This window comes from Rhizobium sp. P28RR-XV (assembly GCF_012641385.1).
Lineage (GTDB): Bacteria > Pseudomonadota > Alphaproteobacteria > Rhizobiales > Rhizobiaceae > Rhizobium.
Map to the genome: position 1 here is coordinate 115,344 of NZ_JABAIG010000006.1, position 57,671 is coordinate 173,014.

Consider the following 57,671-nt stretch of genomic DNA (forward strand, 5'->3'; position numbering starts at 1 on the left):
CCGGTCAGGATTTCGGGGCCGACGACCGGCGAGATCGCCAGATCGGCAATGCCGGCAATGATGGAATTCGGGTTGCAGGATAGCGCAACCGTGAAGGCGCCGATGCTCTTGGCATAGTTCAAGCCACCAATGACATAGGGCGTGCGGCCACTGACGGCGATGCCGACGACGACATCGTCCCTGGTCAGGTTGATCTCTTCCAGCGCCTGGCGCCCCTGCGCCGGATCATCCTCCGCGCCTTCGATCGAGCGCCGCAGCGCATCCGGGCCGCCGGCGATCAGGCCGATGACCATGTCAGGCGGTACACTGAAGGTGGGCGGGCATTCGGAGGCATCGAGAACGCCGAGCCGGCCGCTGGTGCCAGCCCCCATATAGATCAGCCGGCCACCCTTCTGGAAGGCAATGACGATCTGATTGACGGCGGCGGCGATTGCCGGGATCACCTTTTCGACGGCGACCGGCACCGTCTGATCCTCATAGTTGATTTCACGCAGGATATCGAAGGTCGGCAATAGATCGATATGCATCGTATTCGGGTTGCGCCCTTCGGAAACCAACTGCTCCAGTTCGGATATCAATTTCTGCTCTGTCATGGGCCTGCTCGCGAAATAACGCTTCGATATCAATAAGTCAGCGTGGCGCGCCCAATCACATGAACATTGGGCACACCGCAGCAAGGATCGGTTTTCAGCAAGACGGACGACCAAAGCCAGCCGGGACTGAGGATGGCCTTTTTCGGCTTCGTTCCCCGTCCATTCCCTGTTTACCTAGGTTAACACTATGCCCGTTTATTCCTCTCGTCAATCCATTAAGGAATAAAATATTCCATCTTGTTCGCGTAGACGTCCCACCGCGATCATGCGTCAGCGGGGCCTTACACATCGGACAGCGTGCCAGTAGGATTGTCGCTCGATCAAACACTCTGCCCGATCATCACGGCCGGAAAACAGCCGGAAGATCAACGGATACGTCGAGCGGCTGGAAATGCCGTAAGTTCTCGGTGATGACAGTCAGGTCATAAGCCCGCGCCGTCGCCGCAATGATAATGTCCCCGAGGCCGGGATTGTGGCCCTTGCTTAGGGCATCGTCTTCCAGAGCGCCGGCAATCCGCGCGACGACCGTATCCATGGGTAGGATACGATCACCAAAACTGTCTGTGACGAAATCGAGCCAGTTAGAAAGCCGCTTGGCTCGCTCAGTCCCACCGCGACGATGAAGGGAGCGCATTCCCTTTTCGATCTCAGAAACGGACATAGCCGACAGAAAAAGTGCGTCGGCTTCGCCCTGGCTATGGAACCAGCTCCGTACAGCATTGGACGGAGGCACCTTATCCGGCGCAAACCTGCTGATAATATTCGTATCGAGCAGGTATGCGGTCACAAATCAACGTCCCTCATTTTTGAGGAGTTTCGATCCAAATCGATGCCACCGGGAAAGGTGAGCAGGAAATCTCCGAAATTCGGCCTCGGCTTCTCCAAAGCCTTCTTTGCAGCCTCGGCTGCTTCGACGGACACAAGCACGGCAGCGGGCTTCCCGTGGCGCGTGATGGTGACAAAATCGCCGTTGGCGGCTTCGTCAACCAGATTGGCAAAGCCAGCCTTTGCCTCTGCCACGCTAATTGTCGACATCACGTGCTCCCAAACTAAAATGACCATATGTAGTCAAAAATAGAGCTTGCCGCCGATGAAATCAAGAGAGGAGAGAAGGCGTCGATCAGTTCGGGACCAGGCTAGCGGATCGTCTGGCCAGAATGATCGCGCCGGAGACCGCATCGCCATCGATGGGTTTCAGCCGGCGGCGCACATCGGGTGCAAGCCAGGGCTCGAGCGGGCTTGCGAGACCGCCGAGCAGACACACGCGCGGCGCCCCCTTCTCGAACAGGGTGCGAACCAGCGTATCGATATGGCCGGCAGCGCCCTGCACGATCCGACGTGCAACCGCATCACCTTGATCGGCGTGGCGCAGGACCATCGGCGCAAGAGCCGCGTAATCCGTGGCCGATGCCCGATCCATCCAGGCGACGGCTTCCATCGGATCGTTCTGGAAACGCTGCATGATCTCGGCCAGCAGCGCCGTCTTCTGTTCGCGACCATCATGGGCGCGCAGCGCAAGCTGCACCGTCTTCAGCCCGAGATAGGCACCGCTGCCTTCATCCGAGATCGGAAACCCATAGCCGCCAACCCGTAATTGCCGCCCCTCGACGAGACCGAGCCCAATGGAGCCCGTCCCGGCAATCACGATGGCACCATCGCGACCGGAATGCGCGCCAAGGCAGGCGCCCTCGCCGTCGCTGACGAAATCGATGCTGGCAAAGGGGTGTTCTATCGCCTTGAGCGCGGCAAGCGCGCCTTTGCGGCCGATCCCCGCCAATCCGACGCCTGCATGAATGCGCCTGATATCGGAAGCGTTTAACCCCGCCTCCTCGATGGCAGCGTCGAATGCACGCGAAATCGACGCCCACGCTTCGGCGATGCCAAGACGGGTCGTCGCCGGCCCGGACAACCCCTGCCCTAAAACGGTGCCCTCGGCATTCTCGATGCGCGCCCGGCAGCCGGTGCCGCCGCCATCGACGCCGAGGAAATAAGGGGCGCTTTCCGATGCGGCAGTCATGAGATCAGCCGTTCGATATCGGCGCCGCAGAGACGCAGTTTGCGATCCAGCTGCTCGTAGCCGCGGTCGAGATGATAGACGCGGTTGACGATGGTTTCGCCTTCCGACACGAGAGCGGCGAGGACCAGCGACACGGAAGCGCGAAGGTCCGTCGCCATGAGCTGCGCGCCCTTGAGCGGTGCGCCACCGCGCACCAAAGCCGTCGTCCCTTGCAGCGTGATGTTGGCGCCGAGCCGCGTCAGCTCCGGTACATGCATGAAGCGATTTTCGAATACCGTCTCGCGGATCAGCGAGGCGCCGGCGGCGCAGCAGGCGAGAGCCATGAACTGCGCCTGCAGGTCCGTTGGAAAACCTGGATAGGGTTCCGTGGTGATATCGGCACCCTTGAGCGGGCCGTCCCGGGAAACGACGAGACCGCGATCGCTCGGCCAGACGCTGACGCCCATGGCTTCGAGCGCCTGAACGACCGAAGCCAGATTTTCTAAGCGCGCATGAATGAGCTCGAGCTGGCCGCCGGTGATTGCCGCCGCCACGGCATAGGTGCCGGCCTCGATACGGTCGGGGATGCCATGATGCCTGGCAGGACGCCAGTCGGCGTCACCATCGATGAGGATGCGATGCGTGCCTGCGCCTTCGATCCGCGCGCCCATGGCGCTGAGGCAGGCTGCCAGATCAGCCACTTCCGGCTCGCGGGCGGCATTCAGGATCTCGGTTTCGCCCTTGGCCGCGCAGGCGGCCATCATCGCCGTTTCCGTCGCGCCGACGGATGGCGAGCTCAAGACGATCCGCGCGCCCTTCAGCCCATTTAAAGCCGAAGCGACGATCAGTCCGCTTTCGATCGCAATATCGGCGCCGAGGCTCGATAGCGCCTTGATGTGCATATCGACGGGCCGCGCGCCGATGGCGCAGCCGCCGGGAAGCGAGACGCGCGCATGGCCGAAGCGGGCAAGCAATGGCGCCAGCACCAGCACGGTTGCCCGCATGCGCCTGACGGTATCATACGACGTCTCCTTCGAGACGATATCGCTTGCATCGATCGTCGTGCCATGCGGCCCGCGCTCGACCTTGGCACCGTGCAGGGCAATGACATCGAGCATGTTCTCGACATCGCTGACTAAGGGCAGGTTGGTCAGCTCCAGCGGATGCGGGCTTAAAAGCGCCGCCGCGATCTGCGGCAGCGCCGCGTTCTTCGCGCCGGCGATGGTCACCGCGCCCTGCAACCTTCTGCCGCCGGAGATGCGAAGTCTGTCCATGATGAATATCCGCCGAGGAAATAGACAAGGGCACAAAAGCCACCGTCGTTCCCCTCAGAGATTATTCGACCATTCCATGCTGTCAACGGGAATTGGAATTTTTTATTCCAATTTGCTATGATAATGTCCGATCGCACGAAGCGAGATTGCAGAGCCCACACCGGATGCTATTTTCACTGCGGTCGGTGTTGACGGCCTGAAGGGACCCCTGAAGGACCAAATGTCGATCTTAAAGAAAATCAGCGCGCAGCTCGAAGCCATGGCCCCCGCCGACCGCCAGATCGGCCGATTCATCATCGATAATCCCGACCAGATGTTGCGTCTGTCCTCCGCGGCTCTGGCGGTGGAAACGGGCCGCAGCCAGTCGAGCGTCGTCAAGTTCAGCCAGAAGCTCGGCTATGCCGGCTATCAGGAATTGAAGCTTGCCGTCAGCGAGGCCAAGGCACAGGAATGGCAGGCGCCTGCTGGGATGATCCATGGCACGATCGAGGTCGGCGACGGCTATCTCACGATCCTGCAGAAGCTGCTCGGCAGCAAGATGCAGGCGATGCAGCAAACCATCTCCGTCAACAACGAAGCCAATATCGAAAAAGCGCTCGAAGCGCTTCACGACGCCCGGCGTATCCATCTGGCCGGTGTCGGCGCCTCGTCGCTGGTCGCACGCGACTTTTCCTACAAGTTGATGAAGCTCGGGCGCAACGTGCTGCATGACAGCGACAGCCATGTGCAGATGGCCAACGCGTCGACCCTGGGTCCGGACGACCTGCTTTTTGCGCTTTCCTATTCCGGCGCCAGCATCGAAACCCTGCGGATCGCGGAACTGGCAAGCCAGCGCCAGGCAACCGTCGTTGCCGTCACCGGGCTACAGGACAACCCGCTTGCCCGCGTCGCCGACATCTGCCTTCACACCGTCGGCGACGAGGATCGCGTCCGCTCCTCGGCGATCACCGCGCGCGACGCGCAGCTGATGCTGACCGATCTTCTGTTCATTCTGCTGGTGCAGCGCCAGCCCGATGCCAATGATTACGTCCATAATAGCGAGACGGCCGTGTCCGTGCTGAAGGCCAAGCGTCTTTCATAAGATCGCGCTCCGGTAACCAAGCTGTGACGACCGCGACCCTGTACGGTGGTGATTTCGGGACGTAGCTTGGCGATCCCTAGCAAACCGTACCGGAGAGATTCCATGGACCTTGGCTTGAAGGATAAAGTCGTTCTGATCACGGGCGGCTCGAAGGGCATCGGCTATGCCTGTGCTGAACTCTTCCTGCAGGAAGGTGCGCGCGTCGCAATCTGCTCGCGCTCGCAGTCCAATATCGATGCTGCCCTCTCCGGGCTTCCCGGCGCGCATGGCTATGCCGCCGATCTGATCTCCGACGAGCAGGCACTTGCCGTGGTAAATAAGGTCGAGGCCGACGTCGGCCCGATCGATATCCTCGTCAACAGCGCAGGTGCCGCGGCGCGCACGCCGGCCGATGAATTGACCCCCGCCATCTGGCGGGCTGCGATGGATGCGAAGTACTTTTCCTACGTCAACGTGATCGATCCCGTGATCAAGCGCATGGGCTCACGCGGCTCGGGTGCGGTCATCAATATTATCGGCAACGGCGGCAAGATCGCCTCGCCCGTCCACGTGGCGGGCGGCTCGGCTAATGCCGCCCTCATGCTTGCAAGCGTCGGGCTTGCCAATGCCTATGCCGGCCGAGGTGTGCGCGTCGTCGGCCTCAATCCCGGCTTGACGGAAACCGATCGCGTCGCCGAAGGCCTCAAGGCGGCGGCGAAGGCTTCCGGCTCGACCGAGAAGGAGGCGCTCGCCGATGCCCTGCAGCGTATCCCGATCGGCCACATGGCCGATCCAGCCGACATCGCCAATGTCGTTGCGTTCCTGAGCTCGGCCAAGGCGAGCTACGTCACCGGCGTCGTGATCAGCATGGACGGCGCGCAGGTGCCGGTCGTGGTGTGAAAGCTGAGCAGCGAGCAGGTCGCATCAGAGGTCAAAGAGTCGATTTAGGTTACGTATTAACCAGGCTCAACTTGATCGTGACCCTTTTCCATTGAAGAAGCGACGTATGCATGCTATCTAGATCAGTTATCTAGAAAGAGATGGCGATGGCATTGAGCATCAAGACCGAAGAAGCGGATCGGCTGGCGCGGGAGCTGTCCCGCCTGACCGGCGAGACCATGACCGACGCCATCACCCAGGCCATGCGCGAGCGGCTGGAACGGCTGCGTGCCGAGCAGGAGGCGCATGGCGACTATGTTGCCCGCATGAAGGCTTTCGTGCGTGGGCGCGCCAGCCGCTACGATCGCCGCGCCGTCACGAAACAGGAATGGGATGAAGCGGTCGGCGATACAGCTGAAGAACTCGATTTCCCCCGATGATGATCGTTGATGCGTCTGCCATCATTGCGATCATGTTCGAGGAGGCAGAAGCTTCCGACTGCATGATGGCTCTTCAGACCGATAGTCTTCGTCTCATATCGGCTGTGAATTACGTCGAGGCCGGCACGGTCATGACGAGCAGGATCAAAGAGGGAAACCGGCGCGAAGCAATTGCCGATCTGGACGAGTTTTTGGCCGAGTTCCGCATCGAGATTGCCTCGATAGACGACAATCTCGCGCGAGCCGCGATGAAGGCTCGTGTGGAATACGGCAAGGGTTTCGGTACGCGAGGCGGCCTGAATTTCGGTGATTGCTTTGCCTATGCCCTTGCCAAACAACATTCAGCGCCTCTGCTGTATGTCGGAGATGATTTTGCGTTGACCGATGTGCAATCCGCATTGACGAGGTAAATGACCAACCAGAAGCCGGTAACCTTGCGTTCCCGGCCGTCCAAAATGTGGTATCTCGTCCTGCCTCAGACCGCCGCCTTCCAATCCAGCCCGATATCGAGCGTTGGTGCGCTATGCGTCAGCCAGCCGACGGAGATGAGATCGACGCCGGATGCGGCGATTGCGGCAGCCGTTGCCGGCGTGATGCGGCCCGACGCTTCGGTAATGGCCCGGCCACCGACGATATCGACCGCCTCGCGCAGTTGATCCGGTGTCATGTTGTCGAGCAGCACCGCGTCGACCCCCTCCTGCATGGCTTCACGAAGCTGCGCCAGCGTATCCACCTCGACCTCGATCTTGACCATGTGGCCCACGCCCGTCTTGGCGCGGCGGATGGCTTCAGTGATGCCGCCGGCAATGGCGACGTGGTTGTCCTTGATCAGCACCGCGTCATAGAGCGCGAAGCGATGGTTCATGCCGCCGCCGGCCCGCACGGCATATTTCTCCAGAGCCCTAAGACCTGGCGTCGTCTTGCGGGTGCAGACGATCGATGCCTTCGTGCCGGCGATCGCCTCGACGATACTGCCGGTCAAGGAGGCAATGCCCGAGAGATGGCCGAGGAAATTCAGCGCGGTGCGCTCCGCCGTTAGTAAACCGCGCGATGGCCCCTCGATCGTTGCAATGATGTCGCCCGCTCCAACCTTCGTGCCATCGGGCACATGACGGGTCATGACAATGGCTGGGTCCACCAGTTGGAAAGCGAGTTCGGACGCATCGAGACCTGCGACGACGCCCGCCTGGCGGGTCACCATCGCGACGCGGGAGCGATGTTCCGCCGGGATGACGGCCGTGGATGTCACGTCACCGGCAAGACCGAGATCTTCGACCAGCGCATTGCGCACCAGCGGCTCGACGATCAGGCGCGGGAGGGGAGCAAGCGTCATGTCAGGCACTCCTTGCCATGGAATAGGGGACGACGGACCTGGCGATATCCAGGGCATCGGTGAGATGCATCATGCGGCGCTGCGCATGCTGTAGCTTCAGCGGAAAATCCGTGCGGGCATGGGCGCCGCGCGATTCCATCCTGAGACTTGCGAAGACGGCAATCAGCAGTGCCACCAGCGCCGGGTCGGTCGCCGGGCTCTCGCTCTCGCAAAGCGGCAGGAGTGCTGCGATCGCGCCGTGGATGGCGCCGGCATTGCGCAGCACGCCGAGATGCCGCGACACGATCGGCCGGATGAGCGTCAGGTCTGGCGCGAAAGTCTCGGGAAAATGGTTCGGCAATCCCGTGGGGCCTGCATCCGTGCCGGCAATATCGTGCGCCGCCCGCATGCCCATGACCGCTGCCTCCAGCAGGGAGTTGCTGGCAAGGCGGTTGGCGCCGTGCAGACCGGTGGAGGCCGCCTCGCCCACGACCCATAGGCCGGAAACTGAGCTGCGGCCATTCTCGTCGGTCGCCACGCCGCCCATGTGATAGTGAACGGCCGGACGCACCGGAATGAGATCGCTCGCCGGATCGACGCCGGCCTCGTGGCAAAGGGCTTCGATAACCGGAAAGCGCGCGGCGAAACGGCGGCCGAGCGCCTGTCGCGCATCGAGGAAAACCCGGCCGCCACGAGCGATTTCCGCGCTGATGGCGCGGGCGACCACATCGCGCGGCGCGAGCTCGGCACCGTCTACCCCGGCCATGAAGCGCACGCCGCTTTCGTTGACGAGAAGCGCGCCTTCGCCGCGAACCGCTTCGCTGACGAGCGCCAGGGGACGGCGGCGGCTGGCGAGCGCGGTCGGATGGAATTGCACGAATTCCATATCGGCAAGCCGTGCCCCGGCCCTTGCCGCAAGCGCAATGCCTTGCCCGAAATTGCCGACCGGGTTGGTCGTCGCATCGAACAGGCCACCGACACCGCCCGTGGCGAGAACGACGCGGGAGGACGGCAAGGCAACGCTGCCCTTCTCGGTCAGGCACAGAAGCCCGGTGACGCGATCCCCATCCAGCAAGAGCCGCTGTGCCTGATAGCCCTCCAGCACGGTGATCGACGGCGTGCGGCCGACCGCTTCGGCAAGCGCGCGGACAATGGCAGCGCCCGAGCCGTCACCCTTGGAATGGACGATGCGCCGAAGCGAATGCGCGGCTTCAAGGCCAAACGACAATTCTCCGGCATCATCGCGATCGAACTCGACGCCTGCCCGCTCCAGGGCGGCGATTGCGACTGGAGCTTCCGCAACAATCCTTGCCGCCACCTTCGCGTCGCAGAGCCCGTCGCCTGCGGCAAGCGTATCGGCGAGATGCAGGGCGGCGCTATCACCCTTGCCGATACTGGCGGCGATGCCGCCCTGCGCCCAGGCGCTCGAGGTTTCCGCACCGATCAGGGCGCGGGTGACGATCACGGTGGGTTCGGGCGCCAGCGTCAGGGCGGTCATCAAGCCGGCAAGGCCGCTGCCGACGATGACGATGCGGCCACTCAGTTCTTCGAGGATCTCGCTCATATCGCCAGCATCCTTTCCACTGCCCGACGGGCGTCTGCGGCAATTGCAGGGTCGACCGTCACCTCATGCCGCCCCTCTTCCAACGCCTTGCGGATATTGCCGAGCGTGATGCGCTTCATGTGCGGGCAGAGATTGCAGGGCCGGATGAACTCGACGTCGGGGTGGTGCACGGCGACATTGTCGCTCATCGAACATTCGGTCAGAAGCACGACGCGCGACGGACGCTTCTTGCCGACGTAATCGGACATCACGGCGGTCGAGCCGGCGAAGTCAGCCGCCGCCACGACGTCGGGCGGGCATTCCGGGTGCGCAAGTACCGTCACGCCGGGATAATTCTCGCGCAGCTGCCGGATATCGTCTGCCGTGAAAAGTTCATGGACCTCGCAGTGCCCATGCCAGGCGATAAGCTCGACATTGGTCTCGCGCGCCACGTTGCGCGCCAAATACTCATCCGGAAGCATCAGCACCTTCGGCACGCCGAGCGATTCCACCACCTGCCGGGCATTGCCCGAGGTGCAGCAGATATCGGAAGCAGCCTTCACGGCCGCCGACGTATTGACATAGGTGACGACGGGGACGCCCGGATGAGCCTGGCGCAGCAGAGCGATATCCTCGGGCGTGATCGATTCCGCCAGCGAGCAGCCGGCTTCCATGTCGGGGATCAGAACCGTCTTTTCCGGGTTCAGCAGCTTGGCGGTCTCGGCCATGAAATGCACGCCGGCAAGGACGATGATGTCGGCATCGACGTCCACGGCCTTGCGGGCAAGCGCGAGGCTGTCGCCGACGATATCGGCAACGCCATGAAAGATTTCCGGCGTCTGGTAGTTATGCGCGAGAATGACGGCGTTGTGTCGTCGCTTCAATTCGAGGATTGCCTCGACATCATCCTGGAACGTCAGCCATTCGGCTTTGGGGATGACGCGGCTGACGCGATCGTAAAGGGAGGATGCGGATACGGGAAGATTCATGACCGGCTCCTTATTATACTCATTTTGAGTATATCATGCGCAAATAGATATTCTCAAGCTGAGCATATGTCAATTGCGGGAGAGCGGTAATTTCGTTCCGGCGAATTCGCGTTCCTCGAGGACGGCGCGGCGGAAGCGGAAGAGTTTGGCGGGGCGGCCACCGGTTTCGCTTTCAGTGCCACCGGTCTCTTCCACCAACTCCTGCTGTTCGATCAGACGGCGGAAGTTCTGCTTGTGCAGCGTTAGGCCCGCAAGCGCTTCCACGGTTTTCTGCAATTGCAGAAGCGTAAAATTCTCGGGCATGAGTTCGAAGACGACAGGGCGATACTTGATCTTCGCCCGCAGCCGCGCCATCCCGGTTGCAAGGATGCGGCGGTGATCGGCAAACATTGATCTGCCGAAATTATGCTTGAGGTCGCAGCCCGCCTCGGCGACGAGCCCTGCTTCGTAGAGCAGTTCATAGCGCTGCAGAACGAGATCCTCGTTCCATGCGGCGCCATTCAGTCCGAAGGTGAAATCGGCGCGCCGGCGACGCTGGTCGCGCCGCATCTGATCCTCGTCCATCCAGGGGGCGAGGCGAGCGGCGACGTCGTCGAGGATCGGCGGGTGCCCATTTCGATGATCTTCCCAGGGGAGATATTCGTACCAGCCGTGCCAGCCTGGCATGCCACCACCGGGAGCCGCCTGCTCGCGCACGAGCCCCAGATAGCTGATGGAAATCGTCCGTCCGCCGAGAATTTCGTTATTTCGATCGCGATCGGCAAACGTATAGAGCTGCTCCAGATAGCCGACAGGATGAGCCGTCTGTTCCTGAACCCATTCGCGCAAACCGCTCTGCAGCGTGCGGTGCCCGAGCTCGAACGGACCGGACGGCAAGGCATCGCCCGACCGCACCGTCATTACCCTTGGATCGCTGCCCGTAACGGCCGTCAGCACCGCGATCAGCTCGGCATGCGCAAGCCCGATGGTCAAGCGAACTCCATATCTTGTTTCAATCTATACTTTTCTCGCATGAAGAGCTGACGATGCCAATGCAGCCCGAGCGACGAAGACGACCACAAGAGCATCAAACCAGAGCTGCCGCCAATGGCCTCAAGATAAACTATCCAGACGCCCACAATTTTGAGCGGCAAAAGCGGGCATTGCACCGCTCGGCCGGATTAATATCTGTGGGTGCAATTTCTCAGCTAACTGTCGAGGATCGAGAAAAAATGACGCAGCCATTCGAAGATTTCGATCTCTCGGATTTCTGGGACGACAGCGAATTCGCCCGCAAAGAATATCTTGATGAGCCATTGACGGACAGTCTCCTTTCCTCCGTCCAGACACAACTGGGTTACAAGCTTCCGTCTGCCTACGTCGCGTTGATGCGTCAGCAGAATGGAGGAATGCCTATTCGCAGAGAACACAGGGTTGCGTCACCCACATCCTGGGCGAATGATCACATCGCAATTACTGGAATTTTCGGCATTGGATGCACAAAAGGGTCTTTGGCCAGCAGCATGGGAAATCAGTTCTGGATAGACGATTGGGATTATCCACCCATAGGCATATACTTTTGCGATTGCCCATCCGCCGGGCACGACATGTTATGTCTTGATTATCGTGAATGCGGACCCGAAGGTAAGCCAAGGGTTGTCCATGTGGATGAGGCGTTCGATTATCGTATTACGATGGTCGCCCAAAACTTTGAGACCTTCGTCAAAGGCCTAACCTCAGAATTTTCCTCTGCCGAACATGAGAAATAGCCGTCCAACAGCATGTCCGGTTGAGCGGCCAGAAACAAGATTCTCGCGTAGTTCATATTTGCCGTTGTTTGGCGTAGCTGCAATGCGGTGGCCTAAATGCACATCGCTTGCTTGCCACCCTAGCGACGGACATAATCCGGATATTGTTCACAAATCAGATCGATGATCGACAAGGTGCCGGAGAGATGCTTGCGCAGGGCGGCGGCGGCCGCCTCCGCATCGGCCGAACGGACAGCATCGACGACCGCCTGATGATCGACGATGATCTGCTCCAGCTTGCCAGGCATCGGCAGGTTCAGCATGCGCAGCCGGTCGATATGCACACCCTGGCGCCGGACGGTCGACCACAGGCCCAGAATGTCCGCCCTCTCGTAGAGCACCCGATGAAAATCCTTGTCGAGCGAATCGAACAGGTCATACGTCTCGGGAGACATGACATGCTTCTGGCGGACCAGAACGGTCTCCAGAGCCGCGGCCGTTTCATCCGGTGAATCCAGCGTCAGCCGCCGAACGGCTTCGAGCTCGATCGACAATCGCAGGAAGTGCGCCTCGATGGCGTTGCGGACATCGATCCGCGAGACGACGGTCGCATATTGCGGATAGACCTCGACCAGCCCCTCCTCCTCGAGCCGGATCAGCGCATCGCGCACCGGCGTCTGGCTGACATTGAATTCGCTTTGCAGCGAGATGCGCGACAGGACCGTGGTCGGCGGCAGGCTCATGGAAAGAATGCGCGATCTCAGGATTTCCAGGATTTGCGGCGCGACCTGACGGGAACGATCAAGGGCGAATTCCTTCGGATTGAGCTTCAACTGGCGACCTTTCTGATCAAGCGTATCCGCTCATTAAACACAAATGAGGGCTTGATGCACTGATACATTAGTGCTTTAGTTCGATGAAGCCAACTTCAATTCTCAAGAGTTGGATCGATGGGAGGAGCTAATGAGAGGATTTCTTCGCTGTCTGAGCGCAGTCGGCATGATGATTGCCGGCGGCCTTTCGGCCAATGCAGCCGAAAAGACGGATGTTTCGATCACGCGGCAGCCCGGCATTCTTTATCTCGCCAGCCACGTCATGGAGACGCAGAAGCTGATCGAGAAGCATGCCGCAGCCGATGGCCTGCAGGGCGTAAAGGTCGAATGGCGTACCTTCAGCGGCGGCGGCGCGCAGACCGACGCATTGCTTTCCGGCAATGTCGATATCGTCAATACCGGCACGGGCAATCTGCTGCTGCTTTGGGACCGCACCAAAGGCAAGGTCAAGGGCATCGTCACCAATTCGGCCCAGCCCGTCATCATGGTTTCGCGCGATGCGCGCATCCAGTCGCTGAAGGATATTCAGCCGGGTGACAAGATCGCCGTTCCGACCGTCGGCGTCTCGACGCAGGCAATCCTGTTGCAGATGGCCGCCGCGCAGATGTATGGCGACGACCAGGTGCACAAGTTCGACGCCAATACGGTGCAGCTCGGCCACCCGGACGCGATGGCGGCGCTCGCCAACCAGACCCATGAGGTCAAGAACCACTTCTCCGCCCCGCCCTTTCAATATCTCGAACTGAAACAGCAGGGCGTTCACAAGGTCGTCGATTCCCGCGACATCATCGGCGGCGAGTTGACCCAGGGCACCTTCTTCACCACGACCCAATTCGCAACCGCCAACCCGACCGTCATCAAGGCCGTGCGCGAGGCGACGGCCGAGGCCATCGATTTCATCAGGAAGGATCCGAAATCGGCGGTGGAGGCCTACAAGACGGTCAGCGGCGACAAGACAAGTGTCGACGACCTGTTGGCGATCCTCAACGAGCCGCACATGATGGAGTTCCGCATGGATCCGCAGGGAACCATGAAGTTCGCGGCCCATCTCTATAAAACCGGCACGCTCAAGACCATGCCCAAGGCCTGGACCGACTACTACCTGCCGGAAGCCGCCGATCTTAATGGCAACTGACGCCTGCGGGCGGCGCCAATGCCGCCTTCAAGCCATATCTTGGAGGAGCCCCATGCTTCAGGCAAATATTGCCGCCAACGCGCCGATGACGGAAAAGACGACACCGCTCCTGAATGTCGACAAGGTGACGCTTCGCTATAAGACGCCGAACCTGCTGATCACAGCGACGGAAAACGTCAGCTTCTCGGTTGCCCAGTCCGATCGCTTCGTCCTCCTCGGCCCCTCGGGCTGCGGGAAATCGACGCTGCTCAAGGCCATCGGCGGTTATATGACACCGACGACTGGGCGGATCGAGATCAAGGGGCAATCCGTCAAGAAGCCCGGCGCCGACCGCATGATGGTGTTCCAGGAGTTCGACCAGCTGCTGCCCTGGAAGACGGTTTTGGAAAACGTCATGTTCCCGCTGACGACCGCTCGCCGCCTGCCGCGCAGCGAAGCGGAGGCCATCGCCCGCGACTATATCGAGAAGGTGAAGCTCACCCGCGCAGTCGACACCTATCCGCATATGTTGTCAGGCGGCATGAAGCAGCGTGTCGCGATTGCCCGTGGCATGGCGATGCAGCCCGATATTCTGTTGATGGACGAACCCTTTGCCGCGCTCGATGCGCTCACACGCCGGCAGATGCAGGATGAACTGCTGCAGCTTTGGGAAGATACCCGCTTCACCGTCATCTTTGTCACCCACTCGATCGCCGAGGCGATCAAGATCTCCAACCGCATCCTGCTGCTGTCGCCGCATCCTGGTCGCGTCAAGGCCGAAGTGCGCGATGTGGAAACCGTCCGCGACGATCCCGCGGCTGCCGCCAAACTGGAGCAGGAGATCCATCACATGCTGTTTGCCGAACAGGGGCACAGGGAGTAATCCATGAGCACACCGCAGATCATCCTTGCCCCGCAGGCCGCCGAGGCAGCCGGACATATCGCAGCCGTCGAGCAGAAGCTCGGTACGATGGAGCTCCTGTGGCAGTCGGGCCTGTTCCGCAAATCATTGCTGATCGTCGCCCTTGCCATCATCTGGGAGGCCTATGCCCGGCATCTCGACAATCCGCTGCTGTTTCCGACGCTCAGCGACACGCTGACAGCGCTTTACGACCGGTTCGCCGACGGCGTGCTGCCGGCGCGCATCTGGACCACGCTGAAGATACTGGTGACGGGCTACATCTCGGGAACGGTCCTTGCTGCCGTGCTGACGGTCGTTGCGATCAACACCCGCATCGGCACCGACTTTCTCGAGACCATGACGGCGATGTTCAATCCGCTGCCGGCAATCTCGCTGCTGCCGCTCGCCCTCATCTGGTTTGGCCTAGGCCCCGCAAGCCTCGTCTTCGTGCTCATACATTCCGTGCTGTGGGCCGTTGCGCTCAATACCCATGCGGGCTTTCTCGGCGTCTCGCGTACTCTGCGCATGGTCGGCGCCAATTATGGGTTGACGGGACTTTCCTATGTCTTTCGCATTCTGATCCCCGCCGCGTTCCCGTCGATCCTCACAGGGTTGAAGATCGGCTGGGCCTTCTCCTGGCGCACCTTGATTGCCGCCGAGCTCGTCTTCGGCGTCTCCTCCGGCCAGGGCGGTCTCGGCTGGTTCATCTTCGAAAACCGCAACCTTCTCGACATCCCCTCGGTCTTTGCCGGCCTGCTGACAGTCATCGTCATCGGCCTTATTGTCGAAAACCTCGTCTTCCAGACGATCGAGCGGCGCACCCTGCTAAAATGGGGCATGAAGGAATGATGCGACGCCCGGATCTATCCCTTCGACCAACATTCGAATACAAGGCGCAAATACAATGAACAGCAGGAAGAAGCCCCAGGACTTACGCAGCGCCAGATGGTTCGCGCCGGACGATCTCAGGAGTTCGGGACATCGCTCGCGCACCATGCAGATGGGCTATGCACCCGAAGAATGGGCCGACAAGCCGGTTATCGCCATCCTCAACACCTGGTCCGACGCCAATCCCTGCCATGCGCATTTCAAACACCGCGTCGAGGACGTCAAACGCGGCATTCTGCAGGCCGGCGGCTTCCCGCTCGAACTACCAGCACTGTCGCTATCGGAAAGCTACGTGAAGCCGACGACCATGCTCTACCGCAACATGCTGGCGATGGAAGCCGAAGAGCTTTTGCGCTCGCATCCGGTCGATGGTGCCGTCTTGATGGGCGGCTGCGACAAGACCACGCCCGGCCTCGTCATGGGCGCTCTCTCCATGGGCCTGCCGATGATCTACCTGCCGGCCGGCCCGATGCTACGCGGCAATTATCGCGGTGAATATCTGGGCTCGGGGTCCGACGCCTGGAAATTTTGGGACGAGTGCCGCGCCGGCACCATTTCGGAAAAGGAATGGGTCGATGTCGAGGCCGGCATCGCCCGTTCCTACGGTCACTGCATGACCATGGGCACGGCGAGCACCATGACCGCCATCGCCGAAGCGCTCGGATTGACGCTGCCCGGCGCCAGCTCGATCCCTGCCCCGGACGCCAATCATATCCGCATGTCCTCGGCCGTCGGCCGGCGGATCGTCGAGATGGTCTGGGAAGATTTGCGGCCCTCGAAGATCGTCACGCAGGCCGCCGTCAACAATGCCGTCGCTGTCGCCATGGCGACGGGCTGTTCCACCAATGCCGTCGTGCATCTGATCGCGATGGCGCGACGCGCCGGCGTCCATCTCTCGCTCGACGATCTCGACACGGCCGGGCACTTAACCCCGGTGCTCGCCAATATCCGACCGACCGGCAAGACCTATCTGATGGAGGATTTCTACTATGCCGGCGGCCTGCGCGCCCTGATGGCGAAGCTCTCCTCCAAACTCGATCTCTCGGCCCTCACCGTCTCTGGCGTTGCCCTCGGCGAAACGCTCGAAGGCGCCAAATGCTACAATGACGATGTGATCCGCTCGCTCGACAATCCGGTCTATCACGAGGGCTCGCTAGCGGTATTGAAGGGCAACCTTGCGCCAACGGGCGCCGTCATCAAGCCCGCCGCCTGCGATCCGCGTTTCCACAAGCACCAGGGACCGGCGCTCGTCTTCGACAGCTATCCGGAGATGAAGGCGGCGGTCGACAACGAGGATCTCGACATAACGCCCGACCACGTCATGGTCCTGCGCGGCGCCGGCCCGCAGGGCGGTCCCGGCATGCCCGAATGGGGCATGCTGCCGATCCCGAAGGCGCTCCTCAAGAAGGGCCACAGGGATATGCTTCGCCTCTCGGATGCCCGCATGAGCGGCACCAGCTACGGCGCCTGCATCCTGCATGTTTCGCCGGAATCTCATGTCGGCGGCCCGCTGGCGCTGCTGCGCAACGGCGATATCATCCGCCTTGACCTCGAGGCGCGGCGCATCGACATGCTTGTCGACGAGGACGAGCTGCAGCGCCGGCGCGACGCCTGGGTCAAGCCGGCGGAAAAATACGGCCGCGGCTTTGGCTGGATGTTCTCGCGCCATGTCGCCCAGGCCGATACGGGCTGCGATTTCGACTTCCTGGAAACCAGCTTCGGCCCGACGCCGGGCGAGCCCGACATCTATTGATCTCAAAGGATATATCGCATGAGCAATTACGTTTTGAGCAGCGAGACGCGCGACAAGCTGATGGGCGTCGCAACACCGACGATCGCGACCGCGCTTTTCAAGCGCGGCTTGCGCAACCAGTTCATTCAGGATGTGCGGCCGCTCTCGCCGAAGAAGGCGAACATGATCGGCCAGGCTTTCACGCTTCGCTACATCCCGGCGCGCGAAGACTTGAACACGCTCGACGTTTTCCGCAATCCGGAGCATCCGCAACGCGCCGCCGTCGAACAATGCCCGCCCGGCTTCGTGCTGGTCATGGATAGCCGCAAGGATGCGCGCGCCGCCTCGGCCGGTTCCATCCTGGTCTCGCGCCTGCAGGTGCGTGGTGTGGCCGGCGTCGTCACCGACGGCGGCTTCCGCGACAGTCCGGAAATCGCCGCCCTTGATATCCCGTCCTATCATCACCGGCCGTCCGCACCGACCAATCTGACGCTGCATCAGGCGATCGAAATCAATGGCCCGATCGGCTGCGGTGACGTGGCGGTTTTTCCCGGCGACGTTCTCGTCGGCGACAATGAGGGCGTCATCGTCATTCCCGCGCATCTAGCCGATGAAATCGCCAGTGAGACCGTGGAGATGACGGCTTACGAGGATTTCGTCACCGAAGAGGTCATGAACGGTGCGACCATCATCGGCCTCTATCCGGCGACCAGCGACGCGCCGAAACTCAAATTCGCCGAGTGGCGGAAGCGGAAGGGCCGCTAAGCCTTGATCAGCTAGACGCAGCCGGTCGCGTACGGCTGGCTGCGTTTCTTACAGCTATTCCTCCCTGACCAGCTTCAGAACAAGCTGCTGGAGATTGCCGCCATCGCTGAATTCGACCTTGTCGAAGTCGCTGTTTTTCTGTCGCTCCTTGCTGGAAATCTCGCCGAGACGCTTTGTGAGTTCGACGCGGATTTTGGTGCATTTCGGGTCGTCGGCGACGGAGAAGCCGACGCTGACGGCTTCGATTTCCTTGACCATATCCTTGATGTAGCCGCCATGCACCCGCTCATGCGCCGCGACGCCTGCAATGAATTTCTGCCAGCTTTTGCGGGTCGAAGCGGGCAGTTGCGCCGAGGGTTTCGGCAAGGTGTAGGTGATCGTCAGCTTCGGTATGTTGACGGTGATCGTGCAGGCACCGTCCGGCTGCGGCTCGTATTTTCGTGTCCATGTCAGCTTGAAATCGGTATGGGCGATCGCTCTCACCTTTGGCCCGAGCAACGGGCCGCGTTCGCCGATCGAGTCGTAAAGCTCGCCGCCTGACGTTCCGGCAATCGCATAGGTCTTGGTCGTCTCCACCGCCTGCCAATCGGCATGGGCAGTCATCGGCAAAGAGGCAATGCACGTCGCCGCCACGAATAATCGAATGTCTGCTTTCACGAACTTCCCCTGCACGCCCCACTCAAGCGCGGCAAAGCTAGCGGCTGACCTTGGCTATTTCAATCAGCATTCGGCTTCAGAATGCCGAGGCCGACAGCAATAGCTCTTCGGCGTCTTCTCGTTCCATATCGAAGACCCTCTTGCCAACAGCGAAGCTGAAACCGTTGCGGGCGAAGGCGGAGAGTTCCTTTGCCTTGCGCTTCTCGTCGAGCTCGCCGCGCCGGAAGGGTCCGAAGCCACGCTTCCTGGCAAAGATGACAGCGGAATGGAGATCATCGACCTCTTCCACTGCTGCGACGACGGTTTCACCATCTATGCCCTTGGATGCGAGCTTGAAGGCGATGGCTTTCTTCGATTTGCCGGAACGAACTGCCGAACGCGTGCTGATCTCGGCGAAGGCGACATCATCGAGCACTTTCAGCTCATAGGCGAATTTGACGGCGAAATCGGCAAGCGCCTTGATCTGCGCATCGCTGATATCCTCGAATTTCTGTTTCGCCTTCTTGGCGATCGCGCCGGACAATTGCTTCTCGGTCATCATCCGGCGTTCGAGACGATAGATGGTGGAGTTGCGTGCCCAGGAGAGCATGCGGCTGGTCGGCGTTTCATCCATGCAAGGAGGCATTCGGCGAAAGAGGAATCATCACGGAGAATTTTACGCAAGCCAGGCCATTCAGGCAACGAATGCGCTTGGTAATCATGGGATGATTGGCTATGGTATTGCCGTGGCCCTGACGCTGACGTGGCAGGCGCCATATCTGATCGACGGTGGAGGCCGTCTCAAGCACCACATTGCTATGGATCACGGAGCCTGCAGCTCTTCCGAGAGCTTTGCCGATCGGCGCCAGCGCTCCGTTCAGAGGAGGCAGGAATGGATTATCGCAAGCTCGGCCCGAGCGGGGCCGTCGTCACGGCCTATTGCCTTGGCACCATGACTTTCGGCGCGGAAGCGGACGAAGCCGCGTCGCACAAACTGCTGGACGACTATTTCGCCTGGGGCGGAAATTTCATCGATACCGCCGACGTCTACAGTGCCGGCAAGTCGGAGGAGATCATCGGCCGCTGGCTGAAGGCTCGCCCGGCCGAGGCCCGCCAGGCCGTCATCGCCACCAAGGGCCGTTTCCCGATGGGCAACGGACCGAACGATCTCGGTCTGTCGCGCCGGCATCTCGGCCAGGCGCTGGACGATTCCCTGCGCCGTCTCGGCATCGAGCATATCGATCTCTATCAGATGCATGCCTGGGATGCCCTGACGCCGATCGAAGAAACGCTCCGGTTTCTCGACGATGCCGTGCGCGCCGGCAAGATCGGCTATTACGGCTTCTCCAACTATGTCGGCTGGCATATCGCCAAGGCCGTCGAGATCGCCAAGGCACGGGGCTATACGCGCCCGGTCACGCTGCAGCCGCAATATAATTTGCTCGTTCGTGACATCGAGCTTGAAATTGTCGATGCCTGCCTGGATGCCGGCATGGGCCTGCTTCCCTGGTCGCCGCTTGGCGGCGGCTGGCTGACGGGCAAGTACAAGCGCGATGAGACGCCGACCGGCGCCACTCGGCTTGGCGAGAACCCCAATCGCGGCAGCGAATCCTTTGCCCCACGCAACGCTGAGGAGCGCACCTGGGCAATCATCGCTGCCGTGGAGGAGATCGCCAAGGCGCGCGGCGTTACCATGGCGCAGGTGGCGCTTGCCTGGACGGCAGCCCGACCGGCGGTCACCTCCGTCATCCTTGGCGCCCGCACGCGTGAGCAACTTGCCGATAATCTCGGCGCAGCCGAGCTGAAGCTTACGGACGCGGAAATGGACAGGCTGAACCAGATCAGCGCGCCTCAGCCAGCTGCCTATCCTTACGGTGAAGGCGGGCGGAACCAGCGCCATCGCAAGATCGAGGGTGGTCGCTAAACGTGAGTTTGGCGGCGGCGCACACGTTTGCGCCACTGCCTTCATCCCAAACGGGCGAGGATATCGCCTGTCGCGTCAGACCAGAGGTGGGTTCAGTCTCGCGAAGCCTTCCTGACGCCGATACGGGAAATAGGGATAGGGAGCCGTCAGCTCGCTCACCTTGTCGAGCTTCTCGATCTGCTCTTTCGAGAGCGTCCAGCCGACCGCGCCGAGATTCTGGCGCAGTTGCTCTTCGTTGCGCGCGCCGATGATGACGCTTGCAACCGTCGGCCGGCTCAGCAGCCAATTGATTGATATTTGCGGCACGCTCTTTCCGGTCTCGCTCGCGATCTCATCCAGCACATCGACAATATCGAACAGCTTTTCGTCATCGACCGGTGGTCCGAAGGTCGCCGTTTCGTGCAGCCGGCTCTTTTCCGGTAATGGCTGTCCGCGGCGGATCTTGCCTGTCAGTCGGCCCCATGCCAATGGGCTCCAGACGAGGGCGCCGACATTCTGATCCCTACCCAGCGGCATCAGCTCCCATTCGTAGTCGCGGCCGGCAAGCGAATAATAGACTTGATGGGCGACATGGCGCACATAGGCGTGCTTTTCGGAAATGGCGAGCGACTTCATCAGCTCCCAGCCGGCGAAGTTGGACGCACCGATATAGCGGATCTTCCCCGCCTTCACGAGCTGATCAAGAGTGGAGAGTGTCTCCTCGATCGGCGTCGAGGCGTCGAAAGCGTGCAATTGCAAGAGGTCGATGTAATCTGTGCCGAGACGGCGCAAGGCAGCGTCGACCGATCTGATCAGCCGTGAACGCGAACTTCCCCAATCGGCAGGCCCGTCGCCCATCGGCAACGCTGTCTTCGTCGAGATCAGCACGGCATCCCGCCTGCCCTGGACCGCCTGGCCAAGCACCTCCTCCGACGCGCCCGCCGAATAGACATCGGCCGTATCGAAAAGATTGACGCCGGCCTCCAGGCAGATGTCGACCAGACGCCGCGCTTCCGTCGCATTCGTCGAGCCCCAGGCGCTGAAGAGGGGGCCGCTGCCGGCAAACGTGCCGACGCCGAAACTGAGCACGGGAACGCGCAAGCCGGAAGCGCCAAGATTTCTGTATTCCATCATCTGTCTCCTGTTGGTTGTTGATAGATAGACCGCCAAAGGAAGATGATATAGATTGCCGAAAAGAAACTGATTTGTGATTTCAATTCATCATGAGCCGCCAAGAGATCAATCGCTCCGGCGAGATGGAAGTCTTCGTTCGCGCCGTCGAACTCGGCGGCTTTACCGCCGCCGCCACGGCCTGCCGCATGACGCCCTCGGCGGTCAGCAAACTTATCACGAGGCTGGAAAGGCGTCTTGGCACCCGTCTCATCAACCGCTCGACGCGGCGGCTGCAGCTCACGCCCGAAGGCTGCGCCTTCTTTGAGCGGTGCCTTACCATCCTCGCCGATATCGCCGAGGCCGAACGCCATGCCTCGGCCGGAGAGCAGGTTGCCGGCCACATCCGCATCAATACCAGCGGCTCGTTCGGAAACCATGTGCTGGCACCGCTTGTGCCCGTTTTCATGGGGCTGCATCCGAATGTCTCGCTGGAGATCTTTCACACCGACCGGATCGTCGATCTGATGGAAGAGCGGGCCGATGTCGCAATCCGTGCCGGGCCGTTGAAAAGCTCCAGCCTGACGGCCCGCAAGCTCGGAGCAACGCGCAAGGTCATCGTCGCCTCGCCGGATTACCTGCGGCGGCACGGCACGCCCCGCTCTGCCGCAGAGCTGGAGAAACATTGCCGCATCGGCTTTGCCTATATCCGGGCGATGGAAGGCTGGCCGTTGCTGTTTGATGGCGAAATTGCTGTGATTCCGTCCGCACGCAGCCTGCAGGTGGGTGACGGAGAGGCGATGCGCCACCTTGCGCTCGGTGGCGCCGGCCTGGCGCGGCTCGCCGCCTTCACCGTCAGGTCGGATATTGCGGCGGGTCGTTTGATGCCGGTGCTGGAAGAGCGCAATCCCGGCGATGTCGAGGAATTCCATGCCGTCTATATCGGCCAGGGCGGCCCGCTACCGGCCCGCGTGCGGGCGCTTCTGGATTTCCTGCGGGAAAACGTCAGCCTATGAAATAGCTGATGCGGCCCTTGGGGCCGCATCGCTTCTTTGGCAAATTTCAGCCGCTTATCCGGATCAGGCAGCCGGCTGCCGGGTCTTGCGCAGATAGGGTAATACCGTGTCGAACGAGCCGAAACGGGTAATCGCGTCTTCGTTGGAGACGGCGGCGGTGATGATGACGTCTTCACCCTGCTGCCAGTTTGCCGGCGTCGCGACCTGATGCTTTGATGTCAGCTGGATCGAGTCGATTGCGCGCAGGATTTCGTTGAAGTTGCGGCCCGTCGTCATCGGATAGGTGAGGATCAGCTTGATCTTCTTATCGGGGCCGATGACGAAGACGGAGCGGACGGTGGCGTTGTCGGCCGGCGTGCGGCCTTCCGAGCTTTCGCCGGCGCCTGCCGGCAGCATGTCATAGAGCTTGGCGACCTTGAGGTCCTTGTCGCCGATCAGCGGATAATCGACATCGAAGCCGGTCGCCGTCTTGATGTCGTTCTTCCACCGGCCATGGCTTTCGACGGGATCGACGGAGATGCCGATGATCTTGACGCCGCGCTTGCGGAATTCGCCTTCGAGGCCGGCCATCGCGCCGAGTTCCGTCGTGCAGACGGGCGTGAAGTTCTTCGGATGGGAGAACAGCACGGCCCAGCCATTGCCGATCCAGTCGTGAAACTGGATTTCGCCCTGGGTCGTGTCCGCCGTGAAATCCGGAGCAATATCGTTGATGCGCAAACTCATTGTCTTACCTCCAAGTTCTGCCCCGTTGCACGCCTTCAATGCGCCGATGTGGGGTAGGATCAGAAAATCCGCCGCACAATGGCGTCGAACGTTCGATATGAAAAGCCTTCTTTTAAATGGGGACTGCGACTGCCGTCGAAAACCCTTGCGGCCGGCGATGCCTGCTGCGCGTCTTCAGTATGTCAAGGAAGCCATAACCGCTTGGCCAGCGCCCGAAGCCGCTGGCAATATTGATATGCCCCGCAAGACCGATATTGCGGACATCGGAATTCCACAGCCGGCCGAACAAGGTCAGCCGGTCGAGCCTCATATAGATATCGTTCAGGCTTCCGATGGTGATGCTGGGAAACGGCAGGGCTTCCGTCGGCATCGTGCCGAAGGAAAGATGTCCGGCATGCAGGGTTTCGGTCACTGGAATATCGCAGGGTGCGACAAGCAGCGCCCCTTTGACCCTTCGCGCGGCCGGCCGGCCGGCCAATCTTGCCGTCAATATGCAGCCCAGGCTGTGCGCGACCACATAGGCATCGCCGGCTTCTTCCAGCGCCGCCTCCAGCTTTTCCATCCAGCTGCCGAGACGGGGAAAGTCCCAATCATCCTGCTCGACCAGCCGGACATCTTGATGATCCTGCAGCCAGTGACGCTGCCAGTGCCCCTCCCCCGAGCCGAAAAGGCCCGGAACGATCAGTACTCGGGTCATGGAAGCCTCGCGACGAATGACGATAGGAAGCTCAACTCGCGACACGACATCAAAGGCGCATCCTTTCAGTACAGGGCTTTCAATACCAGGGCGCCGGCGTGGAGCACCAATAATAGATCTCGTAGTCGCGGGCGGAGAGCTCCCGGTCCCGTTCGGTAGACGCGATCCAATCAACGGGCCGCGTGCGAACATCCATCGTCTGCAGCGCAGGACCGGCAAAAATCGTCTTCAGGCGGCTGATGACATTCCATCTCATGTAATCGTCCATTCCGTTGACAAATCCGAGGCGTTCGGGCCTGACCGCCCATCATTCCGCAGCGGCAAGCCTCGTCACCGGATGCGGGAAAAAGGCCGAAAGTTCGCCGATGACCTCGTTGATCCGGCCGGCCAGTGGCTCGGACGAGACCTTGTAGTCGGTGAAATCGCGATCCGACGCATAGACCGCCGTCGGTAAGGTATGAGCCATGAAGAAGCCGAAGAGCGGCCGCAGCTGATGTTCGACCATCAACGCATGCCGGTCTCCGCCGCCGGTCGCCGTGATGATGATCGGCTTTGCCCGCAGCTCATGGGGATCGATGAGGTCGATCAAATGCTTGAACAGTCCGGGATAGGACCCCTTGAAGGTCGGCGAGCCAATGACGAGAGCGTCTGACGACACGATGTCATCGATCACGCGTCTCGCCTGATCGTCGAGATCCCTGCGCCATTGCGCCGATCCGAGCGAGGCGCCGACATCGTGCAGATCGTAAACCCTGCTTGTAAAACCATACCGCTCGCTTGCCAGATCGGCAACTGTCCGGACCAGCACGTGGGTCTTCGACGGCCTGTTGAAGCTGCCGGCAAAGCCGACGAGTTTGGGCGCACTCATCCTCATCCCTTTCGGAAATCACCTGCGTTTTCGATAATGCGAATATTGTCCACAAAAAAGGTAGATTAAAAGGAACAGCCATCTCTTGGGTTGGCGGAAACGGAAAATCTCTTTCCCGCCTCAGGACCTTCGGTGTGCCTATTTGGTTTGTCCGACTGGATTGGATCGGCGCGCAGAGATTTCAGCGCTCAGCCGCTGGATAAGGGCGAACATGGATGCCATCTTTGCCAAGCAGCGTGCATATGATGAAACACGTGCCACTGATTGTGACACGTGTTCGCAGTGATGACGTTGTCATCGATTGGCCGGCCTTCCGGCAGAGGCTATCGAACCAGTAAACGGAACCGATAGATCGTTTTAGCACCGCTCTGGACGGCGAAACAGCGAAGGCTGCGCTGCGAGCGATAGTGCAATGCTCAATGCCTGAGCACGACTTTACCTTGCGCTCCCCTGGCGACCGCATCTTGGGCCAGGCCCAATTCTTCCAGGGCAAAAACCTGCGAAATCGGTATCTCCAGCAGTCCCCGAACTGCCGCGTCGAGAACCGCGTCAAGCGTCGCGGCATCGGTTCGGTGGTAGAGCTCGTGGATGGTCACGCGGTTACCGGGATTGGCATCTTCGAGCACAGGAACGATGCTTGCGACCTGGCCGCCAGCAGCCACGTGTCCGATGAGGTTTTCGGCCACGGGCGCCGCGGCACTGATAGCATATTGAAAGGTGGGGCTCGTTGCCGGCACGGTAATGTCCAGACTTTCCCCGGCCAGTTCACGCGCCTCGCCCATCCGCTCGGGCCGCACGCCTGCGACCGGTTGGGCACCTATTTGCTTAAGATATTGGATGGCGGCGCGGCCGACGGAACCAAGCCCGCCCGAGATCAATACGCGGTCCCCTGCCTTGACACCCAAGGCATCCACAGTCTGTCGCCCGGTCAGGCCAGCCTTTACCAATGCCGCTCCCTGCTCGAAGCTCAGTGCGGCGGGCAGCCTGGCAACGGAAGTGGCTGGAACGAGCCCGAATTCGGCGTGTGCCCCTTTGCCATTCGCCGAAAAATCGGCAACGACGCGATCGCCAACCGCCAATCCTTCGACACCTTCGCCAATGTCCGAAATCGTCCCGGCGGCGTCGCCGCCCAGAACCGCCGGCAGCGGAAGCGGTATGTATCGGGCCATGAAACCCTGGCGCAAAATAAGATCGAAGGGATTGACGGCGGATGCTGCGATCTTGATCACAACCTCACCCGCACCCGGCTTTGGCATGGGAATATCGCCGACCTCGAATTGATCGATGCCACCATAGGATTTCAGAAGCACAGCCTTCATTGCCTTGTCTCCATGGGTTGTCGCGGCCTCCGCGGATTTCGGCTCTTGCGCTAGACGTCGAGGAGGCCAAGGAACGTGCGATCGGATCGGCAAGAGGCGCCGGCTGCTACTCAGATCGCTTGGATGACACACTCCCGTCGAATGACGGGAGCGCGTTGGCCCTATGCCCGCTCCGTGAGCGATACCTGCTTCGAAGAGGCGCGCAGGGTGTTGTCGAATGCCCAGCTGCCGGCACCGGCAAAGGCGATGTAGAGGAAGATGAAGCAAAACATGATGGCTGCCTCGCCCATGTTGAGCGCCGGCCAGAAGCCCTGGGGCGCATGCGCCATCCAATAGGCGGCCGCCATTTCGCCCGATGCGACAAAAGCGGCGATGCGCGTGTAGAGGCCGACGGTCATCAGCAGGCCGGTGACGATTTCAAGTGCGCCGGCGACGAGCATGATGGCGGGCAACGGGTAGGTTACGCCGGGAATTGCCGCCGGGAACTGGAAGAATTTCATGGTCGCATGCTCAAGGAACAGCAGCGCGGTGACGATCCGCAAAATGGCGAGAACGTGAGGGGTCCATTTCGTCGTGTTCAACATAGTCCTTCTCCTGAATGGCCGTTGAGATCGTCAAGCGGCGGTGGCTTTGAGTTCGAGATTTTCCGTCCGGAGTTTCATCATCGCTTGAGTGCGGCGTCGACGGGTCGCTCATCCCGGTTCTCCATGGGACGGTATCGACGCTGGTGCATCGCCGAAGCGGAAGCTCGAGGCGGTAAGCCCGCCTGCGAAATCGGTCTGATGGTAGGTGACGGCCCCGGCTTCGTCCCCGGCAGCGCCGACGGCCACCATAAGCGGAATGAGGTGATCCTCGCGTGGATGTGCCGCGCGTGCGGATGGTGCCTGTTCCCAATCGAGCAACAGCTTTGCACGCTCATAGGCAGACGAATGGACCAGCGTCTCTTGCAGCCAGGCGTCGAACTGCCTGGATGGCTCGTAACCCTCTTTCCCGCGCATCGCCGGAAGATTGTGGTAGCTGAGACCGCTTCCGATGATCAGAACGCCCTCATCGCGCAACGGCGCCAGCGCGCGCCCGACTTCAAGATGCAGAGCGGGATCATAGCTGGTGTCGAGCGAAAGCTGGACGACGGGAACGTTTTCTTCCGGGTAGAGCGGCTTGAGAATGCTGAAGGTGCCATGATCGAAGCCGCGGGTCGGATCGAGCTCTGCCGCGAGGCCGCGCCCGTTCAGCAGCGCCCGCACCCGCCTGGCAAGCTCCGGCGAGCCCGGCGCGCCATATTTGATGCGATAGAGATGCTCCGGAAAGCCGTGATAGTCGTAGACCATCCCCGGCTGAGCGCCCGACGAAATGGCGAAGCCCTGCTCTTCCCAATGGCCGGAAACGACCAGGATTGCCTGCACCGTATTGCCGAGCTCGAGGCGCATATCGATCAAGGATTGCTCGAGTTTGTCGAAATTGCTGCGGAAATCGCCGGTCATATAGGGCCAGGGACCGCCGCCATGGCTGATGAAATAGGTCGGAAGACGAAACTTGTTCACGTGTTGCATCCTTTTCGAGGCGACGGCTATCCGCCTCAAGACCGGAAGGGATGATGAGCCGAGAAGCGTCGCGCAATGCAAACTAACCTTTCATCATCATTGATCAATCCAGCTTACATTGAAGAAACATTTCCTCTATGTTGATGATCCATGGATACATTGATGAGCATGCGGGTCTTTTGCACGGTGGCTGAGCTTAAAAGCTTTACGGCTGCGGCCGATCGCCTTGGTCTCTCACCCGCGATGGCGAGCAAACATGTGATGCACCTGGAAAATCGGCTGGGCACGCGCTTGCTGAACCGAACGAGCCGGCATGTCAGCATGACGGAAAGCGGCACGCTCTACTTCAACCAGAGCCGGCAAATGCTTGACGGCCTCGACGAAGTCGAAGCGGCTGTCAGCAACGTTACCGTCATGCCGCGCGGAACCTTGAGATTAAGCGCTCCGGTGTGGATAGCAAATGCGCTCGTCGCTCGCGCGCTTGCCGAATATCACCAGCGCTATCCCGACGTGCGCTTCGACATCGATCTCAGCGGCCGGATCGTCAATCTGGTCGACGAGGGCTTCGATCTTGCCCTGCGCGCGACGGCACCGGGGCGGCTGGATCCCAGCCTTGTCGCACGTCCGTTGCTGCAGCTTCCATTTCACCTTGTAGGATCCCCTGCCTATCTCTTGCGGACCGGGCGTCCCACCGAAGTGGCCGATCTCAATGGTCACTCGCTCCTGGCCTATAGCGGCATGAACGCCAACGGCAATTTGACATTCGATGGGAGGAAAGGCCCTGAAACGGTGAACTTCCGCCCCGTCATGCAGAGCGAAAACGAGATCATGCTGCATCTGGCAGCGTTGGAAGGCATGGGGCTGGTCTTTCTGCCGGTATGGATGACGCAAGCTGACATCGCCGATGGCCGCCTGGAAATGGTTCTGCCCGAGGATGTGACGTTCAAGGCCACCCTGCATGCGGTCTATCCCACCAGGAAATATCTTTCGGCCAAAGTTCGCACTTTCATCGATTTCCTCGCTTCCCGAAAAAGCCTTTGTCCGATGTCGGCCGAAATTGAATTGGCAAAATAAGCTCCTTGTTTTGCAAAACGACTTCAGGGCGGCATTGCAAATAGAGTGCATCGGAAGCGGGCATTTCCACCCAATCAGCCCGTCTCGCTCCTATCCTTGGCTACGGCGAAAAAACTTGCCGCAGGGGCTGGGCAGAAAAGCAATGCACGCTATCTGATGCATATGAGTGGGGAGAAATATTAGATCGGTTGAGGAGCTGATCCGGCAGCAAGGAAGAGGTTTCTCATGCCCAATTCAGTTTTGAATGCTCTTGGACAACCGCTTTACTATAGCGGTACGTCGACAGGTTTCTTTTCCGCCACCGGCTCGGGACCGACGCTCTACGGGACCGCCGGCAATGATTCCATGTGGGGCGACAACACCGTCAACGTGACGATGATGGGCGGCACCGGCGACGATATCTATTATCTCTATTCGAGCAACAATCGGGTCTATGAAGCTCCCAATGCCGGCATCGATACCGTCAGCACCTGGATGGATTACACGCTGCCCGCCAATGTCGAAAACCTTACCGTCACGGGCGACAACCGCCACGCCTATGGCAACGACGCCGACAACATCATCACCGGCGGCAGCGGCAGCCAGACCATTGATGGCCGCGGCGGCAACGATGTGCTCATCGGCGGCGGCGGGGCCGATACCTTCCTCATCACCAAGGGCAACGGCAGCGATCTCATCACCGACTTCAGCGATGACGACAAGGTCAGGCTCAACCAATACGGCCTGACGTCCTTCGATCAGGTCGTCAGCCATTCCACCCAGGAGGGCGCCAATCTTCGGCTCGACCTCGGCAATGGCGAAAGCCTGGTCTTCGCCAACAAGACCGTGTCCGACCTTCACGCAGACCAGTTCCAGCTGGGGCTCGACAGAGCGTCGCTGACGCAGACCTTTTCGGATGATTTCAATACGCTTTCGCTGCATGAGGGAACGCAAGGCACCTGGGATGCGAAATATTCCTGGGCACCGGACAAGGGCAGCAGCCTGAACGATGAGCTACAATGGTACATCAATCCGTCCTATGCGCCGACCGCATCCGCAAACCCGTTTTCCGTCTCGGACGGCGTCCTGACGATCACGGCGAAACAAACGCCGGATGCATTGAAGTCGATCGTCGAGAATCATGATTATACATCGGGCCTTCTGACCACCCACTCCACCTTCTCGCAGACCTATGGCTATTTCGAAATGCGAGCGGAGATGCCGCACAACCAGGGCGTCTGGCCCGCATTCTGGCTGTTGCCGGAGGACGGCTCCTGGCCGCCGGAACTTGATGTGGTGGAGATGCGCGGGCAGAACCCCACCACGGTGAATGTCACGGTTCATTCGAATGCCACCGGCGAGCACACGAAGACGTCCATTCCTGTGGAAGTGCCAAGCACCAACGGCTTCCACAATTACGGCGTGCTTTGGGACAAGGATCAGATCGTCTGGTATTTCGACGACGTTGCCGTCGCCCATGCCGATACGCCCGCCGATATGCACAGTCCGATGTATATGCTGGTCGATCTCGCGGTCGGCGGCGTGGCGGGCATCCCGACGGATGGGCTTCCGAACGGATCCGAGATGAAGATCGACTATATCAAGGCCTATTCCCTGGAGGATCATACCGCCCAGCTCTCCGCCTCGGCTCAATCCGCCCACACGACGGACTGGCATATCTGATCGGTCTCGGAACTCGAAGCATTTCAAATGCGGCCGTTCGATGGAAATCGGACGGCCGCTTATTTATTGCATAATTTCAAAGAGTTATAGCGCCTTAGCGCGTCTTAAAAGACACGCAGCGCTGTAATATCAGCACGCGGGATCGGGGAAGGGCGGCCTTATTCCTCCCTGAAGGCGCGTCTGATCTGATCGGTCATCGGCTTTGTCAGGTAGGCTAGAACACTTCTCTCGCCCGTCTGCAGGTAGGCTTCGACGGGCATGCCGGGCAGCGGCGTAAGCTGCCCCAGCCTCTCCCATTCCTGTTTTGCCACCTCGGCCCTCACGACATAATGGCTTTGGCCGGAACGCTGGTCCGTCACCAGATCCGCCGAAATGGTGTCGACATGTCCGTTCAGCTCAGGCGTTATCCGCTGATTGAAGGCGGGAAAGCGCAAGGATACTGCCTGCCCGACACTGATCTGGTCTATATCCTGCGGCGCGAGCTTCAGCTCAGCCACCAGCGCGTCCTTGTCCGGAACGATCTGCAGGATCGCCTCGGCCGGCGAAACGACCGCGCCCTCGGCATGGATGCTCAATTGATCGACGATCCCTGCCTGCGGCGCCTTGAGGTCGATCCGCTTCAGATCGTCCTCGGCCGCAATCAGCCGCTCGGAAAACTGGCCGCCGTCGCTCTCCGCCTGGCGCAGCTGATCGGAAACTTCCGAACTGTGATCGGCATCGATCTGCAGGATCTGCAGCTCGGTTTCCGCGATCTTGCCCCTGGTCTGGGCGATGGACGAGACGAGATTGCCCAGATCGCCGTTCAGCGAAGCGCTTTCACGCTGAAGGGAATAGACTTTCGTCGCCGAAATAATGCCCTGATCGAGCAGGCCTTCAAGGCTGCCGAGCTCCTTGGCGATAAGCGCGATTTCGCGTCGCTTGCCCTCTTCCTGCGCCACAAGCCCCTCGATCTCCTGCTTCAACTGTTGAATGCGCTCGTGCAGCTGCGATTTTTGGCCCTCGCGCGATGCGTGGCGATCGAAAAAGAGCCGGCGTTCGCCGGCCATGATCGCCGCGACACCTGCGTCGTCGGCGCCCGAGAGCAGGTCGGCGGGAAAGGCGATGTCCTGCCGGCCGTCGCGCTCTGCCGTAAGACGCGCCGTGCGCGCGGAAAGCTCGTTCAGCCGCTTACGGATGATCGCAAGGTTGGCTTTGGTCTGCGTGTCGTCCAGCCGCACCAGCACCTGGCCGGCCGCGACATGATCGCCGTTCTTCACCAGGATCGCGCGGGCGATCCCGCCCTTCAGGTGCTTCACCGGTTTCACATAGCTGTCCACGACAAGCGCGCCCGAGGCAATCACCGCCCCGGAAATTCTGGTCGCCGCCGCAAGACCGCCCATGACGCCGAACAACAGCACTATAGCCGCCACCACCAGCAGGGACAGGCGGTGGATCGTCCGGTCGGTCGGTGGCGAGGCCTTCTCGGTCATCCGTGCGTCTCCCCGCCGGCAACGGCAAAATGAGTCGTTCCGACTTGCTTGGGCGACGGCCCGAGAATGTCTTTCTTGGGACCGAATGCCCGGACCTGGCCACCGGCAACGATCATGACGGTATCGGCAACGGCCAGAGCGCTTGGCCTGTGGGCGACGACAATCGCGATACCGCCGCGCTCGCGCACGCCTGCGAGAGCCTCAGTCAGCGCCGCCTCCCCCTCCGCATCCAGATTCGAGTTCGGCTCATCGAGAACGACCAGGAACGGATCACCGTAAAGCGCTCTCGCCAGGGCGATGCGTTGCCTCTGCCCGGCCGAAAGGCACGATCCGCTCTCGCCGATCCTGGTATCGAAGCCATCCGAGAGCTTGACGATCATGTCGTAAACGCCGGCCGCCTTCGCCGCAGCGATGATCGGCTCGGTACGCATATCCTCGGCGAAACGGGAAATGTTTTCGGCGATCGAACCGTCGAACAGGTCCACATCCTGCGGCAGATAACCGATATGCCGACCAAGTTCGTCGCTATCCCATTGGGATAGAGCGGCACGATCGAGCCGCACGGCGCCGATGGCAGCCGGCCATAGGCCGGCAATCGCCCGCGCAAGGGAGGACTTGCCCGATGCACTCGGGCCGATGACGCCGAGCACCGTCCCCGCCGATATCTTGAACGATATATTGCGCAGGATGAGATCGCGGCTGCCCGGAGAAGTCACGCTGATGTTCTCGACGCTCAGCTCGCGTGACGGCGGCGGCAAAGCGAAGGCCTGCTGCCTGGGCGGCACGGCGTCGAGGAGTGCGGCAAGTCGCGCCCAGCCCTGCCGCGCGGCGACAAGGCTTTTCCACTGGCCGATCGCAAGCTCGACGGGCGCCAGCGCCCGCGTCAGGAGGATCGAACTGGCGATGATGATGCCACCCGTCGCCTCCTGGCGAATGACGAGGATCGCCCCGACAGCAAGAACGCCGGACTGCAGCATCATGCGCGCCATCTTGGCGGCAATGGTGAGCGCCCCAACGATCGTGCTCGCCGCCAGTTGATGCCGGAGATAGTCGTCGTTCATGGCCGCCCATTTCTCGCTCAGACGGCCGACAAACCCCATGGCAATGGCCGCCTCCCAGTTGCGTCGCGCCGCCTGGGCAAAACCGAGGCGCACGGCCGAAGACCTGGCGGCCTCCCGGGCCGGTCGACGCGAAAGCAGTTCGGCAAGCAAGGTAATGCCGACCAGCAAGAGAGCGCCGCACAGAGCCGTGAAGCCAATCCAGAAATGGAACAGAAAGCAAAGGATCAGATAGAACGGCACCCATGGCAGATCGAAAAGCGCCGTCGAGCCACTGCCGGAAAGGAACGCGCGGATCTGCTCGAGATCGCGGACCGATTGCAGGCCGTCGTCCGATGTCTGCTTCCTGGTCGGCAGAAAGAGAAGCGAGCCGAAGACTCGCTTGTTCAATCGTTCGTCAAGCGACATGCCGATGCGAACAAGCAGCATGGAACGCAGGAACTCGATAACGCCTTGAAACAGAAACAGGGCCACGACGATGATGACGAGGCCGGACAATGTCGGCAGGCTGCGGCTCGGAATGACCCGGTCATAGACCTGCAGCATGAAGAAGGAGCCGGTCAAGGCCAGCACATTGATGGCGGCACTCGCCAAGGCGATGCCGACGAGGGCCTTGCGAAGCGCCGACAGCATCAACGCGACGAATGTCTGCGGGGGGTCTTTCGGGACGGCAAGCACTTGGCTCTATCCTCAACATTGGCCGCCGCGCACGGCAGGAATTTACATGACGTCCAGGCACCGCCTCCCGCTCGGCGCCATGGACCTGCAAAGCGATCATGATGATTTCCGCCACCGTTCCCGCTTCGCGCCTAACCTTCGGCGATCCCATGCAATTTAGGAAGTCGAAATCTATCTAGAATGCAGTTTCGGTGAACCCAAGCTTATCATGGAACGCCTTATCCCTTTACGGGACAATTGCGCCATGAAATGGGGCAGCAGCCGGTTCCGGCAAGATGCCTGACCCATCAACATTGGGACGAGCAGGCGGCGTCCTGCCGCCCGCATCCCAAGTTCAATCGAAAGTTTAGTCGAATTTCTCCGTCGTATCCGCCTCGCCCTTCACCCAATAACCGGATGCCTTGATCCAGCTCAGCGGATAGCCACGCTCCTCGACGAGGTGGGAACGCAGGGCGCGCGTGACGGAAGCCTCGGCCGCTATCCAGACGAAAGTGCCGGGCTGCAGGTCGACAGACTGAAGGATTTCCATCAGCGCGGACGGATCGGTTGCCTCCGAAAGAGGCCGATACGCCCAGCGCATATCAAGCTGCGCCTCGCTTTGAAAAGCCTGGTGTTCGGCAGCGCCGACAACCGCTGCGATGGCCGTTATGCGCGCACCCACCGCGGCCTCCTCGATCCGGCGGCCCATGGCCGGCAATGCCGTTTCATCGCCGAGAAGCAACCAGTCGGCGATATCGCGCGCGACGACGGCCGACCCGCGAGGGCCGCCGATCTCGAGCCTGTCGCCCGGCCGCGCGTCGAGCGCCCATTTGGTCACCGGTCCCGCCTCGTGAATGGCGAAATCGATGATGAGCGTGCGCGCATCGGTATCGTAACGGCGAGGCGTATAGTCACGCCGCTCCATCTCCTCACCCGTGCCAGCTATGAAAATCTTGATGTGATCGTCGGGCGCCAGGCTGACGAAATCAGCCAGGTCATCGCCTGACAGTTGCATGCGCAGCATACCAGGCGTGATCCTGTCGACGGCAGTTACCGTCAGGGAGCGTCGCTTCAGCTCATGGCGCACGCGCTCGATCCTGAGGGCCGAGACATTCGGATTGGAGTTTTGAGGATTGTCCATCATGTGTCCTTTCGAGGCGCTCGATATCGATCCGCAGGACACAGTCGCGCAGACCGAAGCCGCAGAGCCGTTCGATCATACGCGTTGAGTGACGTTAACGCTTACGTGGCCGAGCAAGGCCCGGCCAATCTGACGTTTTTATAGAAGAAGAGCTCGCGCCCTGCAACGAAAAGATGATAATTCAAGACAAGCTTTTTGACGCATCGGATCGCAAGACGATCGCAATCCTCTGCAAACCGATCGGCACGACCTTTCAGAGCCGTGCCGATTTGATCGATTACTGCAGCGCCTTTTCCATCAGCCGTGCCAGACGTTCGGCAAAAGCGCGCGGATCGGCCGGTTTGTCGCCATCGAGCACACGGGCCTGGTCGAGCAGAAGGAAGGCCGCATCATCGCGCAGGGACGGTGAATCGGCCTTGGCGGCGATGGCCTTGACAACCGGGTGATCCATGTTGATTTCCAGGATCGGTTTTGCCCCGGACTGCAGACGGCCGGCACCCTGCAGGATCTTCTCGAGCTGCCGGTCATAGCCCTGTTCGGACGCAACGAGGCAGACGGCGCTTTCGATCAGGCGATCGGATGCGCGCACGTCGGATACTTCGTCAGCGAGCTTCTGCTTGGCATAATCGAGGAAGGCCTGCACTTCGGCGGGCGCGCTTTCGCTTTCCGGCTTGTCCTCATCCTGCTTCTTGAACTGGGCGAGATCCGCAGCCCCTTGCGTGATCGACTTGAAGCTCTTGCCCTCAAATTCCGGAGCATTGGTGACCCAGAAGCTGTCGACGGAATCCGTCAGCAACAGAACCTCGATGCCACGGGCACGGAAACCTTCGAGCTGCGGCGAGGCCTTCAGCTGCTCCAGGCTGCCGCCGACGAGATAGTAGATCGACTGCTGGCCTTCCTTGGCATCCCTGGCGTAATCGGCAAGCGAACGATAGCCGTCTCCCGACGTCGTCGTGCGGAAGCGCGAGAGCGCCAGAAGCTGCGAGCGGCGCTCGAAGTCCTCGTAGAGGCCTTCCTTGATCAGGCTGCCGAAATTTTCCCAGATCTTCAGGAAGGCGTCGTGATCGCTCTCCGCCTGCTTTTCGATCGCCGTGATTATGCGGTTGGTGACCCCCTTGCGGATCGCCGTCAGGATCGGGCTTTCCTGGATCATCTCGCGCGAGACGTTGAGCGGCAGGTCCGACGTGTCGACCAGACCGCGCACGAAGCGGAGATAGCGCGGCAGCAACTCCGCCTCGTCGGTGATGAAGACGCGCTTGACATAGAGCTTCATGCGGCCCTTGCGATCCGGATCGAAGAGATCGAACGGCTGCGAGCCGGGCACGAAGGCGAGCGCCGAATATTCATGACGGCCCTCGGCGCGGAAATGCACCGTCAGCGCCGGTTCGTCATACTGGCCGGAGACGCCGCGATAGAAATCGGTATATTCCTCGGCCGTGATGTCGTTCTTCGACTTGGTCCAGAGCGCGGTGCCATCGGTCAATTGCGTCGCTTCTTCGCCCGGTTTCTCGGCGATCTTGATCGGCACCGGCACATGGCCGGACTGCTCCTTGACGATGCGCTCGACGCTCCAGCGCGACGCGTAGCTCTTGGCATCCTCCATCAGATGCAGCGTGATGCGGGTGCCGCGCGAGGGTGCCTCGTTCACATCGGTGGGAGCAACGCTGTAGCCGCCCTTGCCGTCGGAAGACCAGAGCCAGGCATCTTCCGCACCGGCGCGGCGCGAGACGACATCGACGCGATCCGCAACCATGAAGCAGGAATAGAAGCCGACGCCGAACTGGCCGATGAGCTGCGCGCCCTCACCCTGCTTGTTGGCCTCGATGCGCTCCATGAAGGCGCGCGTACCGGAGCGGGCGATCGTGCCAAGCGCTTCGATCATTTCGTCGCGGCTCATACCGATGCCGTTATCTTCCACGACGAGCTTGCCGCCATCGGCATCGAGCGTCAGAAGGATACGGCTGTCGGGATCGTTTGCCAGCAGGCCGGGATGGGCAATCGCCTCGTAGCGCAGCTTCTCGCAGGCATCGGCCGCATTCGAGATCAGCTCGCGCAGGAAGACATCCTTGTCCGAATAAACCGAGTGAACCATCATGTGCAGAAGGCGGGCAACGTCGGCCTCGAAAACGTGGCTCTCGGCGGTATTTTCTGCGGTGGTCGTCATAAGCGTCTAGTCTCCTGGGAATAACAAAAGTCGCGCCGCACAGGTGGCGGAAGATAACGCAAATTTCAAGCGGGCGCTGTCAATGCGGGCTCCGAAACGGAGCGAGGGACTTGTTTTTCAGCATGTACAATCGCCAATCCGATGCATTGTTCCAGGCTCTCACCGAAAGGACCGACAGACGTCGCCTCACATCTCAGGCGCATGATTGCCATTGCCGCTACGCTGCTATAATAACTTGAGTTTAATTTGAAGGATTATTGCACGGAAGCGACGCCGGAAGCTGCGAATGACGTTTCAGCCAAGAATGCAAAACAAGATCGGAGGCTTTTCCGTGGTCGGCGGCATGCATCGCCGTCAATGGAACGGCATGGTTGCCGACATCTGGAACGTCAATTGCGCGGCACAGGCTGGTGGATATTATGTCGCAAGGGACCCGCGGCTGTTCATCCTGCTGGAGCAGCGCGGCTCGGGCACGACCAATGTCCGCCCGTCGCCGCGCGCGCATGGCCGGCTGCAGAATTACGATAGCGGACACATCTCCTATATCCCCGCCGATATGGAGCTCTGGGTCGATATGGCGGGCGTCGAGTTCGTGCGCCATCTTGATATCCATTTCGATGCTGAGATCATCAGCCAGCGCCTGATGGAAAACATCGACCCGGCGCGGCTCGACCGTCCGCAGCTGCATTTCAACGACCCGCGCATGATAGCGCTCGCCGAGATGATCGCGGCCGAATGCGAAAATCCCGAGCCGCTGCACGATCTCTATGGCGACGGCCTGACACTTTCGCTGTTGATCAATGTGCTGCGCTTGCGCGGCACCCAGCCGCGCAAGCGCAGCGGTCTTGCCGCCTGGCAGCTGCGCCGTGCGGTCGACTATATCGAAGAGCACTGCACGCGGGCCATCCGGCTGGAAGAGCTGGCTGAATTGACCGGCCTCTCGCAATCGCATTTCAGCCATGCCTTCAAGGCGTCAACGGGTCTGCCGCCGCATCAGTGGCAGACGCAAGCCAGGCTCGAAAGGGCCAAGCATCTGCTCCTGAACAGCGAGATGCCGCTGACAACCGTTGCCGTCGAAACCGGCTTTGCCGATCAGGCGCATTTTACGCGCGTGTTCCGTAAGAATGTCGGCGCCGCGCCGGCGAGCTGGAAACGCAGCAAGCTTGCCTGAAAACCACAGCCCACGAGCAATTGTATCTTTCGCGGAGAATTGCCCAAAAACATTCAATTTCCCCCATGACAGACAAGCCGCGTTTGTAAATATGAGTTAACTGCTCATCTTATCGAGGGATTGGCCGCCAGGGCCGAACGGGCGCAAGAATTCGGGACAAACGACGGAAATGCGGGGATTGAAGAAACACATATCGCGAGCGCGGCTCATGGCGGCGGGCATGGCCATTGCCACATTGCTGTCGGGCTCGCAGGTCGCGGCACAGGAAGCGCCAACGGAATTGCAGCCGCTGGTCATTCAAGGCGCGCAACAGAAGAGCGAAGCCAGCGACACGGCGCCGATCAAGGGCTATGTCGCCAAGAAGGCCACATCCGGTTCGAAATCCGATACGTCGATCACCGAGGTGCCGCAATCGGTCTCCGTCATCGGCCGACAGGAAATGCAGGATCGCGGCATCACCAACAAGGTGGACGAGGCGCTGCGGTATACGCCCGGCGTCACCATCCAACCCTTCGGCAATGACGGCGATACCGACTGGTTCTATATTCGCGGCTTCGACGCGACGCAAAGCGGCGTCTTCATGAATGGCCTGACGCTCTACAGCTACGGCTTCGGCGGCTTCCAGATCGATCCGTTCATGCTCGAGCGCGTCGAAGTGCTGAAAGGCCCTTCCTCCGTGCTCTACGGCGGCTCCAATCCCGGCGGTCTCGTCAACATGGTCCGCAAGGAGCCAACCGGCGATCCCTATTACTACACCGAAATCGGCATCAACAATCTCGGCAATGCCTTCGCCGGCTTCGACTTTTCCGACAAGCTTTCGGCCGACGGCGTCTATCGCTACCGCCTGACCGGCAAGATCGCCGGCGGCGACACCTATAGCGACGGCACCCATGACCTGCGCGGCTTCATCATGCCGCAGGTCATCATCTCGCCGGACGATTCCACCAAGCTCACCGTTTTCGGCATGCTGAGCGGTCTCGACGAAATCCATAGCGGCAACGGATTCTTTCCCTATGTCGGCACGGTCGTCGATGCGCCTTTCGGCAAGATCAAGCGCGACGCCTTCTATGGCGAGCGCAGCGTCGACAATCTGAAATACGCCCAGCAGATGCTCGGCTACGAATTCTCGCATGACTTCGACGGCGGCTGGACCGTGTCGCAGAACGCGCGTTACGGCCATCTCTACAAGCGCGAGGAAGGCCCGTATCTGAACGGCTATGTCGACGGCAATCCGCTCGATCCGTCCTATAATGATCCGGACTATATGCTGAACCGCATCGGCTTCTTCGAACGTTCGAAGGTCGATACCTTCTCGGTCGACAGCCGTGCGGAGAACAAGTTCGACACCGGCCCGATCAGCCACGATTTCCTCATCGGCACCGACTACTCGATCTATAGACTCGACCAGATCCAGGCCTGCTGCGGCTCCAACCCGATCAGCGCCACCAATCCGGTCTACGGCACCGCGCAGGGCACGAACTTCGTCTATCTCAACCAGGTGCTGACGCAGCAGCAGCTCGGCGTCTATGCGCAGGACCAGATCCGCTTCGGCGGCGGCTGGCTGGTTACGCTCAATGGCCGTTACGACTTCGTCGACACAAATTCCGATGCAAAGGTCGGCACCACCTACAGCTCGAACGAAAGTGCGCCGAGCGGCCGCGCGGGCCTCGCCTACGAGTTCGCCAACGGCATCACGCCCTATGTCAGCGCCGGCACCTTCTTCCGGCCGCTCGTCGGCACCAGCGTCACCGGCGGCGGGCTGCTTCCGGAAAAAGGCGAGCAATATGAGGCCGGCGTCAAGTACGAGCCGGACTTCATCGACGGCCTGTTCACGGCGTCCATCTTTCAGATCGACCGCAAGAACATGGCTCTGACCGATCCGGTCACCTTCCTGCAGAGGCAGGTCGGCGAGGTCCGTTCGCGCGGCGCCGAATTCGAAGGCAAGGTCAATCTGGACGAAAACTGGAAGGTGCTCGGCTCCTATTCCTACACAGACCTCGAAGTCACCAAGGACCTCGACTCCTCCATCGTCGGCAATTCGCCCTATCTGGTACCGAACTCCACCGCGTCCTTGTGGCTCGACTATGCGTTTACGAGCGACGCGCTTGACGGCCTCAGCATCGGCGCCGGCGTACGCTACCAGGGCAAGTCCTGGGCGAACCAGGCCAATACCCTGCGCGTGCCTTCGGCAACTCTCTTCGATGCGGGCATCCGCTATCAGAAGAAGGGCTGGGCTGCAGCGCTCAACGTCTCGAACCTGTTCGACAAGGAATATGTCTCGGGTTGCGCAGGCGAGAACGTCTGCGGCTACGGCGAAGCAAGAACCGTCACCTTCAAGCTCAGCAAGAAGTGGTAAGTTGAGAATAAAAGTATACTTTGTTTCTCGATCATGGCAGAGAGCCGGGGATTGCCGCAAGGCAATCCCCGGACCGATTTGAATCCAGAGGCGACGCCAGCATGACGGTAAGAAGCGCTCACAGGCTGTCGCGTCGGCAGCTGCTGGCCATGACGGGAGCCGTTGCCCTTGCCGGTTTGACGCCGGTGCGTGCGGCAACGAGCCCGCGTGTGGCAACGCTCGATTGGGCCATTCTGGAAACCCTGCTGGCGCTCGGCGCAAATGTGGTCGCCGGTACCGAACTGCTGCAATTCCAAGACGTTGCCGTCACGCCGGCCATTCCCGCGGCTGTCGCCGATCTCGGGCTGCGCGGCACGCCGAATTTCGAGGTCCTTTATGCCGCCAAGCCGGAGCTGATCTTCAACTCCAATTTCTACGCCTGGGCCGACGATCGCCTGCGCCTGATCGCGCCGGTCGAGAGCCATGCCCTCTATCAGCCGGGAGCCAGCCCCTATCGGCGTTCCGAAGAGATGACGCTTGAGATCGCAGAGCGGCTCGGGCTTCCCACCGGCCGCGCGCTCGTCGAGGCCACGCGGGAAAAGCTGGAAGCCTATCGCATCAGCTTCGGCGCGGGCGATCATCGCCCGATCCTGCCGATCAATCTGGGCGGCGCCAGACACTTCCGCGTTTTCGGCTCCGACAGCATGTTCGGGGAGGTCCTGGCCCGCACCGGCCTTGCCAATGCCTGGCCGGATCTCACGACCTATTCGGCAACCGCGCCCGTCGGCATCGAGCGGCTGGCCGCCATGCCGGACGCATGGATCATCCTCATCCCGCCACATCCGGCCGAAGCCCTTGTCGAACTCCAGCAAAGCGCTTTCTGGAAAGCACTGCCATCGGTGCGGCAGGGCCGCGTCCTCCTGCTCGGCTCGATCAACCCCTATGGCGCGCTGCCGGCAGCAGAGCGCTTTGCCGATCTCCTTGCGGGAAGGCTCACCCGTGCATGGAATGGTTGATCGCCGTGTGGTTGCCAGAGACATGATTGCGAGAGACATGATTGCGAGAGACAGGCCGCTGGCACGCAATGGTGCCCTGCTTGCCGTCGTCTGTATCCTTGCCTTTGCGGCGCTCCTCTTCCTGCGTCCACAGCTTGCCGCGGACGTGGAGGGTGCAGCGGCCCTCAACGGCATCCTATTAATCGATAGCCTGCTGCCGCGATCGGCCATCTCGATCATCGCCGGCGCGACACTCGGCCTTTCCGGCGCCCTGTTGCAAAGGGTCTTGCGCAATCCGATCGCCGATGCCTCGACGCTTGGGATCGCCGCCGGCGCGCAGCTGTCGATGACGATCGCCGTCGGCCTCTTTCCGCTTCTCATCGGCTTGCCGCGCGAGATTTCCGCCTTTGCCGGCGGACTTGCGGCTGTCCTGCTCGTTCTGGCCTTGAGCTGGCGCCGTGGCCTCAATCCGGTGACGGTGGCGCTATGCGGCATGATGGTGACATTGGTCGCGAGCGCACTCAGCGTCACCATCATTCTCGCGCGCGGCGAATACGCCATGTCGGTCTTTATCTGGGGCGCGGGCGCGCTCAATCAGCAAAGCTGGGATGGCGTCGTCACGCTTGCCCCTCGCCTTGCCGTCGGCTTTGCGGCGGCGCTCGTACTCGTTCGCCCGCTGACGGTGATGAGCCTGGACGACAGCAGCGCGAAGAGCCTCGGCCTGGCCCTGCACGGCATGCGCTTCGCCGTTCTGGCTCTCGCCGTCTGGCTCGCGGCTTCGGTAACGGCGCAGGTCGGCATCATCGGCTTTCTCGGCCTTGCTGCGCCTCATCTGGCAAGATCCTGTGGCGCACGCAGCACCGGGCAATTGCTGATTGCCGCACCGGTTGCCGGTGCCGGGCTGCTGTTCCTCACGGATTGCGTCGTGCAACTGCTTTCGCCGGAGTTTACGGATCTCGCCCCGACAGGGGCGGCGACCGCACTTCTCGGCGGGCCGCTCTTGCTTCTGCTGCTGCCGCGCCTGCATTCGCGCAATCCACCGCGCGCCGATGGCGCCCCGCGAGCGCGGCTGAACCTCGCCGCACCCTGGCGGGGGCTTGCTTTGCTCGCCATCGGCTTCATTCTTCTGCTGGTCTTTGCCCTGTCGGTCGGGCGCGGCATCGACGGCTGGCAGGTGGCTGTCGGCGGCCGGTTCTCAGAGCTTCTGCGCTTCCGCCTGCCACGCACTGTCGTTGCCGCGACCGCAGGCGCCATGCTGGCCGCAGCCGGCTTCGTCATGCAGCGCCTGACCGCCAATCCGCTTGCGAGCCCCGAGGTCCTGGGCGTCAGCGCCGGTGGTGGCGCCGGACTGACTGTAGCCCTCTTCCTGTTTGCCTTCCCCTCGCCCGCCATCACGATCACGGCGATGACGCTCGGCGCGCTGATCGCGTTCCTCGCCATCATGGCGGTCAGCGCTCGCGGTAACTTCGGCCCGGAGCGTCTGCTGCTCTCCGGTGTCGCGATCGGTGCGCTGTCGATGGCAATCGTCACGGTCGTTCTCTCCCGTGGCGACCTGCGCGGCTATCTCTTGTTGACCTGGCTGTCGGGCTCCACCAACCGCGCCGGCTCCTTCGAAGCCTGGACCGGCATCATTTCGGCCGCACTCCTCATACCAGTGCTGCCTGTCCTGCGACGGTGGTTCGATATCCTGCCGCTTGGCGGCGGCGTCTCCCGTTCCGTGGGCCTCTCGACTAGGGCAAGCCGGCTGGTTTTGGCTATCGTGGCAGCGCTGCTGACCGCGATCTCATCTTTCCTCGTCGGCCCGCTTAGCCTCACCGGGCTGATCGCGCCGCATCTTGCCCGGCTCGTCGGCTTCCACGCGACCCTCAAGCAATTGATGGCCAGCCTGTTGCTTGGCGCCATGCTGCTGACGCTGGCCGATTGGCTGTCGCGAATAGTGATCTTTCCCTACGAGGTTCCCGTCGGCCTGTTCGCGGCGCTGATCGGCGGCCCCTATCTCATCTGGTTCCTGACCCAAAGGGAGACTAAGCAATGATGCATGCAAGAGGTTTCACCGCTTCCGGCGTTGCCACCCATAAGGATGCCGGTCAGTTGCTGGATCAGTTCTGCGCGCGCTTTGCCGAGCATGTAACCATCACGCGGAGCGAAGCCGGAGCCTGCATCGAGACCGTCATCGGCAGCGCCGACATCGCTGTCAGCAACGATCGCCTCGATATCAAGCTGCGTTGCCCGACAGCGGCCATGCTCTTCACGATCCGCAGCATGGTTGCCGAAAACCTGTTCGAACTCTCCACCAGCAACACGCTTGCCCTCTATTGGGCCGACGGGCCGCAACCATCGGCCATACCGAACTTCCGAGAGATCAGCGTCGTGGACGCCTACGACATCACCCCGCATATGCGCCGCGTCGTGGTGGCAACTGACGACGCCAGGCATTTCGTCGAGGGCGGCATGCATGTCCGCCTCCTCCTTCCGCCAAAAGGTCGCACGCCGGTCTGGCCGCATACGGAGCCGGATGGCCGTATTCATTGGCCGAAGGGCGACGACGCGCTGACCATCCGCGCCTATACGATCCGCGGCATCGATCTTGACCGCGGCGAGATGAACATCGATTTCGTCGTGCATGAAGGCGACAACGTCCCAGGCGCGACATGGGCGATGATTGCCCGCCCCGGCGATCGCGCCGGCCTCATCGGTCCGGGCGGCGGCGGCGTGCCGACAGCGCGCAAGCTCATTCTCGCCGGAGATGAAACTGCCCTGCCCGCCATCGCCCGCATCGCGGCCTCCGTGCCTGTTGATGCGGAGCTGCGCATCTTTCTCGAGATCGCGGACAAGCAGGAGGAGCAGCCGCTGACCTCAAGCGCGTCGATGGATGTCACCTGGCTGCATCGCAATGGTGCGGCAGCCGGGATGACCGATACCCTCGAACGCATCCTGCGCGACATCGTGCCCTCGGCCGATCCGGAGACCTACGTCTGGGTCGCCTGCGAACAGAAGCAGGCCCGCGCCATCCGTGCTTTCGTCAAAAACGGGATCGCCAGGGACCCCTGCACCTTTAGCATCGCCGCCTATTGGCAGCGTTGATGAGGAAATAGCCAAAGCAGGATCGAAATAGCCTAATATTTCGGCGATATTCTAAATCGCCCAATATTTCGGCGAACAAGACTTGTTCGTTTTGCTGCATTGCGTCATAAAGATGCGATGAGCCGTCTCGATCTGACCATTCTTGTGATTGATGAAAACACCATCCGCGCCTCGATCATCGAAGAAGGTTTGCGGGAGGCCGGACACGCGCGCGTGACGGTTATCCATGAAGTGCAGGGCGTGGCGCGCACGATCGAGACACTTCGGCCTGATGTCATCATCATCGACCTCGAAAATCCGAACCGCGACATGATGGAACATCTGTTTCAGCTGACACGGACCGTGAGCCGACCGATCGCCATGTTCGTCGACCGCTCCGATACGGCCTCGATCGAGGCGGCGGTCGAGGCCGGCGTTTCGGCCTATATCGTCGACGGCCTGAAGAAGGAGCGGGTCAAGCCGATCCTCGATATGGCGGTCAGCCGCTTCAACGCCTTCAGCCGGTTGCAGCGCGAACTGGCGGAAGCCAAGTCGGCGCTGGAAGAGCGCAAGATCGTCGAGCGCGCCAAGGGAATCCTGATGAAGATGCGCGGACTCTCGGAAGAGGAAGCTTTCGCGCTGTTGCGGCAGACGGCCATGAACGAGAAGAAGAAGATGTCCGAGATCGCGCAAAGTGTCGTGACGGCAGCGGGATTGCTAATGTGAGCGCGCTCAGGCCAATCTCGTCCGTCGCCCACGCAGGGGAGACATCGGAGTGAATATGAGAATGCAGGCAGCCCCTTTCGCCAATGCCCGCAAGGCAGGCAGCAGCAATCCCCCCGCACCGGCGCGGATTGCAAGCGAAGGCCCGCGCATATTGCGCGCGGGCTTCATTCCGCTGGTGGATGCTTCGGTTCTGATCGCAGCCGCGGAATTCGGCTTCGCACGCAAGGAGGGGATCGCGCTCGACCTCATCAGGGACGTCTCCTGGGCCAATATCCGCGACCGGCTTGCCTTTCGCCAGTTCGACATCGCCCACATGCTTTCACCGATGCCGGTCGCGGCGATGCTGGGGCTCGGCTCGAACCCTTCTCCGACGATTACGCCATTCTCGCTCGGGTGCGGCGGCAACGCCATTACGCTATCGACACGGCTGTTCGACCGCATGTGCGAAGAAACAGGTCTTTCCGATCAGGCAAGCGCATTGGAAAATACACAGGCGCTTGCGAAAGTGGTCGAAACCATGAAGGCGCGCGGCGAGCAGCCGCCAACGCTTGGCATGACCTATCCGTTCTCGTCGCATAATTACGAATTCCGCTATTGGCTGGCCGCCGGCGGCATCGATCCCGACCGGGACGTGAAGCTTGTCGTCGTACCGCCGCCACTGACATCAGATGCGCTCGCGGCCGGCGCCATCGATGGCTTCTGCGTCGGCGCGCCCTGGAACATGGTCGCCTCCGAACGCGGCGTCGGCCGCATCGTCGCCGCCAAGCAGGACATCTGGCCCTCCGCCCCCGAAAAGGTGATCGGCATGCGCCCGGAATGGGCCGAAAGCCATCCAGAAACCGTTTCGCGCCTCATCGTGGCGCTCGACGCGGCAGCGCGCTGGTGCGACGAAGCGGAAAATCATGATGCCCTTGCCGAAGCGCTTGCCGATCAGCGCTATATCGCAGCGCCCGTCCATATCATCCGCCATGTGCTGGCGGGCGAATTCAATCTTGATGCCAGAGGCCATCGCCGCATCATCGACCGATATTTCAGTTTCCATGGCGGCTTTGCCAACTACCCGCGCCCGAGCCAGGCACTTTGGATCTTCAGCCAGATGGTCCGCTGGGGGCAAAGCGCGCTTTCCCAGCAGAATATAACGATGGCGGCTTCCGCCTATCGATCGGACCTGTATCGGCTGGCGCTTGGAAACGAGGCCTCGCCCGACGATGCCGATATCCGGATAGAGGGCAATACGGAGAGCGATCGCTTCATGGATGGTCACGTTTTCGATCCCACAGACATGACGAGCTACATCGACGGCTTCGCGGTGAAGACGGTGAATGCAGTGCAATTCTCAGCCGAGGACATTTAGCCTTTGGCTACGCTGCACTGCACAGAATAAACGCAGAATCCCAGGCCGGACAGTCGACATCCGCCCAAAACTTTAGCATCTGCAGCATTCGCACATAAAACGGCCAAGCCTGACGCCCCTGAAATAAATCAGTAATTTCATTGCATTAGGAACCATATCAAAAACTGGCACGCGGATTGCTTGATTAAATACGCTTCGATCAACGGCGATTGAAGCACGCAATGCGCGGAAAACGCGCTCGCAAAGACATCGACGTCGCAAGGTTCTTGCCCCGAGGATTCACTTTCTTCCCGGGCTGCATCAACCGAGCGGCGTTTTTTTATGTCCGAAATCCATGCGTCACGCGCAAAAAGGGGAACTGCAAGTGAAGAAGATCCTGTCCGGTAGTGTTACGCGCCGAAACCTTTTGAAGACATCCGCCGTGGCAGCCTTGATCGGCGCCGTCAGGACGGCTTTCCCCTCCGGCGCCTTTGCAGCTACCGCCGGACCTGAAGTGTCGGATGCGAAGCTTGGTTATATCGCCCTGACGGACGCCGCGCCGCTGGTCATCGCCAAGGAAAAAGGCCTGTTCGAAAAGCATGGCCTTCCCAATGTCGATGTGGCCAAGCAGGCATCGTGGGGCGCGACGCGCGACAACCTCGTGCTCGGCGGAGCGGCAAACGGCATCGATGGCGCCCACATTCTCTCGCCACTCCCCTACCTCATGCACACGGGCAAGGTGACGCAGAACAACCAGCCCGTGCCGATGGCGATCCTTGCCCGCCTCAACTACGACAGCCAGGGCATTTCGGTCGCAAAGGAATATGCGGAAACCGGCGTCCAGCTCGACGCATCGAAGCTGAAGGCCGCCTTCGACGCGAAACGAGCCGCGGGCAAGGAAATCAAGGCCGCCATGACCTTCCCGGGCGGCACGCATGATCTGTGGATCCGTTATTGGCTGGCCGCCGGCGGCATCCATCCCGACAAGGACGTCTCGACCATCGTCGTGCCGCCGCCGCAGATGGTGGCGAACATGAAGGTCGGCAACATGGACGTCTTCTGCGTCGGCGAACCCTGGAACGAACAGCTCGTCAATCAGGGCATCGGCTTTACCGCCTGCACGACCGGCGAAATCTGGAAGGGCCACCCGGAAAAGGCCCTCGGCATGCGCGCCGACTGGATCGAGAAAAATCCGAATGCCGCCAAGGCCCTGCTGATCGCCGTCATGGAGGCGCAGCAATGGTGCGACAGCATGGACAACAAGGAGGAGATGGCCACCATCCTCGGCAAGCGGCAATGGTTCAACGTGCCGCCCAAGGACGTGCTCGGCCGCCTCAAGGGCGATATCAATTACGGCAACGGCCGGGTCGCCAAGGGCACCGATCTCTACATGAAGTTCTGGAAGGACGGCGTTTCCTATCCCTACCAGAGCCATGACGCCTGGTTCATCGCCGAGAACATCCGCTGGGGCAAGTTCGCGCCCAATACGGATATCAAGGCACTGGTCGGCCAGGTGAACCGCCAGGATATCTGGCGCGATGCCGCCAAGGATCTCGGCGTTGCCGCATCGGATATTCCCGCATCGACCTCGCGCGGCAAGGAGACCTTCTTCGACGGCAAGGTTTTCGATCCGGAAAACCCAAGTGCCTACCTCGAAAGCCTCTCCATCAAGGTGGCGTCGTGATGCTCGGCGCTCTCTCCCAAGAAGGATTCGTTCAATGTCGGTAACCGCCCGCAAACAGCAAGCCGCCGTTGCGCAAGCGCCTGCCCCCGCAAAGAGCCATGTCGTGACATTGGCGGCCCGTCCCGCCCGCCGCATCGAGCCGGGCCGCATTGTCGCCTCCATCCTGCGCAGCGTCCTGCCGCCCCTCGTGGTGCTCGTGCTTCTGCTCGCCATCTGGCAGCTGCTTTGTGAGCAGCCGGGCGCCAGCCTGCCGCCGCCTTCCCAGGTCTGGCAGGAAAGCTACGACCTCATCGTCCACCCCTTCTTCTACAACGGATCGCAGGATATCGGGCTTGCCTGGCGCGTGCTCGTCTCGCTGCAGCGCGTCGCCTATGGCTTCGGCTTAGCGGCCGTCGCCGGCGTTCTGGTCGGTGCGGTGATCGGGCAATCGGTCTGGGCGATGCGCGGCCTCGACCCGATCTTCCAAGTGCTGCGCACGGTGCCGCCGCTTGCATGGCTGCCGCTCTCGCTCGCGGCCTTCCAGAATTCCAATCCGTCGGCGATCTTCGTGATCTTCATCACTTCGATCTGGCCGGTCATCATCAACACGGCGGTCGGCGTTCGCAACATTCCGCAGGATTATCGCAACGTCGCCAAGGTGTTGCGGCTGAACCAGATCGAATTCTTCTTCCGCATCATGGTGCCGGCGGCAGCCCCTTACATCTTCACCGGACTGCGCATCGGCGCCGGCCTCTCCTGGCTTGCGATCGTCGCCGCCGAAATGCTGACCGGCGGCGTCGGCATCGGCTTCTTCATCTGGGATGCGTGGAATTCCTCGCGCCTGCCCGACATCATCGTCGCCCTCGCCTACATCGGCGTCACCGGCTTTGTCCTCGATCGTCTGGTCGCGGGCCTCGGTGCCGTCGTGACCCGCGGCATGACGAGCAATTGAGGAGAACAGGATGAGCGCCTATCTGAAGCTCGATCATATCGACAAATATTTCGATCGCGGCGGCCAGCGTGCCGAAGTGCTGAAGGGCATCGAACTCGTCATCGAGAAGGGCGAATTCGTGTCGATCATCGGCCACTCCGGCTGCGGCAAGTCGACCCTGCTCAACCTCATTGCCGGCCTCACGCCCGTCTCGGCCGGTGCGGTGCTGCTCGAAAACCGCGAGGTCAACGCGCCGGGTCCGGATCGGGCCGTGGTCTTCCAGAACCATAGCCTGCTGCCGTGGCTCAGCGTCTACGAAAACGTCAACCTCGCCGTCTCGAAGGTCTTTCGCGGCACGAAGAGCAAGGCCGAGCGCCATGAGTGGGTCATGCGCAATCTCGATCTCGTGCAGATGGCACATGCCAAGGACAAGCGTCCCTCGGAAATATCCGGCGGGATGAAACAGCGCGTCGGCATTGCCCGGGCGCTCGCCATGCAGCCCAAGATCCTGTTGCTCGACGAGCCCTTCGGCGCGCTGGACGCGCTCACCCGCGCCCATCTTCAGGACGCGGTGATGGAAATCCATGCCCGCCTCGGCAGCACCATGGTGATGATCACCCACGATGTCGACGAAGCGGTGCTGCTGTCCGACCGCATCGTCATGATGACCAACGGTCCAGCTGCCCATATCGGCGATATCCTTGAAGTGCCGATCCCTCGGCCGCGCAGCCGCATCGAGCTTGCTTCAGACCGGACCTACCTCAAATGCCGCGAAGCCGTGCTGAAGTTCCTCTACGAACGCCACCGCTTCGTGGAAGCCGCGGAGTGATACCATGACCCAGAAACTCGTCATCATCGGCAACGGCATGGCGCCAGGGCGCATGCTGGAGCATGTGCTTGAAAAGGCGCCCGGCCTCTATGAGGTCACGATCTTCAACGCCGAACCGCGCGTCAATTACGACCGCATCATGCTGTCGCCGGTCCTCTCCGGCGAGAAGGATTATGAGCAGATCATCATCCACGGCGACGGCTGGTACATCAAGCACGGCATCACCCTGTACAAGGGGCACAAGATCGTCGCCATCGACCGGGTGGCAAAGACCGTCACCTCCGATCATGGCGTGACCGAGAGCTACGACAAGCTTGTCATCGCGACCGGCTCCGTCCCCTTCATCATTCCGGTTCCGGGCAAGGAACTGCGCGGGGTCATCACCTATCGCGACCTCGACGACGTGCAGGCGATGCTGCTTGCCGCCCAATCGCGCGAAAAGGCGATCGTCATCGGCGGCGGCCTGCTCGGTCTCGAAGCGGCGGCGGGCCTTGCCTCCCGCGGCATGGACGTGACCGTTCTGCACGTCATGCCGACACTGATGGAACGCCAGCTCGATCCGGCCGCCGGCTATCTCCTGCAAAGGGCCGTCGAGGAGCGCGGCATCAAGGTCATCACCAAGGCCAATACCAAGGCGATCATCGGTGACGGCAAGGTCGAGGGAATAGAGCTCGACGATGGGCGCGTGATCCCCGCCACGCTCGTCGTCATGGCCGTTGGTATTCGCCCCAATATCGGCCTTGCCAAGGAGGCAGGCATCGCCGTCAACCGCGGCATCGTCGTCGACGACGGCATGCAGACCTCGGACGGCTCCATCATGGCACTCGGCGAATGCGCCGAAGTCGGCGGCATGGTCTATGGCCTCGTCGCTCCGCTTTACGAGATGGCGCGTGTCGCCGCCTCGCATCTGGCCGGTGACGCGAGCGCCGCCTTCGTGCATTCGGATACGCCGACGAAGCTGAAAGTCACGGGCATCGATCTGTTTTCGCTTGGAGACTTCGCCGATGGCGACGACCGCGAAGAGATCGTCCTGCGCGACGCGGCGGCCGGCGTCTACAAGCGGCTGGTGCTGAAGGACAACAAAATCATCGGCACCGTGCTTTACGGCGAGACGGCCGACGGCGCCTGGTTCAACGACCTGAAGAAGAAGGCGACCGATATCTCGCAGATGCGCGAAACCCTGATCTTCGGCCAGGCCTATCAGGGAGGGTCGCCGCTGGACCCTATGGCGGCCGTTGCAGCCTTGCCGGATGATGCGGAAATCTGCGGCTGCAACGGCGTCTGCAAGGGCAAGATCACCTCGACGATCACGGCCAAGGGCCTGACCTCGCTCGACGACGTGCGCGCCCACACCAAGGCTTCGGCCTCCTGCGGCTCCTGCACCGGCCTTGTCGAACAGCTGATGTCGATCACGCTTGGCGACAGCTACAATCCGGCCGCCGTCCAGCCGATGTGCACCTGCACCGAGCTTGGCCATGACGATGTCAGGAGGCTGATAAAAGCCAAGGGGTTGAAGACCATTCCCGCCGTCATGCAGGAACTTGAATGGAAAACCTCCTGCGGCTGCGCCAAGTGCCGTCCCGCCTTGAACTACTACCTCGTCTGCGACTGGCCGGACGAATATGCCGACGACTATCAGTCGCGCTTCATCAATGAGCGCGTTCACGCCAACATCCAGAAGGACGGCACCTATTCCGTCGTGCCGCGCATGTGGGGCGGCGTCACCAGCTCGGGCGAGCTGCGCGCGATTGCCGATGTCGTCGACAAGTTCGAAATCCCGATGGTGAAGGTGACCGGCGGGCAGCGCATCGACCTGCTCGGCGTGCAGAAGGAGGATCTGCCCGCCGTCTGGGCCGATCTCGGCAAAGCCGGCTTCATCTCAGGGCAAGCCTATGCCAAGGGCCTGCGCACGGTGAAGACCTGCGTCGGCTCCGACTGGTGCCGCTTCGGCACGCAGGATTCGACCGGCCTTGGCATCCGCATCGAGAAATTCATGTGGGGCTCGTGGACGCCGGCCAAGCTCAAAATGGCGGTCTCCGGCTGTCCACGCAATTGCGCCGAGGCAACCTGCAAGGACATCGGCGTCATCTGCGTCGACAGCGGCTTCGAAATCCATTTCGCCGGTGCGGCCGGTCTCGACATCAAGGGCACGGAGGTTCTGGGTCTCGTCAAGACGGAGGACGAGGCACTCGAGCATATCGTGGCGCTGACGCAAATGTACCGCGAGCAGGGCCGCTATCTCGAACGCATCTATAAATGGGCCAAGCGCATCGGCCTTGACGAGATCCGTCGCCAGATCATGCAGGATCAGGAAAAGCGCAAGGCCTATTACGAGCGCTTCGTCTTCAGCCAGACATTCGCGCAAGTCGATCCCTGGTCGGAACGCGTTTCCGGCAAGGACAAGCACGAGTTCAAGCCGATGGCGACCATCGGCTTCCCGCAGGCCGCCGAGTGAGGAGATGGGTATGACGACCTGGCCAAAGGAAAGCTGGCATGCAATCGGCAATATCGCCGACATTCCGCTGCGCGGCGCGCGTTGCGTGAAAACCCCGCAGGGCAAGATTGCGGTATTCCGCACGGCCGAAAACGAGGTCTTCGCCATCGAGGATCACTGCCCGCACAAAGGCGGCCCGCTCTCCCAGGGCATCGTTCACGGCACGGCCGTGACCTGCCCGCTGCACAACTGGGTGATCTCGCTCGAAACCGGCAAGGCGCTTGGAGCCGATCAGGGCGAGGTGCGAACCATTCCCGTCCGCAACGAAGATGGCGCTCTCTTCATCGCACTCGAAAGCCTGATGATGGCGGCGGAGTGATGGAAGCGGAGGTCAAAACCACCTGCCCCTATTGCGGCGTCGGTTGCGGCGTCATTGCCAGGGTCGATGAAGACGGCAAAGTCTCCGTCAAAGGCGATCTTGACCACCCTTCCAACTTCGGGCGCCTGTGCTCGAAGGGCTCCGCCCTCGCCGAAACGATCGATCTCGACGGTCGCCTGCTCCATCCGGAAATTGCCGGCCAAAGGGCAAGCTGGGACGAGGCGCTTGATCTGGTCGCCAAACGCTTCAGCGAGACGATTGCCGAGCATGGGCCTCAATCCGTTGCCTTCTACGTCTCCGGTCAGCTGTTGACGGAGGATTATTACGTCGCCAACAAGCTGATGAAGGGCTTCATCGGCTCGGGCAATATTGATACGAACTCGCGGCTCTGCATGTCGTCTTCGGTCGCCGGCCATCGCCGCGCCTTCGGCTCGGACACGGTGCCCGGCACCTACGAGGATATCGAGCTTGCCGACCTTGTCATCCTCACCGGCTCCAATCTCGCCTGGTGTCATCCGGTCATCTATCAGCGGCTGGCGGCGGCAAAGGCGGCGCGCCCGGCGATGAAGATCGTCGTTATCGACCCACGCCGGACAATGACCTGCGATATCGCCGATCTGCATCTGGCGATCCGGCCGGATGGCGACGTTGCCCTTTTCCTGGGCCTTTTCGAACATCTGATCGCAAGCAACACCATCGACCAGAATTACATTGCCGAACATACAGGCGGCTTTGCCGAGGCTTTTTCTGCCGCCAGCTCCCTGTCGTTTAGCCGCGTGCTTGAACTGACGGGCCTGCCCGCCATGCAGCTGCGCGAATTCTACCGGCTGTTTGCCGCGACCGAGAGGGTCGTCACCTGCTACAGCCAGGGCGTCAACCAATCCTCATCCGGCACCGACAAGGTCAACGCCATCATCAATTGCCATCTCGCCACCGGCCGCATCGGCCGGCCCGGCACGGGACCCTTCTCGCTGACCGGCCAGCCGAATGCCATGGGCGGCCGCGAGGTCGGTGGGCTCGCCAACATGCTTGCCGCACACATGGCGATCGAGAGCGCTGGAGATCGCGACCGGGTGCAGCGCTTCTGGCAATCGCCCCGAATTGCCGCCAAGCCGGGATTGAAAGCAGTCGACATGTTTCGCGCCGTCGCCGACGGCCGCATCAAGGCATTGTGGATCATGGCAACGAACCCGGTCGTCTCCATGCCGGACGCCGATGCCGTCGAGGCGGCCATTAAGGCCTGTCCTTTCGTCGTCGTCTCCGACGTTCTGCGCGAGACCGATACGACGCGGCATGCGCATGTGCTGCTGCCTTCACTGGGCTGGGGTGAAAAGGACGGCACCGTCACCAATTCCGAACGGCGGATCTCCAGGCAGCGCCAGTTTCTGGCAGTGCCCGGCGAGGCCAGACCCGACTGGTGGCAAATGGCGGAGGTTGGTCGCCGCATGGGATTTTCCCAGGCCTTCGCCTTTCGGACAAACGCGGAGATTTTCGCCGAGCACGCCGGCCTCTCCGGCTTCGAAAATGCCGGCAGCCGCGATTTCGACATCGGTGCTCATGAAGCGATCACGACCAAGGACTATGACGCACTCCTACCCTTCCAGTGGCCGCAGCCTGCCGGGTCAGCGCCGAGGGCGACGCGCTTCTTCGCAGATGGCGGGTTTTATCATCCCGATCGCAAGGCGCGCTTTCTCGCCTTAGAACCGCTGGCGAGCGATCGAACCGATAGCCGCTTTCCGCTCACCCTCAATACCGGGCGCGTTCGCGATCACTGGCATACGATGACACGCACCGGCAAGAGCGCGCGGCTTTCGGCCCATATCGCCGAGCCGTTTGCCGAGATCCATCCGCGTGACGCGATCGAGATCGGGGTTACGGAAGCCAGCCTGGTCGAGATCGAAAGCCCGCATGGCAAGGTGATCGTGCGCGCTTTGGTGACGGAGCGGCAGGCGCGCGGCAGCCTGTTCGTGCCGATGCACTGGAACGACAGCTTTGCCGCCAAAGCCCGCATCGACGCCGTGGTCGCCCCGGTCACGGATCCGGTTTCCGGCCAGCCGGCCTCGAAGAATGTCGCGGTCCGCGCCCGGCGCTTCCTGGCATCGCATTATTGCTTCGCAGTCTCCGCCGCAAAGCCACATAACCTCGACAGCGCTTATTGGGCGCTCGCCAAGGCCGATGGCGGCTGGCGGACGGAACTTGCATTCAATTTGGCGCCCGACGACTGGATCGGCTGGTGTCGATCGACATTCGACATACCTGCCGATCTCGAACCGCTCGGCTATGCCGATCAGGCCTCCGGCGATTTGCGCCTTGCCTTCTTCAACGGCGACCGACTACTTGCGGCCCTCTTCGTCGCGCGGCAGCCCGTCGCCGTGGCCCGGAACTGGGCGATCGCCCAGCTTTCGGCATCGCATGGCAATCTCAGCAAGCGGTTTGCTTTGATCGCCGGCAGACCCGGAGCCGATACCATCGACGCCGGCGCGACGGTCTGCTCCTGCTTCAGCGTCGGCGTCAATCAGATCGTCGCCGTCATTCGCGGCGGTTGCCATAGCGTCGAAGCCGTCGGCAAGGAGCTCAATGCCGGAACCAATTGCGGCTCCTGCCGCGCCGAGATCCGCACCATCATCGACGGCTGTCTTGCTGCGGCGGCCGAGTAATCGCCCCGCCCTGAAATCCCGCGAATACGATCATTCGTCACAGACTCCAGTTCCGCCCCAAGCCGCGCGGTGCTAGAACTATCAAAAATAGACGCATGATTTCGCTTTCTTTTATGCTCGGGGGAGGATGGGAGCGGATGGAAGTCGCAGGCCAGAAGGTTCAACTCAGCTACGGCGTCGAGCCCGGCATACGTTTCGCGGTTCTTCTCGACGGCAATGGCGGCTGTCGCGAGATCGGCGCCGCCGGCCTGCAGAACTGGAAGCCGGCGGATGGCATCCTCTGGGTCCATCTCGAGCGTAATCACGATGCCGCGGCAGCATGGGTAATCAGCAGTGGCGGCTTCGATCCGCTCGTTGCCGATGCGCTGCTGGAAGACGAATCCCGCCCGCGCGTGGAGCCGGTTGACGACGGCCTGCTGATCATCCTTCGCGGCGTATGTGCCGCCCCTCCTCAGGATGTCGAGGGAGTGGCGGCGGAGCTGGACCTCGTGCCCTTGCATGCCTGGGTGGACGAGGACCGTGTCGTGACGTTCCGCGACAGCGGGCATTACATCACAGCCCTTCGCGATATCCGCCAGGCGCTGGAAAAGGGCAAGGGGCCGAAGCGCACCGGCGAATTGCTGGCGCTCGTCAGCGACAAGCTTGTGAGGGACCTGGAGCCCGTTCTTGATCAGATGGATGAAGAGGTGGACGAGCTGGATGAGCTGATCTTCCATGGCGAGGCCGCCGAGGTCCGCGAGCGTCTGAAGCTGCTTCGCCGGCGAGCCGTGCAGCTGCGGCGCTATCTTTCACCGCAGCGCGATGCTCTCAATCGCATCGAGCACGACGACGCGCCCTGGCTTACCGACCGCGACAAGCTTCGAATGCGCGAGGTTATCGACAAGCTGATGCGCTGCATCGAATATCTCGACGCGATCCGCGACCGGACGGGTATTCTGCACGACGACCTTTCGACCGTCATCAGCGAACGCATCGCCCGCAATTCAAACCGGCTCGCAGCACTGGCCGCCCTCCTCCTGCCGCCGAGCGTCGTCGCCGGCCTTTTCGGCATGAATGTCGGCGGCATTCCGGGCGTCAACGACACCTGGGCATTCATCATCATCGTCGCCTTGGTCGCCATCACCTCCGTCATTACCCTTTATGTGCTGAAGCGCATCAATTGGCTGTGACCGCGGCGGAACCGGCGATGTCTTTGCGGCGTTCTCCGTCAATTCGCGTGAAAAGGTTGTTCCCATGCGCCGACAGGCATGCCTTCTCGCAATCCTTACCGGGCTTCATGCCGCAATACCCGCCGCGGCAGACGATAGCGGATTTCTAAAACCATTGAACGGCAGCTGGACGGGGACCGGCAAGGTGCTTCGAAAGATAGGCAGCTCGCTGATCGGCGTCTCCTGCTGGTTCAACATCAGTGCACCGGGCGCCTCGATTTCGATGACGGGGAACTGTCGCGGCCTTCTCATCATCAATCGCGCGATCTCGGCCCAGCTCACGGCCCGAGGAACCCAATATTCCGGCACCTATACCGGTCCGTCCGGCGCAACGTCGCAGCTGTCGGGCAGCAGGCAGGGTGATGTCATCAACCTGTCGGTGCGCTGGGCACGCCTCGTCAATGGCGACCGGGATGCCAATATGACCATCGACCGGCAAGGCAGCGGTCAGCTGACGCTGAGGACCGTCGACAAGGATCAGACCTCGGGCAAAGCCATCGTCACCAGTGAAATCAACCTGCGCCGGCAATAGCGGCCGAGATGGCCCGATCCTCTGATCGTCGCGGACATCGATATTGGAAACGCCGGAAGGTGCCAATCCGCCCGAATGCCCGGCTTGCTTGACTTCGTGCGCCCAATATGAGAACATAAAGTGAACAAATGGAGATATCCATGACCAAGGCCGAACAAGTCATCGAACGTGCAATGACCTTTGTCGCTGTCTCGAAGGCACTTCGGGAGCGCGAACAGGAACGGCGCGCCAACTGGACGCGCCGTGTGGAAATCAGCCGGCCGCTACCGCCCCTGCCACGCGCCGTTCAGCTTTCGTTGAAACTCGATAGCTGAAGCGGCAGAGGCGGTAA

General features: G+C 61.2%; 54 protein-coding genes (1 of these 54 only partly in view). 30 read left to right on the top strand and 24 right to left on the bottom strand.

The genetic code is table 11. The features are described 5' to 3' along the window. The 5 genes from murQ to murA form a co-directional block, all read right to left on the bottom strand. Positions 1-593 carry the 5' portion of an N-acetylmuramic acid 6-phosphate etherase gene (gene murQ / locus HGP12_RS14305; protein WP_168842259.1) on the bottom strand. It extends 331 nt beyond the left edge of the window, so only the first 593 of its 924 coding nucleotides appear in the window; its start codon is at positions 591-593; its stop codon lies beyond the left edge, outside the window. 340 nt (positions 594-933) lie between these two features. Continuing rightward, entirely contained in the window at positions 934-1,380 is a 447-nt protein-coding gene (locus HGP12_RS14310) for a type II toxin-antitoxin system VapC family toxin (RefSeq protein WP_168842258.1), read from the bottom strand. Further along, positions 1,377-1,628 (bottom strand): type II toxin-antitoxin system Phd/YefM family antitoxin, encoded by a 252-nt coding sequence (locus HGP12_RS14315; protein ID WP_168842257.1) that lies wholly within the window; start codon positions 1,626-1,628, stop codon positions 1,377-1,379. Before HGP12_RS14315 ends, HGP12_RS14310 begins: the two co-directional genes overlap by 4 nt. An 85-nt stretch (positions 1,629-1,713) precedes the next feature. After that, on the bottom strand, positions 1,714-2,610 hold the full coding sequence (locus HGP12_RS14320; protein ID WP_168842256.1) for an N-acetylglucosamine kinase: 897 nt from the start codon (positions 2,608-2,610) through the stop codon (positions 1,714-1,716). Beyond that, the gene (murA, locus tag HGP12_RS14325; RefSeq protein ID WP_168842255.1) at positions 2,607-3,863 is read right to left on the bottom strand and encodes a UDP-N-acetylglucosamine 1-carboxyvinyltransferase; all 1,257 of its coding nucleotides are present in this window, start codon (positions 3,861-3,863) and stop codon (positions 2,607-2,609) included. The genes HGP12_RS14320 and murA overlap by 4 nt, the downstream gene beginning before the upstream one ends. A 220-nt stretch (positions 3,864-4,083) precedes the next feature. Here murA and HGP12_RS14330 point away from each other — a divergent pair, with 220 nt between their 5' ends. From HGP12_RS14330 to HGP12_RS14345, 4 genes are all read left to right on the top strand, one after another. After that, positions 4,084-4,944: a MurR/RpiR family transcriptional regulator gene (locus HGP12_RS14330; protein WP_168842254.1), complete on the top strand. Its 861-nt coding sequence runs from the start codon at positions 4,084-4,086 to the stop codon at positions 4,942-4,944. Positions 4,945-5,046: 102 nt separating this feature from the next. Then, the gene (locus HGP12_RS14335) at positions 5,047-5,823 is read left to right on the top strand and encodes an SDR family NAD(P)-dependent oxidoreductase (RefSeq protein WP_168842253.1); all 777 of its coding nucleotides are present in this window, start codon (positions 5,047-5,049) and stop codon (positions 5,821-5,823) included. 146 nt (positions 5,824-5,969) lie between these two features. Further along, positions 5,970-6,242: a type II toxin-antitoxin system VapB family antitoxin gene (locus HGP12_RS14340; protein WP_168842252.1), complete on the top strand. Its 273-nt coding sequence runs from the start codon at positions 5,970-5,972 to the stop codon at positions 6,240-6,242. Then, a complete protein-coding gene (locus HGP12_RS14345) occupies positions 6,239-6,652 on the top strand; it encodes a type II toxin-antitoxin system VapC family toxin (RefSeq protein WP_168842251.1) in 414 nt (137 codons plus the stop codon). Before HGP12_RS14340 ends, HGP12_RS14345 begins: the two co-directional genes overlap by 4 nt. 65 nt (positions 6,653-6,717) lie before the next feature. Here HGP12_RS14345 and nadC read toward each other — a convergent pair whose 3' ends face one another. The 4 genes from nadC to HGP12_RS14365 form a co-directional block, all read right to left on the bottom strand. Further along, the gene (gene nadC, locus HGP12_RS14350; RefSeq protein ID WP_205926463.1) at positions 6,718-7,575 is read right to left on the bottom strand and encodes a carboxylating nicotinate-nucleotide diphosphorylase; all 858 of its coding nucleotides are present in this window, start codon (positions 7,573-7,575) and stop codon (positions 6,718-6,720) included. A 1-nt stretch (position 7,576) separates the two neighbouring features. Further along, complete coding sequence (locus tag HGP12_RS14355) at positions 7,577-9,118, bottom strand: L-aspartate oxidase (RefSeq protein WP_168842250.1); 1,542 nt, start codon at positions 9,116-9,118, stop codon at positions 7,577-7,579. Continuing rightward, the gene (nadA, locus tag HGP12_RS14360; RefSeq protein ID WP_168842249.1) at positions 9,115-10,086 is read right to left on the bottom strand and encodes a quinolinate synthase NadA; all 972 of its coding nucleotides are present in this window, start codon (positions 10,084-10,086) and stop codon (positions 9,115-9,117) included. The genes HGP12_RS14355 and nadA overlap by 4 nt, the downstream gene beginning before the upstream one ends. A gap of 69 nt (positions 10,087-10,155) precedes the next feature. Then, on the bottom strand, positions 10,156-11,058 hold the full coding sequence (locus HGP12_RS14365) for an NUDIX hydrolase (protein WP_168842248.1): 903 nt from the start codon (positions 11,056-11,058) through the stop codon (positions 10,156-10,158). A gap of 53 nt (positions 11,059-11,111) precedes the next feature. Here HGP12_RS14365 and HGP12_RS14370 point away from each other — a divergent pair, with 53 nt between their 5' ends. Next, positions 11,112-11,834, top strand: coding sequence for an SMI1/KNR4 family protein (locus HGP12_RS14370; RefSeq protein ID WP_246703385.1), 723 nt, complete (start codon positions 11,112-11,114; stop codon positions 11,832-11,834). 119 nt (positions 11,835-11,953) lie between these two features. Here the strand turns inward: HGP12_RS14370 and HGP12_RS14375 are convergent, their stop codons facing one another. Continuing rightward, positions 11,954-12,646, bottom strand: coding sequence for a GntR family transcriptional regulator (locus tag HGP12_RS14375; RefSeq protein ID WP_168842247.1), 693 nt, complete (start codon positions 12,644-12,646; stop codon positions 11,954-11,956). Positions 12,647-12,776: 130 nt separating this feature from the next. Here HGP12_RS14375 and HGP12_RS14380 point away from each other — a divergent pair, with 130 nt between their 5' ends. Genes HGP12_RS14380 through HGP12_RS14400 form a run of 5 tightly spaced genes read left to right on the top strand, consistent with a single transcriptional unit; the run spans position 12,777 to position 18,046 of the window. After that, positions 12,777-13,781, top strand: a complete 1,005-nt coding sequence (locus HGP12_RS14380) for an ABC transporter substrate-binding protein (RefSeq protein WP_168842246.1) — start codon at positions 12,777-12,779, stop codon at positions 13,779-13,781. 52 nt (positions 13,782-13,833) lie between these two features. Further along, positions 13,834-14,643: an ABC transporter ATP-binding protein gene (locus HGP12_RS14385; RefSeq protein WP_168842245.1), complete on the top strand. Its 810-nt coding sequence runs from the start codon at positions 13,834-13,836 to the stop codon at positions 14,641-14,643. 3 nt (positions 14,644-14,646) lie between these two features. Further along, positions 14,647-15,510, top strand: coding sequence for an ABC transporter permease (locus HGP12_RS14390; protein WP_168842244.1), 864 nt, complete (start codon positions 14,647-14,649; stop codon positions 15,508-15,510). 55 nt (positions 15,511-15,565) lie between these two features. Then, positions 15,566-17,302 carry an L-arabinonate dehydratase gene (araD, locus tag HGP12_RS14395; RefSeq protein WP_168842243.1) on the top strand — a complete coding sequence of 579 codons (1,737 nt, stop codon included), beginning with the start codon at positions 15,566-15,568 and terminating at the stop codon, positions 17,300-17,302. 18 nt (positions 17,303-17,320) lie between these two features. Next, complete coding sequence (locus HGP12_RS14400) at positions 17,321-18,046, top strand: ribonuclease activity regulator RraA (protein ID WP_168842242.1); 726 nt, start codon at positions 17,321-17,323, stop codon at positions 18,044-18,046. Between the two features lie 54 nt (positions 18,047-18,100). Here the strand turns inward: HGP12_RS14400 and HGP12_RS14405 are convergent, their stop codons facing one another. Continuing rightward, positions 18,101-18,649 carry a DUF922 domain-containing Zn-dependent protease gene (locus tag HGP12_RS14405; protein ID WP_168842358.1) on the bottom strand — a complete coding sequence of 183 codons (549 nt, stop codon included), beginning with the start codon at positions 18,647-18,649 and terminating at the stop codon, positions 18,101-18,103. Between the two features lie 130 nt (positions 18,650-18,779). Then, positions 18,780-19,316 carry a recombination regulator RecX gene (gene recX / locus HGP12_RS14410; protein WP_168842241.1) on the bottom strand — a complete coding sequence of 179 codons (537 nt, stop codon included), beginning with the start codon at positions 19,314-19,316 and terminating at the stop codon, positions 18,780-18,782. A gap of 258 nt (positions 19,317-19,574) precedes the next feature. Between recX and HGP12_RS14415 the strand changes: the two genes are divergently transcribed. Continuing rightward, positions 19,575-20,606: an aldo/keto reductase gene (locus HGP12_RS14415; protein ID WP_168842240.1), complete on the top strand. Its 1,032-nt coding sequence runs from the start codon at positions 19,575-19,577 to the stop codon at positions 20,604-20,606. Positions 20,607-20,681: 75 nt separating this feature from the next. Here the strand turns inward: HGP12_RS14415 and HGP12_RS14420 are convergent, their stop codons facing one another. Continuing rightward, entirely contained in the window at positions 20,682-21,716 is a 1,035-nt protein-coding gene (locus HGP12_RS14420; RefSeq protein ID WP_168842239.1) for an aldo/keto reductase, read from the bottom strand. A 92-nt stretch (positions 21,717-21,808) separates the two neighbouring features. Here HGP12_RS14420 and HGP12_RS14425 point away from each other — a divergent pair, with 92 nt between their 5' ends. Beyond that, positions 21,809-22,711 carry a LysR family transcriptional regulator gene (locus HGP12_RS14425; RefSeq protein WP_168842238.1) on the top strand — a complete coding sequence of 301 codons (903 nt, stop codon included), beginning with the start codon at positions 21,809-21,811 and terminating at the stop codon, positions 22,709-22,711. A gap of 63 nt (positions 22,712-22,774) precedes the next feature. Here the strand turns inward: HGP12_RS14425 and HGP12_RS14430 are convergent, their stop codons facing one another. The 7 genes from HGP12_RS14430 to HGP12_RS14460 form a co-directional block, all read right to left on the bottom strand. Further along, on the bottom strand, positions 22,775-23,434 hold the full coding sequence (locus HGP12_RS14430) for a peroxiredoxin (protein ID WP_168842237.1): 660 nt from the start codon (positions 23,432-23,434) through the stop codon (positions 22,775-22,777). 112 nt (positions 23,435-23,546) lie between these two features. Next, positions 23,547-24,131 (bottom strand): alpha/beta hydrolase, encoded by a 585-nt coding sequence (locus tag HGP12_RS14435; RefSeq protein WP_168842236.1) that lies wholly within the window; start codon positions 24,129-24,131, stop codon positions 23,547-23,549. Between the two features lie 79 nt (positions 24,132-24,210). Continuing rightward, positions 24,211-24,387, bottom strand: a complete 177-nt coding sequence (locus tag HGP12_RS14440) for a hypothetical protein (RefSeq protein WP_168842235.1) — start codon at positions 24,385-24,387, stop codon at positions 24,211-24,213. A 51-nt stretch (positions 24,388-24,438) separates the two neighbouring features. Then, entirely contained in the window at positions 24,439-24,999 is a 561-nt protein-coding gene (gene msuE, locus HGP12_RS14445) for an FMN reductase (RefSeq protein WP_168842234.1), read from the bottom strand. Between the two features lie 416 nt (positions 25,000-25,415). Further along, positions 25,416-26,318 carry an NADP-dependent oxidoreductase gene (locus HGP12_RS14450; RefSeq protein ID WP_168842233.1) on the bottom strand — a complete coding sequence of 301 codons (903 nt, stop codon included), beginning with the start codon at positions 26,316-26,318 and terminating at the stop codon, positions 25,416-25,418. A gap of 161 nt (positions 26,319-26,479) precedes the next feature. Beyond that, positions 26,480-26,902 (bottom strand): DoxX family protein, encoded by a 423-nt coding sequence (locus HGP12_RS14455; RefSeq protein ID WP_168842232.1) that lies wholly within the window; start codon positions 26,900-26,902, stop codon positions 26,480-26,482. A gap of 108 nt (positions 26,903-27,010) precedes the next feature. Continuing rightward, positions 27,011-27,799 (bottom strand): DODA-type extradiol aromatic ring-opening family dioxygenase, encoded by a 789-nt coding sequence (locus HGP12_RS14460; protein ID WP_246703407.1) that lies wholly within the window; start codon positions 27,797-27,799, stop codon positions 27,011-27,013. A 210-nt stretch (positions 27,800-28,009) separates the two neighbouring features. Here HGP12_RS14460 and HGP12_RS14465 point away from each other — a divergent pair, with 210 nt between their 5' ends. Both HGP12_RS14465 and HGP12_RS14470 read left to right on the top strand, forming a co-directional pair. Then, complete coding sequence (locus HGP12_RS14465) at positions 28,010-28,933, top strand: LysR family transcriptional regulator (protein ID WP_168842230.1); 924 nt, start codon at positions 28,010-28,012, stop codon at positions 28,931-28,933. A 225-nt stretch (positions 28,934-29,158) separates the two neighbouring features. Continuing rightward, positions 29,159-30,595: a family 16 glycosylhydrolase gene (locus tag HGP12_RS14470; protein ID WP_168842229.1), complete on the top strand. Its 1,437-nt coding sequence runs from the start codon at positions 29,159-29,161 to the stop codon at positions 30,593-30,595. Positions 30,596-30,753: 158 nt separating this feature from the next. Here HGP12_RS14470 and HGP12_RS14475 read toward each other — a convergent pair whose 3' ends face one another. The 4 genes from HGP12_RS14475 to htpG form a co-directional block, all read right to left on the bottom strand. Next, positions 30,754-32,064, bottom strand: coding sequence for an HlyD family type I secretion periplasmic adaptor subunit (locus HGP12_RS14475; protein ID WP_168842228.1), 1,311 nt, complete (start codon positions 32,062-32,064; stop codon positions 30,754-30,756). Next, positions 32,061-33,800 carry a type I secretion system permease/ATPase gene (locus HGP12_RS14480; protein ID WP_168842227.1) on the bottom strand — a complete coding sequence of 580 codons (1,740 nt, stop codon included), beginning with the start codon at positions 33,798-33,800 and terminating at the stop codon, positions 32,061-32,063. The genes HGP12_RS14475 and HGP12_RS14480 overlap by 4 nt, the downstream gene beginning before the upstream one ends. Positions 33,801-34,146: 346 nt before the next feature. Further along, positions 34,147-34,920 carry a siderophore-interacting protein gene (locus tag HGP12_RS14485; RefSeq protein ID WP_168842357.1) on the bottom strand — a complete coding sequence of 258 codons (774 nt, stop codon included), beginning with the start codon at positions 34,918-34,920 and terminating at the stop codon, positions 34,147-34,149. 277 nt (positions 34,921-35,197) lie between these two features. Next, positions 35,198-37,084 (bottom strand): molecular chaperone HtpG, encoded by a 1,887-nt coding sequence (htpG, locus tag HGP12_RS14490; protein ID WP_168842226.1) that lies wholly within the window; start codon positions 37,082-37,084, stop codon positions 35,198-35,200. Positions 37,085-37,370: 286 nt separating this feature from the next. Between htpG and HGP12_RS14495 the strand changes: the two genes are divergently transcribed. The 16 genes from HGP12_RS14495 (at position 37,371) to HGP12_RS14570 (ending at position 57,654) form a co-directional block, all read left to right on the top strand. After that, positions 37,371-38,255, top strand: a complete 885-nt coding sequence (locus tag HGP12_RS14495; RefSeq protein WP_168842225.1) for a helix-turn-helix domain-containing protein — start codon at positions 37,371-37,373, stop codon at positions 38,253-38,255. A gap of 169 nt (positions 38,256-38,424) precedes the next feature. Next, positions 38,425-40,611, top strand: coding sequence for a TonB-dependent siderophore receptor (locus HGP12_RS14500; RefSeq protein WP_168842224.1), 2,187 nt, complete (start codon positions 38,425-38,427; stop codon positions 40,609-40,611). Between the two features lie 101 nt (positions 40,612-40,712). Next, positions 40,713-41,606, top strand: coding sequence for an ABC transporter substrate-binding protein (locus HGP12_RS14505; protein WP_168842223.1), 894 nt, complete (start codon positions 40,713-40,715; stop codon positions 41,604-41,606). Between the two features lie 37 nt (positions 41,607-41,643). Next, a complete protein-coding gene (gene fhuB, locus HGP12_RS14510; RefSeq protein ID WP_168842356.1) occupies positions 41,644-43,620 on the top strand; it encodes a Fe(3+)-hydroxamate ABC transporter permease FhuB in 1,977 nt (658 codons plus the stop codon). Further along, positions 43,617-44,669: a siderophore-interacting protein gene (locus tag HGP12_RS14515; RefSeq protein ID WP_246703386.1), complete on the top strand. Its 1,053-nt coding sequence runs from the start codon at positions 43,617-43,619 to the stop codon at positions 44,667-44,669. Before fhuB ends, HGP12_RS14515 begins: the two co-directional genes overlap by 4 nt. A 117-nt stretch (positions 44,670-44,786) precedes the next feature. Continuing rightward, on the top strand, positions 44,787-45,374 hold the full coding sequence (locus HGP12_RS14520; RefSeq protein WP_168842222.1) for an ANTAR domain-containing response regulator: 588 nt from the start codon (positions 44,787-44,789) through the stop codon (positions 45,372-45,374). A 55-nt stretch (positions 45,375-45,429) separates the two neighbouring features. Then, positions 45,430-46,728, top strand: a complete 1,299-nt coding sequence (locus HGP12_RS14525) for a CmpA/NrtA family ABC transporter substrate-binding protein (protein WP_246703408.1) — start codon at positions 45,430-45,432, stop codon at positions 46,726-46,728. A 364-nt stretch (positions 46,729-47,092) separates the two neighbouring features. Then, on the top strand, positions 47,093-48,391 hold the full coding sequence (locus HGP12_RS14530) for a CmpA/NrtA family ABC transporter substrate-binding protein (RefSeq protein WP_168842221.1): 1,299 nt from the start codon (positions 47,093-47,095) through the stop codon (positions 48,389-48,391). 34 nt (positions 48,392-48,425) lie between these two features. Continuing rightward, a complete protein-coding gene (gene ntrB / locus HGP12_RS14535) occupies positions 48,426-49,322 on the top strand; it encodes a nitrate ABC transporter permease (RefSeq protein WP_168842220.1) in 897 nt (298 codons plus the stop codon). A gap of 10 nt (positions 49,323-49,332) precedes the next feature. Continuing rightward, a complete protein-coding gene (locus HGP12_RS14540) occupies positions 49,333-50,130 on the top strand; it encodes an ABC transporter ATP-binding protein (protein WP_168842219.1) in 798 nt (265 codons plus the stop codon). A 4-nt stretch (positions 50,131-50,134) separates the two neighbouring features. Continuing rightward, positions 50,135-52,585 (top strand): nitrite reductase large subunit NirB, encoded by a 2,451-nt coding sequence (gene nirB, locus HGP12_RS14545; protein WP_168842218.1) that lies wholly within the window; start codon positions 50,135-50,137, stop codon positions 52,583-52,585. A 10-nt stretch (positions 52,586-52,595) separates the two neighbouring features. Further along, a complete protein-coding gene (gene nirD / locus HGP12_RS14550; protein ID WP_168842217.1) occupies positions 52,596-52,943 on the top strand; it encodes a nitrite reductase small subunit NirD in 348 nt (115 codons plus the stop codon). After that, positions 52,943-55,600, top strand: coding sequence for a nitrate reductase (locus HGP12_RS14555; protein ID WP_168842216.1), 2,658 nt, complete (start codon positions 52,943-52,945; stop codon positions 55,598-55,600). Before nirD ends, HGP12_RS14555 begins: the two co-directional genes overlap by 1 nt. A gap of 137 nt (positions 55,601-55,737) precedes the next feature. Continuing rightward, complete coding sequence (locus HGP12_RS14560; protein WP_168842215.1) at positions 55,738-56,769, top strand: CorA family divalent cation transporter; 1,032 nt, start codon at positions 55,738-55,740, stop codon at positions 56,767-56,769. Positions 56,770-56,833: 64 nt separating this feature from the next. Further along, positions 56,834-57,340: a hypothetical protein gene (locus HGP12_RS14565; protein ID WP_168842214.1), complete on the top strand. Its 507-nt coding sequence runs from the start codon at positions 56,834-56,836 to the stop codon at positions 57,338-57,340. A 140-nt stretch (positions 57,341-57,480) separates the two neighbouring features. Then, entirely contained in the window at positions 57,481-57,654 is a 174-nt protein-coding gene (locus HGP12_RS14570; RefSeq protein ID WP_086005378.1) for a hypothetical protein, read from the top strand. Positions 57,655-57,671: the final 17 nt, after the last annotated feature.

Coding starts and splice junctions, on each gene's coding strand:
- HGP12_RS14315 (WP_168842257.1), bottom strand. CDS start 1,628: ATGTCGACAATTAGCGTGGCAGAGGCAAAGGCTGGCTTTGCCAATCTG.
- HGP12_RS14320 (WP_168842256.1), bottom strand. CDS start 2,610: ATGACTGCCGCATCGGAAAGCGCCCCTTATTTCCTCGGCGTCGATGGC.
- murA (WP_168842255.1), bottom strand. CDS start 3,863: ATGGACAGACTTCGCATCTCCGGCGGCAGAAGGTTGCAGGGCGCGGTG.
- HGP12_RS14330 (WP_168842254.1), top strand. CDS start 4,084: ATGTCGATCTTAAAGAAAATCAGCGCGCAGCTCGAAGCCATGGCCCCC.
- HGP12_RS14335 (WP_168842253.1), top strand. CDS start 5,047: ATGGACCTTGGCTTGAAGGATAAAGTCGTTCTGATCACGGGCGGCTCG.
- HGP12_RS14340 (WP_168842252.1), top strand. CDS start 5,970: ATGGCATTGAGCATCAAGACCGAAGAAGCGGATCGGCTGGCGCGGGAG.
- HGP12_RS14345 (WP_168842251.1), top strand. CDS start 6,239: ATGATGATCGTTGATGCGTCTGCCATCATTGCGATCATGTTCGAGGAG.
- nadC (WP_205926463.1), bottom strand. CDS start 7,575: ATGACGCTTGCTCCCCTCCCGCGCCTGATCGTCGAGCCGCTGGTGCGC.
- HGP12_RS14355 (WP_168842250.1), bottom strand. CDS start 9,118: ATGAGCGAGATCCTCGAAGAACTGAGTGGCCGCATCGTCATCGTCGGC.
- nadA (WP_168842249.1), bottom strand. CDS start 10,086: ATGAATCTTCCCGTATCCGCATCCTCCCTTTACGATCGCGTCAGCCGC.
- HGP12_RS14370 (WP_246703385.1), top strand. CDS start 11,112: ATGCCAATGCAGCCCGAGCGACGAAGACGACCACAAGAGCATCAAACC.
- HGP12_RS14380 (WP_168842246.1), top strand. CDS start 12,777: ATGAGAGGATTTCTTCGCTGTCTGAGCGCAGTCGGCATGATGATTGCC.
- HGP12_RS14385 (WP_168842245.1), top strand. CDS start 13,834: ATGCTTCAGGCAAATATTGCCGCCAACGCGCCGATGACGGAAAAGACG.
- HGP12_RS14390 (WP_168842244.1), top strand. CDS start 14,647: ATGAGCACACCGCAGATCATCCTTGCCCCGCAGGCCGCCGAGGCAGCC.
- araD (WP_168842243.1), top strand. CDS start 15,566: ATGAACAGCAGGAAGAAGCCCCAGGACTTACGCAGCGCCAGATGGTTC.
- HGP12_RS14400 (WP_168842242.1), top strand. CDS start 17,321: ATGAGCAATTACGTTTTGAGCAGCGAGACGCGCGACAAGCTGATGGGC.
- HGP12_RS14405 (WP_168842358.1), bottom strand. CDS start 18,649: ATGACTGCCCATGCCGATTGGCAGGCGGTGGAGACGACCAAGACCTAT.
- recX (WP_168842241.1), bottom strand. CDS start 19,316: ATGGATGAAACGCCGACCAGCCGCATGCTCTCCTGGGCACGCAACTCC.
- HGP12_RS14415 (WP_168842240.1), top strand. CDS start 19,575: ATGGATTATCGCAAGCTCGGCCCGAGCGGGGCCGTCGTCACGGCCTAT.
- HGP12_RS14420 (WP_168842239.1), bottom strand. CDS start 21,716: ATGGAATACAGAAATCTTGGCGCTTCCGGCTTGCGCGTTCCCGTGCTC.
- HGP12_RS14425 (WP_168842238.1), top strand. CDS start 21,809: ATGAGCCGCCAAGAGATCAATCGCTCCGGCGAGATGGAAGTCTTCGTT.
- HGP12_RS14430 (WP_168842237.1), bottom strand. CDS start 23,434: ATGAGTTTGCGCATCAACGATATTGCTCCGGATTTCACGGCGGACACG.
- HGP12_RS14435 (WP_168842236.1), bottom strand. CDS start 24,131: ATGACCCGAGTACTGATCGTTCCGGGCCTTTTCGGCTCGGGGGAGGGG.
- HGP12_RS14440 (WP_168842235.1), bottom strand. CDS start 24,387: ATGAGATGGAATGTCATCAGCCGCCTGAAGACGATTTTTGCCGGTCCT.
- msuE (WP_168842234.1), bottom strand. CDS start 24,999: ATGAGTGCGCCCAAACTCGTCGGCTTTGCCGGCAGCTTCAACAGGCCG.
- HGP12_RS14450 (WP_168842233.1), bottom strand. CDS start 26,318: ATGAAGGCTGTGCTTCTGAAATCCTATGGTGGCATCGATCAATTCGAG.
- HGP12_RS14455 (WP_168842232.1), bottom strand. CDS start 26,902: ATGTTGAACACGACGAAATGGACCCCTCACGTTCTCGCCATTTTGCGG.
- HGP12_RS14460 (WP_246703407.1), bottom strand. CDS start 27,799: ATGACCGGCGATTTCCGCAGCAATTTCGACAAACTCGAGCAATCCTTG.
- HGP12_RS14465 (WP_168842230.1), top strand. CDS start 28,010: ATGGATACATTGATGAGCATGCGGGTCTTTTGCACGGTGGCTGAGCTT.
- HGP12_RS14470 (WP_168842229.1), top strand. CDS start 29,159: ATGCCCAATTCAGTTTTGAATGCTCTTGGACAACCGCTTTACTATAGC.
- HGP12_RS14475 (WP_168842228.1), bottom strand. CDS start 32,064: ATGACCGAGAAGGCCTCGCCACCGACCGACCGGACGATCCACCGCCTG.
- HGP12_RS14485 (WP_168842357.1), bottom strand. CDS start 34,920: ATGGACAATCCTCAAAACTCCAATCCGAATGTCTCGGCCCTCAGGATC.
- htpG (WP_168842226.1), bottom strand. CDS start 37,084: ATGACGACCACCGCAGAAAATACCGCCGAGAGCCACGTTTTCGAGGCC.
- HGP12_RS14495 (WP_168842225.1), top strand. CDS start 37,371: ATGACGTTTCAGCCAAGAATGCAAAACAAGATCGGAGGCTTTTCCGTG.
- HGP12_RS14500 (WP_168842224.1), top strand. CDS start 38,425: ATGCGGGGATTGAAGAAACACATATCGCGAGCGCGGCTCATGGCGGCG.
- HGP12_RS14505 (WP_168842223.1), top strand. CDS start 40,713: ATGACGGTAAGAAGCGCTCACAGGCTGTCGCGTCGGCAGCTGCTGGCC.
- fhuB (WP_168842356.1), top strand. CDS start 41,644: ATGATTGCGAGAGACAGGCCGCTGGCACGCAATGGTGCCCTGCTTGCC.
- HGP12_RS14515 (WP_246703386.1), top strand. CDS start 43,617: ATGATGCATGCAAGAGGTTTCACCGCTTCCGGCGTTGCCACCCATAAG.
- HGP12_RS14520 (WP_168842222.1), top strand. CDS start 44,787: ATGAGCCGTCTCGATCTGACCATTCTTGTGATTGATGAAAACACCATC.
- HGP12_RS14525 (WP_246703408.1), top strand. CDS start 45,430: ATGAGAATGCAGGCAGCCCCTTTCGCCAATGCCCGCAAGGCAGGCAGC.
- ntrB (WP_168842220.1), top strand. CDS start 48,426: ATGTCGGTAACCGCCCGCAAACAGCAAGCCGCCGTTGCGCAAGCGCCT.
- HGP12_RS14540 (WP_168842219.1), top strand. CDS start 49,333: ATGAGCGCCTATCTGAAGCTCGATCATATCGACAAATATTTCGATCGC.
- nirB (WP_168842218.1), top strand. CDS start 50,135: ATGACCCAGAAACTCGTCATCATCGGCAACGGCATGGCGCCAGGGCGC.
- nirD (WP_168842217.1), top strand. CDS start 52,596: ATGACGACCTGGCCAAAGGAAAGCTGGCATGCAATCGGCAATATCGCC.
- HGP12_RS14555 (WP_168842216.1), top strand. CDS start 52,943: ATGGAAGCGGAGGTCAAAACCACCTGCCCCTATTGCGGCGTCGGTTGC.
- HGP12_RS14560 (WP_168842215.1), top strand. CDS start 55,738: ATGGAAGTCGCAGGCCAGAAGGTTCAACTCAGCTACGGCGTCGAGCCC.
- HGP12_RS14565 (WP_168842214.1), top strand. CDS start 56,834: ATGCGCCGACAGGCATGCCTTCTCGCAATCCTTACCGGGCTTCATGCC.
- HGP12_RS14570 (WP_086005378.1), top strand. CDS start 57,481: ATGACCAAGGCCGAACAAGTCATCGAACGTGCAATGACCTTTGTCGCT.